The following is a 55,329-nucleotide window of genomic DNA, read 5'->3' on the forward strand; positions in this document are numbered from 1 at the left end:
AATTCGACCGGGTGCTGGACGACCTCGCCGCCCTGGTGGAGCGGCTCAAGCTGTTGCAGGAAGAGATCGCCGCCGCCTCCGCTGAGCAGACCAACCGCACCCTGTTCACCCTGACCCTGGTCACGGTGCTGGCCCTGCCGATCAACATCATCGCCGGCTTCTTCGGCATGAACGTCGGCGGTATCCCGCTGGCCGACTCGCCCCATGGTTTCTGGATCCTGGTGGCGCTGGTGGCGACCTTCACGGTGCTGGCCGGCAGCCTGGCCTTTCGCAAGCGAGGCGACTGACCGGCTGCGTGCAACCCCTGGGGGCGCTCCGCGGTCTCTAGGAGAACCGTTACTGGAGACCGCAATGGACTTCAAGGACTACTACGAGGTGCTCGGCGTCGCTCCCGACGTCGATGACAAGACCCTCAAGACCGCCTATCGCAAGCTGGCGCGCAAGTACCACCCCGATGTGAGCAAGGAGGCCGATGCCGAGGCCCGCTTCAAGGAGGTGGCCGAGGCCTATGACGTCCTGCGCGATCCGCACAAGCGCGCCGAGTACGACCAGGTACGCCTCTACCAGCAGCAGGGCGAGCGCTTCCAGGTGCCGCCGGACTGGCAGCCGGGTTCAGGCGATGACTACAGCGATCCCCATGCCGGCTTCGGCGCGGACTACTCCGACTTCTTCGAATCCCTGTTCGGTGCTGCCGGGCGCTCGCAGCAGGGCGGTTTCGCCCGCCGGGGTCGTGACATCGAGCTGGAGCTGCCGCTGTTTCTCGAAGAGAGCCAGGCGGGCAGCACCAAGCCGCTGAGCTTTACGCTGCCGCAGCGCGACGAGCTGGGCCGCCGCGTCGGCGAGACCACCAAGACCCTCAACGTCAAGATTCCCGCCGGCAGCACCGACGGCGAACGTATCCGCCTGAAAGGCCAGGGCGAGCCGGGCGTCGGCGGCGCGGAGGCGGGGGATCTCTATCTGGTCATCCGCCTGGTGCCCCATCCGCTGTTCGACGTGGACGGCCAGGATCTGGTGGTCAGCGTACCGCTCGCCCCCTGGGAAGCTGCGTTGGGCGCCAAGGTGCAGGTGCCGACGCTTTATGGACAGATCATGCTCAGTATCCCGCCCGGCAGCCAGAACGGTGCGCGGCTGCGGGTGCGCGGCAAGGGCCTGGTCGGCAAGGCGGGGCAGGGCGATCTGCATGCCCTGCTCAAGGTGGTGATGCCGCCCAGGGGCGATGAAGAAACCCAGGCGCTGTGGCGCCAACTGGCCGAGCGGGCGGCCTTCGATCCCCGCCGCGACTGGAGGAAAGTCTGATGAGCAGTCTGATCGTCCTGCAGGAATTCTGCGTGCTCTGCGAGGTGAGCGAGCCGGTGGTGGTAGAGATCGTCGAGCATGGCATCCTGGCACCCCAGCGGGGCAAGCGTCCGGCCGAGTGGCACTTCGACACCGGCGCCCTGCACCGCGCCCGCCGCGCCGTGCGCCTGAGGCGTGAGCTGGAACTGGACTGGTCCGCCACCGCCCTGGCCCTGCACCTGCTGGATGAGGTGGAAGAACTACGCCGCGAAAACCAGCGTCTGCGCCAGCGCCTGGCGCGCTTCGCCGGTGAAATGCGAGACGTGGGAGCCGATTCGTAGGGTGGAAAACCGCGCAGCGTTTTCCACGCGCGTCGCCTATTCGCAGGGCACTGGAAAAGGCTGCGCCGTTTTCCACGCTACGGGCTGCAATATGTTGGGCTTCGCTGTGCTCAACCCAATCCACGGGACTTGCATCCGCACCGGATATCCCCCCTCTCCCTCCGGGAGAGGGCTGGGGTGAGGGAATCCAGGTGGCGCTGGTAACGGCAGGGATTCCATCGTGGCCATGGCGGTGCGCCGATGCGACCGCTCCTGCAGCCGCGGATGAGCCCTGTAGGAGCGGCCCATGGCCGCGATGTTGTAGGGTGGAAAACCGCGCAGCGTTTTCCACGCGCCTTGCCCAAACGCAGGATAGTGAAAAAGGCTGCGCCGTTTTCCACGCTACGGGCTGCAATAGGTTGGGCTTCGCTGCGCTCAACCCAACCTACGGAATGTCCATCTGCATCGGATATCCCCCTCTCCCTCCGGGAGAGGGCTGGGGTGAGGGAAGCCAGGTAGCGCCGGTAATGGCCGCGATGTTGTAGGGTGGAAAACCGCGCAGCGTTTTCCACGCGCCTTGCCCAAATACAGGACAGTGGAAAAGGCTGCGCCGTTTTCCACGCTACAACAGGAGTCCCACAGCCATGCCCAGCCATATCCTCGATCATCGCATTCTCGGTGAATCCCTGCAGGCGGTGGAGATCGGCCTCGATCCGGGCGAGACGGTGATCGCCGAGGCCGGCGCCATGACCTACATGGAGGCAGACATCGATTTCACCGCACGCATGGGTGACGGCTCCGCCGGCCTGCTCGGCAAGCTCTGGGGCGCCGGCAAGCGGATGCTTGGCGGCGAGTCGCTATTCATGACCCATTTCACCAATGAAGGTCGCGAGAAGCGCCACGTCGCCTTTGCCGCGCCCTATCCGGGGCAGGTGTTACCCCTGGACCTCGCCGCCCTGGGCGGCACCCTGTTCTGCCAGCGCGATTCCTTTCTCTGCGCGGCCAAGGGCACCCGCATCGGCGTGGCTTTCACCCGCCGTCTGGGCGCCGGTTTCTTCGGCGGCGAAGGCTTCATCCTGCAGCGGCTGGAGGGCGATGGCATGGCCTTCGTGCATGCCGGCGGCACGGTGATCCGCAAGGAACTCAAGGGCGAGACCCTGCGCCTGGACACCGGTTGTCTGGTGGGTTTCACCAGCGGCATCGACTACAACATCAAGCTGGCAGGTGGCCTGCGCAGCATGCTGTTCGGCGGTGAAGGCCTGGTGCTGGCAACCCTGAGCGGCCACGGCACGGTGTGGATTCAGACCTTGCCCTTTTCCCGGCTAGCGGGCCGGGTCCAGGCCGCGGCCGGCGGCGGCGTCGGTGAACGCCGCGCCGGTGGCGACTGATCTTTCGCCTACCCTAGGCCCGCTGCAAGGCGCTCTGGGGCGCCATGCGCTCCAGCCAGTCACGCCAGCGCACCCGGCTGTCGTGGACCAGCCAGCCGTCCTGGCGGGCGAAGCTTTCCGACAGCCAGAGGCCGCGGGTCGATACCGGCAGGCGCTGGCCGGCGGACAGGGTGTAGAGCTCGCCGGTGGGTTTGCCGTCGTCCAGGGCGACCAGATAGAGATCCGGGCGTTGCCGGGCCAGGCGCGCCAGCAATTGGCCGTTCTCGATCTTCTCGTCGACGTGGAACAGACTCGGCGCCTTGCACTCCTTGGGCAGCTCCAGCAGCAGGTCATAGACCAGTTGCAGCGAGGCGGTGGGGGTATGCACATAGGCGCGAGGGCGTTCCAGCAGCGCCAGACTGCCGCAGCGCACTGGCCGCGCCGCGCCCGAACGTGGGGTCAGGCGAAAGGCCACGTCCTCGCGATAGGGCAGGGCCGGGGCATAGGGCGTCGGCAGCCAGGTGTCGGCGAAGCGTCCCGCCAGCCAGCCGCGCGGCGTCTCGATCAGGCACTCCTCGGCCACCTCCTGGACGGCGGTGAGCAGCGGCAGCGCCAGTTCGTGGGTCGGGATGTAACCGGAGATCAGCTTGAGCACCACGTCGCCCCGATCGGGCCGGCGCTGGCGCACCAGCAGCCAGTGATCCTGGCCCTGCCAGTTCAGCGTCAGGCGTACCGAGACCCCCAGATTGGCGAGCCTGGCGCTGAAGTGCTGGGCATCGTCGATCTCGATGGGCTTGCGCCGCTCCAGCATCTCGCTGAAATTCAGGGGTTGGCCGAGGGCCTGGTAGGTGAGGCCGTCATGGTTGGCCTCGACCGAAAGGGGCAGGGTCTTGAACGCCTTGGGATTGTGGCGGGCGATGAGCTGGGGCATGGCCGACTCCTGTTTGTTGTATGCCGCGGACGCGCCGTCCCGGGCAAGCCGGGCAGGGCGTCCAGCGGACGAAGGCAAGGGTTCAGCGAAACGCTCTGGATCAGGGCCGAGCGGTGATCACTTCGGCCAGGGTACGGACATTATGTGACAGGTGCAGGGGATCGATAGTGCCGACTATCGCACTGCTCACACCCGGCTCGCCGAACACCCGGGCGAAGCTGGCCCGCACTGGATCCTGGCCGGCGCCGAGTACGGCGTGACCGCTGGCCAGGGCCTTCTTGATCAGGATGCCCTTGCCCTGGGCGGCGGCGGCCTGGATCACCGGGATCTCGGCGTCTTCGTTGAGGTTGAAGGTGACCATGGCGCAATCGCCGGCTTCCAGGGCTTTCAGGCCGCCGGCGACGGTCTTGCCGGAAAAGCCGAAGGCGCGGATCAGCCCCTCGCGCTTGAGCTCGGCCAGGGTCTCGTAGCAGCCGCTGTCCTGGAGGATGGCCAGGTCGTTGCCATCGGAGTGCACCAGCACCAGGTCCAGCCAGTCGGTTTCCAGGCGTTGCAGGCTGCGTTCCACCGAGCGGCGGGTATGGGCCGGGCTGAAGTCGAAGCTGGACAGGCCATCGGTGAATTCCTCCCCGACCTTGCTGGCGATCACCCAGTGCTGGCGCTGGCCACGCAAGAGCGGACCCAGGCGTTCCTCGCTGCGGCCATAGGCCGGGGCGGTGTCCAGCAGATTGATCCCCAGTTCGCGGGCAAGACTCAGCAGGTCCGCGGCGCTGCGGTCGTCGGGGATGGTGAAGCCATTGGGATACTTCACGCCCTGGTCCCGCCCGAACTTGACCGTGCCCAGGCCCAGCGGGGAGATCTCGAGACCGGTGCTGCCCAGCGGACGCTGCAGACCGTGTAGGGTGTGCAGACTCATGGCAACAGCTCCTCCCAGAAGGGCGCGGCCACCGGCGGTTGCGGATGGGCGGGCAGGGCGGGGTGCTGTCCCGGCGCGATGCCATCGCGGTCGAGATTGGCCAGGACGCGGTCGGCCAGGTCGGGCGACAGGGCCAGCTTGGTCGGCCAGCCCACCAGCAGACGACCTTCCTCGGCGAGAAAGGCATTGTCCGGACGCACCAGTCCGGATTGCGCCGGCTCGGCGCGATCCACGCGCAGGGTCGCCCAGCGCGCGCCGGCGAAGTCGATCCAGGGCAGCAGGCGCTGCAACTCCTCGCGCGCCGCGGCGATCTGCGCCTGGGGTTCGCGCGCCACGCCCTCGGCTTCGGCCAGGTCGCCACCCAGGTACCACAGCCACTGGCCGTCGGCGGTGGGGTGGCTGGTGATGGTCACCCGCGGCTTGGGGCCGCCGCCCAGGCAGTGGGCATAGAGGGGTTTGAGCATGGGGCCCTTGACCACCACCATGTGCAGCGGGCGGCGCTGCATGGCCGGTTGTTCGAGACCGAGGGCCTGGAGCAGATCGGCCATGCCGGCGCCGGCGGTGAGCACGATGCGGCGGGCGCGAATGGGCTGGCCGTCCACCACCAGGCCGGTCAGTTCGCCGGCTTCGCGCAGCGGTTGCAGCTCATGCCCGGCCAGCAGGCTGTCGCCGGCCAGCTCGGCCAGGCGCGCGACCAGGCTGGGCACGTCCAGCACCAGTTCGGCCAGGCGATAGACCTTGCCCTTGAAGGCGCGGTCGCGCAGGGCGGGTGGCAGTTCGTCGCCCTTGACGGCATCCACCCGGCCGCGCACCGCCTTGCTGGCAAAAAAGCTGGTGAGGTTGCCGGCCAGGCTGCCCGGCGACCAGAGGTAATGGGCTTCGGAGAGCAGGCGCACGCTGGAAAGGTCCAGCTCGCCGCTGCCGGCCAGGCTCTCGCGCCAGCGCCGCGGCATGTCGGCGATGGCCTCGGAGGCACCGGTGAGCATCCCGGTCAGGGCGTACTTGGTGCCGCCATGGATGATGCCCTGGGACTTGCCGCTCTGGCCGCCGCCCAGGGCACCGGTCTCCACCAGCACGGTGGCGTAGCCGGCGCGTCGGAGGCGGGCGTTGAGCCAGAGGCCGGCGACGCCGCCGCCGACGATGAGGATATCGGTGGACCAGGGTTGGGACATGAACGGCCTGCTCGGGTGATCGGCAAAGAGGCGATTTTACACGCTCCTCGCCGCCGCTGGTCTCAATGCCCGGTGCTGCCGGAAAACAGCTGGATCACCACCACCCCGGCGACGATCAGCCCCATGCCCAGCAGGGCCGGCAGGTCCAGCTTCTGATCGTAGAGAAAGGCCGCGGCGATGCTCACCAGCACGATGCCAAGGCCGGCCCAGATGGCGTAGGCGATGCCCACCGGGATGCTGCGCACCACTAGGGTCAGCATCCAGAAGGCCAGCCCGTAGCCACAAACGACCAGGATCAGCGGCAGCGGCTTGCTGAAGCCGCTGATGGCCTTCATGGAGGTGGTGGCGACGACTTCGGCGGCGATGGCGATGGCCAGGTAGATGTATCCGCTCATGGGGCTTCCTCCTGTAGAAGGCCCCATTGTGCCTTTCCGGGCGATGGGTGAAAGTTGATACCTATCTATCGGGGAGATGGGTCGTGCAGTGGAATCTTGAGCAGCTGGAGATCTTCGTCGGCATCGCCGAGGGCGCGAGTTTCTCGGCGATGGCGCGGCGTCTGGGCCGGGCGCAATCGGCGATCAGCTCGGCCATCGCCCTGCTGGAGACCGATCTGGGCGTGGCGCTGTTCACGCGCAGCAACGGGCGCACGCCGGTCATCACCGCGGCCGGTCTGGCCCTGCTGGAGGAGGCGCGCGAGGTGCTGCGCCAGTGCCAGCGGCTGGACAGCCGGGCCCAGGCCCTCTGCGCTGGACAGGAACCGCTGTTGCGCCTGGCCCTGGACGAGGCCATGCCCTACCAGCCGGTGCTCGATGCCCTGGACGCCCTGGCCGTGGCCTTTCCGCACCTGGAGGTCCAGCTCACCAGCGGCGCCCAGGGCGATGTGGCGCGCAAGCTGCTGACCGACCAGGCCGACCTCGGCCTGCTGTTTCGCCATGAGCACATGCCCGCGGCCCTGGAGCGCCAGGCCCTGGGCGATGTCGCCCAGGTCACCGCTTGCGGCGCCCAGCATCCCCTGGCGCGCCAGCAGGGCGTGGGCCGGCGCGAACTGGCCCGTCATCGTCAGCTGCTGATCGCGCCGCTGGAGAATCCCTATCCCGGCGGCGAGCAGATCGCCCCCCAGGTCTGGCGCGCCGACAGCTTCTACCTGCTCGCCGAATTGCTGATGCGTGGCCTGGGCTGGGGCTGGCTGCCACGGCACGTGGCGCGCTATCCCACCTACCAGGGCTTGCTGGCCGAACTGGCCTGCGACTGGGTACCGCCGGCCCTGGTGGTGGAACTGGCCTGGCGCCGCAACGCCGCACCGGGACCGGCGGCGCGCTGGCTGGCGCAGCGCCTGGCGGAAGAGTTGCGGGCGATCGGTTGAATCGACGTGTTGGGCTTCCAGCACTCGCCCACAACCCTTTCCAACGAACACCCATTCTGGCCAGATCCGTGGGCCAGCTTGGCCAGCGCCAGGTCGCTCGGGCTGCAATACTCGACTCATCCCTTTCCCGCCGGTGAAGATCGCCATGACCACACCTCCCGTCCTCGGCCAGCGCTTTGTCTTCGTCGTCCTGGCGCTGATCTTTCTCGCCCTGCTGGTTTCGGCGGGCGTCAGGTCTACCCCCGGCGTCTTGCTCTTGCCGCTGCAGGACACCTTTGGCTGGAGTCGCGAGACGGTCTCGCTTGCCGCCGCCATCGGCATCTTTCTCTATGGCCTGGTAGGCCCCTTCGCCGCGGCCCTGATGCAGACCCTCGGCATCCGCCGCACCCTGCTCGGCGGCCTCACCCTGATCAGCCTGGCCACCGCCCTGAGCACCCTGATGCGCGAACCCTGGCATCTGGTCGCCACCTGGGGCGTGCTCAGCGGCCTGGGCACGGGTTGCGTGGCCATGGTGCTGGGCGCGGCCATCGTCAATCGCTGGTTCGTCGCCCGGCGGGGGCTGATGATGGGGCTGCTGGCGGCCAGCACCGCCACCGGCAATCTGGTCTTTCTGCCGCTGCTGGCCCATCTCGCCAGTCACGAAGGCTGGCAGACCGTGGTGCTGACCGTGGCCGTGGCCAGCGCCGCGCTGATCCCGCTGGTGGCCTGGCTGCTGCCGGAGCGGCCGGCGGATATCGGCCTGCGGCCCCATGGCGCCCCGGCGGACTACCAGGCGCCGGCTGCTACCGCACCGGGCAACCTGTTTCGCGTGACCCTCGGCACCCTGGCCATGGCCAGTCGGCGGCGCGATTTCTGGTTGCTGTTCCTGACCTTCTTCGTCTGCGGCTTCACCACCAATGGGCTGATCGGCACCCACTTCATCGCCATGGGCCATGACCACGGGCTGTCCCAGGTGCAGGCCGCCGGGATCCTCGCGCTGATGGGCATCTTCGATCTGGTAGGCACCACCGCGTCCGGCTGGCTGACCGACAGGTACGATCCGCGCCGCCTGCTGTTCGTCTACTACAGCCTGCGCGGCCTCTCGCTGATCTACCTGCCATTCTCCGGTTTCGCCCCCGAGCAGCTGCTGCTGTTCGGCATCTTCTACGGCCTGGACTGGATCGCCACCGTGCCGCCCACGGTCAAGCTGACCAACCAGAGCTTTGGCGAAAAGACGGCGCCGGTGGTGTTCGGCTGGGTGTTCTGCGGCCACATGCTCGGCGCCGCCTGCGCAGCCTTTCTCGCCGGCGCCCTGCGCGAGCACTTCGGCTCCTACCAGGAGGCCCTGGTGCTGGCCGGCCTGACCGGCATCCTGGCGGCGCTGATGGCCCTCTGGATCGGCCGGCCGAGCGCCGCGGGTGCCGGGCGCTCGGCCGTGCCCGAGGCGGGCTAGGCGGGCTTCAGGTCCAGCGGCACGGCCGTCGGCGCGCGGTGCAGCATCGAGGCCGGGATCGCCAGGATCAGCAGGCCGCTGACGAACAGGCAGGCGCCGAGCACATAGGTGCCGTTGTTGATGTCGCCGGTGAGGGTTTCCATGGTCGCGGTGATCATGGAGCCGGTGAAGCCGGAGAGGTTGCCGATGGCGTTGATCATGCCGATGCCCGCCGCGGCGGCGACGCCGGAAAGCAAGGTGCCGGGCAGCGACCAGAAGATCGGCATCAGCGCCAGCAGGCCCGAGGCGGCCACGGTGAGGAAGAAGATCGACAGCACGATGTTGTGGATGAACCAGGCGCTCAGCACCAAGCCCAGGGCGCCGACGAAGGCCGGCACCGCCGCGTGCAGCCGCTGCTCGCCGGTGCGGGCCGAGTGGCGGGCGTTGAGCAGCATGACCACCAGGGCGACGCTGTAGGGGATAGCGGTGAGCAGGCCGATCTGCAGGCTGCCGCTGACCCCGGCGTTCTTGATAATCGAGGGCATCCAGAAGGCCAGGCCATAGAAGCCGGTGTTGAAGGTCAGCAGGATGAACACCAGCAGCCAGACCCGCGGATTGAAGAACACCTCACCGAGTCGCGAGGCCTTGCCGGCGTTCTGCTGCTCCAGGTTGCGCTTGAGCAGGGCCTTTTCCCGGGCGTCCAGCCAGGGCGCCTTGTCGATGTTGTCGCTCAGGCAGCAGAACACCACCACCGCCATGATGATCGAGGGCACCCCTTCCACCAGCAGCATCCACTGCCAGCCGGCCAGACCGTGCCAGTTGTGCAGGCTGCTCATCAGCCAGCCGGAGAGCACGCCGCCAAAGCTCAGGCTGAAGGGCAGGGCGATGAGGAAGCCCGACATCACCCGACTCTGTCGGCGGGTCGGAAACCAGTAGTTGAGATAGAGGATCACCCCGGGAAAGAAGCCCGCCTCGCAGACGCCCAGCAGGAAGCGCAGCACATAGAAGAGGGTGCTCGACTGCATGCCGAAGAACTGCGCCAGCGGCTGGGTGAAGGCCACCGCCATGGAGATGATCGCCCAGGTCAGCATGATGCGGGCGATCCAGAAGCGCGCGCCGTAGCGATGCAGCAGGAGGTTGCTGGGGATTTCGAAGAGGAAATAGCCCCAGAAGAACATGCTGGCGCCAAGGGCATAGACGGTGTTGCTGAAGCCGAGGTCGTCGAGCATGTCCAGCTTGGCGAAGCCGACGTTGACCCGATCCAGGTAGGCGGCGATGTAGCACAGCAGCAGGATCGGCAGGATGCGCAGCACCACCTTGCGATAGGTGCGTTCTTCGAAGGCGTCGCCAGCGGCGCCCTGGGGAGCGGTGGTCTCGAACATGGGAATGACCTTCGGGGCCTTGGGGCCCGTTGTTGTTATTGAAGAGGTCGAAGGCGGCCGGGGATGCAGGGTGGCCGTCTGAATCGCCAGGCCACTCTAGGAGCGGGAGCGATTCTTTCCCAATGGCATTTGCGGATCATTCGATAACGGCGCGTTATCGAAGCCTCTAGGCCGAGGCCTCTCCGCGACCGGCATGGCTCAGCAGGATGGCGGCGAATTCCCGGGCCGCCTCGCCCAGGGGTTCGCCCTTGCGGGTGAGGATGCCGTAGTCCTGCGCCGGCAGGTGCAAGGGCAGCTCCAGGGCACTGAGCGCGCCGCTGCCGAGATAGGGCTCGACCATCGCCTCGGGCAGCATGCCGATCATGGGGCCGGCGCGTAGCACCTGGAGAAAGGTCTGCATGGAGATGGTGTCGATGGTGTTGCTCGGCACCGGCAGGCCGGCAGCGGCGAAGGCCCGCTCCATGCGCCCGCGGATGGGCGTGCCCTTGGGATAGAGGATCCAGGGCCAGGCCAGCACCTGGTCGAGGCCCACGGGGCCGCTGCCCACCAGCGGGTGATCGGCGTTGACCACGAAGCGGAAGGGCTCCGGAGCCAGCGGCTGGAAGTCGAAGCGCTGGGCCTGGGCTTCGTCGGTGAAACGCGCCACCGCCAGATGCAGCAGCTTGTCGTCGAGCATCTCCATCAGGTGATCGCTGGTCTGCTCCATCACCTCGATGGCCAGCAGCGGCCAGCGCTGCTTGATCGCGACGATGGCCTGCGGCAGGGCCACCGCCGTGGCGGCGAAGATGCCGCCGACCTTGAGCTGGCCATGACCACCGCGCCTCAGGCTGTCGATCTGCTCGGCGAAGTCGCGGGCATCGTTGAGCGCCACCCGCGCATAGCGCAGCACGTGCTCACCCAGGGCGGTGGGTGGCATGCTGCGCGGCTGGCGCTCGAACAGGGCGAAGCCCAGCAGGTGCTCGATCTCCTTGAGCATCTTGCTGATGGCCGGCTGGCTGAGATTCATTTGCTGCGCGGCCAGGTGCATGTTGCGGGTGCGCCCCAGGGTGTCGATCAGCAGCAGGTGGCGAAATTTGAGCCAGTGGCAGATCTGGCTGAACGACGGCTCGGACACGGGTGCCTCCCAGGCGATAAGCGCAGGTTATCGAATGATGAAATAAGCCCATTTGAGTTTATCAGTCCGGCTGCCTAGCGTGGACCCATCAGCCCTGGAGTCCTGCCCATGTCCCTTCGTCTCTCGCCTGCCAACACCCTTCCCACCGATGGCCTGGCCGGCACCCTGGTGGGCCGCGCCTGGGTGCCCGGCCCGCTGGCCGGTCCCTCGCCCGTGGTGCTGCGCGAAGACGGCGTCTTCGATGTCTCCCAGCGGTTCGCCACCCTCAGCGCCCTGTTCGAGGAAGACGCGCCGCTGCAGGTCCTGCGCGACACCCCCGGACGTTACATCGGTAGTGTGGAAGAACTGCTGGCCAACAGCGGCGAGCAGGCCGCTGCGGACCGCCTGCACCTGCTGCCGCCAGCCGATCTGCAGGTGATCAAGGCCGCCGGGGTGACCTTTGCCGCCAGCATGCTGGAGCGGGTGATCGAGGAACAGGCCGGTGGCGATGCCGGGCGCGCCGTAGCCATCCGCGAGCAGGTGCAGGCGGTGATCGGCGCGGACCTGCAGGGCCTGGAGCCGGGCAGTCCGCGGGCCCAGGCGCTCAAGGCGCTGCTGATCGAGAAGGGCATGTGGTCGCAGTACCTGGAGGTGGGCATCGGGCCGGACGCCGAGATCTTCACCAAGGCGCCGGTGCTGGCCGCGGTCGGCTCTGGCAGCGCCATCGGCATCCACCCCGTGTCCCAGTGGAACAATCCCGAACCCGAGGTGGTGCTGGTGGCCGATAGCCGCGGCCGCCTGCATGGCGCCACCCTGGGCAATGACGTCAACCTGCGCGACATCGAGGGCCGCAGCGCCCTTTTGCTGAGCAAGGCCAAGGATAACAACGCCTCCTGCGCCCTGGGGCCCTTCATCCGCCTGTTCGACGAGACCTTCGATCTCGACCAGGTGCGCCAGTGCGTGGTGACCCTGGAGGTCCAGGGCGAAGACGGCTTCCGACTCCAGGGCAGCAGCTCCATGGCGCAGATCAGTCGCGATCCCACCGATCTCGCCGCCCAGACCCTCAATGCCAACCACCAGTATCCCGACGGCTTCGTGCTGTTTCTCGGCACCCTGTTCGCCCCGACCCAGGACCGCGACGCCCCGGGCGGTGGCTTCACCCACAAGGTGGGTGACCGGGTGAGCATCGCCAGCCCGCTGCTGGGGACCCTGCACAACCGGGTGACCACCAGCGACCAGGCCCCGGCCTGGCGCTTCGGCCTCGGCGCTCTGATGCACAACCTGGCCGCCCGTGGCCTGCTGGGCCGCTGATCCTTTCTTTCCTAATAACAACTAGAGACCATCATGACTTCCGCCAAACGCCCGCTGCGCAGCCAGCTCTGGTTCGATGACCCTGCCCACGCCGACATGACCGCGCTCTATGTCGAGCGCTATATGAACTACGGCCTGACCCGCGACGAACTCCAGTCCGGTCGCCCCATCATCGGCATCGCCCAGACCGGCAGCGACCTTACCCCCTGCAATCGCCACCACCTGGAACTGGCCCAGCGGGTCAAGGCCGGCATCCGCGATGCGGGCGGCATCCCCATGGAATTCCCGGTGCACCCCATTGCCGAGCAGAGTCGCCGGCCCACCGCGGCCCTGGATCGCAACCTGGCCTACCTCGGCCTGGTGGAGATCCTGCATGGCTTCCCGCTGGATGGCGTGGTGCTCACCACCGGCTGCGACAAGACCACCCCGGCCTGCCTGATGGCCGCGGCCACCACCGACCTGCCAGCCATCGTGCTGTCCGGCGGACCGATGCTCGACGGGCATTTCAAGGGCGAGCTGATCGGCTCCGGCACCGTGCTCTGGCACGCACGCAACCTGCTGGCGACCGGCGAGATCGACTACGAGGGCTTCATGGCCCTGACCACTGCCGCCTCGCCCTCGGTGGGCCACTGCAACACCATGGGCACGGCCCTGTCGATGAATGCCCTGGCCGAGACCCTGGGCATGTCGCTGCCCGGCTGCGCCAGCATCCCCGCGCCTTACCGTGAGCGCGGCCAGATGGCCTATGCCACCGGCAAGCGCATCTGCCAGCTGGTGCTGGACGACGTCCGCCCCTCGCAGATCATGACCCGCAAGGCCTTCGAGAACGCCATCGTGGTGGCCTCGGCCCTGGGCGCCTCCAGCAACTGCCCGCCGCACCTGATCGCCATCGCCCGGCACATGGGCATCGAATTGTCGCTGGACGACTGGCAGCGCCTGGGCGAGGACATCCCACTGCTGGCCAACTGCATGCCGGCCGGCAAGTATTTGGGCGAAGGCTTCCACCGCGCCGGCGGGGTGCCGGCGGTGCTCCACGAACTGCTCAAGGCCGGCCGCCTGCACGGCGAGTGCCTGACCGTCTCCGGCAAGACCATCGGCACCATCGCCGAGGGCGCCGCCAGCTCGGATCCTGCGGTGATCCAGCCCTATGAGGCGCCGCTCAAGCACCGCGCCGGCTTCATCGTGCTCAGCGGCAACTTCTTCGATAGCGCCATCATGAAGATGTCGGTGGTGGGCGAGGCCTTCCGTCAGACCTACCTGGCCGAGCCGGGCAAGGAAAACAGCTTCGAGGCGCGGGCCATCGTCTTCGAAGGCCCGGAGGACTACCACGCGCGCATCGACGATCCGGCGCTGGACATCGACGAGCGCTGCATCCTGGTGATCCGCGGCGCCGGTCCGGTGGGTTATCCGGGCAGCGCCGAGGTGGTCAACATGGCGCCCCCGGCGGCGCTGATCAAGAAGGGCATCGATTCCCTGCCGTGCCTGGGCGACGGTCGCCAGAGTGGCACCTCGGCCAGCCCTTCGATCCTCAACATGTCGCCGGAAGCGGCGGTGGGCGGCGGCCTGGCCCTGCTCAAGACCAACGACCGGCTGCGCGTGGACCTCAATGCCCGCAGCGTCGACGTGCTGCTCGACGATGGCGAACTGGAGCGCCGCCGCGCCGAATGGACGCCCAACCTGCCGCCGGCCCAGACCCCCTGGCAGGAACTCTACCGGCAGCTGGTGGGCCAGCTCTCCACCGGTGGCTGCCTGGAGCCGGCCACCCTGCACCTCAAGGTGATCGCGCGCGAGGGTGGGGTGCCGCGGCATTCGCACTGAGAGTCTGTTCAAAAGCTCGCGAGCTAGAGCCAAACAAGGCGAAAATGTTTGAGGACGCGGAGTTTACGAATAGTAAATGAGCATTCCGAAAGCATTTTCAACGCCGTTTGGCCGACGCGCAGCAGCCTTCTGGACAGGCTCGGAGGTATCGGGCTCGCACTAGCGGCCCTGCTTCATTAAGCTCTGCCGCCATGAATCGTACCCTCTATAGCCTGATCTTCACCCTGGCCTTGCCCTTCATCCTGCTGCGCCTGCTCTGGCGCGGCCGCAAGGCCCCCGCCTATCGGCAGCGCATCGGCGAACGCCTGGCGCTGGGCTTGCCTGAGGTGCCGCCCGGCGGCATCTGGGTGCACGCGGTGTCGGTGGGGGAGAGCATCGCCGCCGCGCCGGTGATCCGCGCCCTGCGCCAGCGGCATCCCGACCTGCCGATCACCGTGACCTGCATGACGCCCACCGGCTCTGAGCGCATCCGCGCCCTGTTCGGTGGTGACATCCAGCATTGCTATCTGCCCTACGACCTGCCCTGGCTGGCCGGGCGTTTCCTCGACCGGCTCAGGCCCAGCCTGGGGGTGGTGATGGAGACTGAGCTCTGGCCCAACCTCATCCACCAGGCGGCGCGCCGCGATATTCCCATCGCCCTGGCCAATGGCCGGCTGTCCGAACGCTCCGCCAGGGGCTACGGAAAACTGGGTGGGGTGACCGGGCCGATGCTGGCGGAGCTGGCCTGGCTGGCGGTGCAGACGCCGGTGGAAGCCGAGCGCTTCCGGGCCCTCGGCGCTCGCGCCGAGCGGGTCACGGTGACCGGTTCCATCAAGTTCGACCTGCGCATCGATCCCGAACTGCCGGTCCGCGCCGCTGCGCTGCGCCAGGGCTGGGGCCAGCGCCGGGTATGGATCGCCGCCAGCACCCATGCCGGCGAAGACGGGATCCTGCTCCAGGCCCATCGCCAGCTGCTGGCCGCACACCCCGATGCGCTACTGATCCTGGTGCCGCGCCATCCCGAGCGCTTCCCCGAGGTATTGGCCGAGGTGCGTCGTGAAGGTTTCGGCGTGGTGCAGCGCTCGACGGGAGAGGCGGTGCAGCCGCAGACCCAGGTGCTGCTGGGCGACACTATGGGCGAATTGCTGTTTCTCTACGCCCTGGCCGATGTCGCCTTCGTCGGCGGCAGCCTGATCGAGCGCGGTGGTCACAATCCGCTGGAGCCGGCCGCCCTCGGCCTGCCGGTGCTCAGCGGTCCCCACGTGTTCAACTTCCTCGACATCGTCGCCCAGCTGCGCGACGCCGGCGCTCTGGAAACCGTGGCGGAAGCACCCGCGATCGCCGCCGCCGTGGCCCGGCTCTGGGCCGAGCCGGCGGAAGCCGCGCGACGCCAGCAGGCGGGCCTGGCGGTACTGGCCGCCAATCAGGGCGCGCTGGAGCGGCTGCTCTCCGGACTGGACAGGTTGCTCACCCCCTGAACCGAGCGCGCCGGCAGGACGTCGGCGCGGGTCTTGGCCAGATCCGGCGGCAGGAAGTCGCGATCCGGGTCGTAGTGGGGATCGAGATAGCCGGACAGCGCCAGCAGGTCGTTGGGCGCCAGGGTGCCGGCCGCCTGCTTGAGCCTCAGAGTGTCCAGGATGTAGTTGTAGCGGGCGTCGTTGTACTGGCGCACGGCGTTGTACAGCAACCGCTGGGCGTCGAGCACGTCGACGATGGTGCGGCTGCCCACCTGGTAGGCGATCTCGGTGGCTCTCAGGGCGCGCTGGCTGGAGGCGATGGACAGCCGGCGGGCGCGCACCTGCTCGATGTCGGTGTTGATCGCCCGGTGGGCGTTACGGGTGTTCTGCACCACCTGGCGGCGCAGACTCTCCTGGCGCTGTTCGCTCTGGTCGAGCTGCTGGTAGGCCTGGCGCGCCTGGGAGCTGGTGGCCCCACCGCTGTACAGCGGCAGCTCCACCTGGATGCCGATGCTGCGGCTGTTGACCGGGCTGCCGAACAGGGACAGCTGCTCGGCGTTGGGCAGATTCACCGCGTCGTTGTCGCTGTGGCTGTAGCGCGCCACCGCATCCACCGTCGGCAGGTGCCCGGCGCGGCGCTGGCGCAAGGTCTCCTGGGCGGCGTTGACGCCCTGGCCGGCGGCCAGCAGCTGCAGATTCTGGCGCATGGCGGTGTCCACCCACAGCCGCGCATCGTTGGGTTGCGGCGGCAGGATCGGCAGGTCGTGGCGGATGCCGGCGATGCTGCCGTAGTCGCGATCGGTCAGCCGGGTCAGGGCCTGGAAGGCGTCGGCCACCTGCTGCTCGCTCTGGGAGCGGTTGGCCTGGGCGTTGTCGAAGCTGGCCTGGGCCTGGAGCACGTCGGTGTCGTCGGTCAGGCCGACCTTGTAGCGCTCGCGGGACTGGTCCAGCTGGCGGTACAGCGCCTTTTCCTCGGCTCGGGCGGTGGCCAGGGCGTCCTGGGCGCGCAGGGCGCTGAAATAGCCCTCGGCGGTCTGCAGGATGAGTTGCTGCTGGGCGGCGGAGAATTGCAGCTCGGCCTGCTCGGTGGCGGCCTGGGCAGCCTTGAGCTGGAACCAGCGATCGGCGCGGAACAGCGGCTGGCTGAGGGTGGCCTGGATCAACTGGCTGCTGCGATCGCTGCTGTAGCGGCCACCCTGGACGCCCAACGCCGGATTGTCCTTGAGTTGCAGACTGGTATGGGTGTCGTTGAACTGGGCGCCAAGGCCGATCTGCGGCAGCAGGCCGGCGCGCGCCTGGGGCACCGCCTCGCGCTGGGCGCCGAGGCCGGCGCGCTCGGCGGCGAGGTCGGCGTTGTTGTCCAGCGCCTCGCGGTAGACGTCGAGCAGGCCATTGCCGGTGACCTGGGCCTGGGCCAGGCCGGCCGAGCTGCAGAGCGCCGCGAGCAGCAGGAATCTTCGCATTCTGGGAGCCTTCCTTGAGGGACCGCGCCAGTGTAGTGGCTTCGTCCGAATCCGGCATAGGAGAGGAAATAGCGGTCGAAGTTTCTGCCGCTCTGGGTTTACACTGGCCGCGTTCTTGTCGGGGTGCGCTACGAGGCGCTGAGATCGGGTAGTCCCGGATCCCGTTGAACCTGATCAGGCTAGGCGCGCCGCATGGCGGTGCGTCAACCTGCGTAGGGAACAAGAGGGCGTCCGCAGCCTTATTCCGTGGTCGCCATCCGTCCGGGCTTGCCGCTTCTAGCGTGCCCACCCTTCGTCCAGGTTCTTCCCTCGGCAACGCGCCCACCAGGAGAGCCTCGATGAACAAGCAGAACAACGTCACCGACTTCACCCGCGTCGACCGCCAGTCCACTCAGCCGCTGCCCAATTCGCGCAAGGTCTATCTGACCGGCTCGCGCCCCGACATCCGCGTGCCGGTGCGGGAAATTTCCCTCGCCGACACCCCCACCGCCTTTGGCGGTGAGCGCAACGCCCCGGTATTCGTCTACGACACCTCCGGTCCCTACACCGACCCGGCGGCGCGCATCGACCTGCGCAAGGGCCTGCCGGACGTGCGTTCGCGCTGGATCGAAGAGCGCGGCGACACCGAACTGCTGGCCGGGCTCTCTTCCGAATTCGGCCAGGCGCGCCTGGCCGATCCGAGTCTCGCCGCCCTGAGATTCGACCTGGCGCGCCAGCCGCGGCGGGCCAAGGCCGGGCGCAACGTCTCCCAGATGCACTATGCCCGCCAGGGCATCGTCACCCCGGAGATGGAATACATCGCCATCCGCGAGAACATGAAGCTGCAGGAGGCCCGCGCCGCCGGCCTGCTCGGCAACCAGCACCGTGGCCAGAGTTTCGGCGCCAGCATTCCCCAGGAGATCACCCCCGAATTCGTCCGCGACGAGGTGGCCCGCGGCCGCGCCATCATCCCGGCCAACATCAATCACCTGGAGCTGGAGCCGATGATCATTGGCCGCAACTTCCTGGTGAAGATCAATGGCAACATCGGCAACAGCGCCCTGGGTTCCTCCATCGAGGAAGAGGTGGAAAAGCTGACCTGGGGCATCCGCTGGGGCGCCGACACCGTGATGGACCTGTCCACCGGCAAGCACATCCACGAGACCCGCGAGTGGATCATCCGCAACTCGCCGGTCCCCATTGGCACCGTGCCCATCTACCAGGCCCTGGAAAAGGTCGGCGGCGTCGCCGAGGAACTGACCTGGGAGCTGTTCCGCGACACCCTCATCGAGCAGGCGGAGCAGGGCGTGGACTACTTCACCATCCACGCCGGGGTGCGCCTGCACTACGTGCCCCTGACCGCCAAGCGTGTCACCGGCATCGTCTCCCGCGGCGGTTCCATCATGGCCAAGTGGTGCCTGGCGCACCACAAGGAGAACTTCCTCTACACCCACTTCGAAGACATCTGCGAAATCATGCAGGCCTACGACGTGAGCTTCTCCCTGGGTGACGGCCTGCGCCCGGGCTCCATCGCCGACGCCAACGACGCCGCCCAGTTCGGCGAACTGGAAACCCTCGGCGAGCTGACCAAGATCGCCTGGAAGCACGACGTCCAGACCATGATCGAAGGCCCCGGCCACGTGCCCATGCAGCTGATCAAGGAAAACATGGACAAGCAGCTGGAGTGCTGCGACGAGGCGCCGTTCTATACCCTCGGCCCGCTGACCACCGACATCGCCCCCGGCTACGACCACATCACCAGCGGCATCGGCGCCGCCATGATCGGCTGGTTCGGTTGCGCCATGCTCTGCTACGTGACGCCCAAGGAGCACCTCGGCCTGCCCAACAAGGACGACGTCAAGACCGGCATCATCACCTACAAGATCGCCGCCCATGCCGCCGACCTCGCCAAGGGGCACCCCGGCGCCCAGATCCGCGACAACGCCCTGTCCAAGGCGCGTTTCGAATTCCGCTGGGAAGACCAGTTCAACCTGGGCCTGGACCCGGACACGGCGCGCGCCTTCCACGACGAGACCCTGCCCAAGGACTCGGCCAAGGTGGCGCACTTCTGCTCCATGTGTGGACCCAAGTTCTGCTCCATGAAGATCACCCAGGAGGTCCGCGACTACGCCAAGGAAAACGGCCTGACCGACGAGCAGAAGGCCATCGAGGCCGGCTTCCAGGAACAGGCGGCGCGCTTCAAGGACGAAGGCGGCGTGATCTACAAGCAGGTCTGAAAATCGTAGGTTGGGCTGAGCCCAGCGAAGCCCAACAATGCCCAACGCCAACCAACGACGTTGGGCGTCCTCAACCCCTTATCCACGAGACCCATCATGGCCCAGGCCCCCGGCCTCTATAGCCCCACCGTCCCCGTTCCGGCGGACCGCCGCATCCTTGGCGGGCGCGACCTCTTCACCCTCTGGTTCTCCCTCGGCATCGGCCTGATGGTCGCCCAGGCCGGCGCGCTGCTGGCGCCCGGACTGGGCCTGGCCGATGGCCTGCTGGTGCTGGTGCTCGGCACCGCGGTCGGGGTGCTGCTGCTGGCCGCCGCTGGCCTGGTGGGCAGCGACACGGGCCTCGCCGGCATGACCGCCCTGGGCCAGAGTCTCGGTCAGCGCGGCGCGCTGTTGCCGGCGGTGCTCAACATCACCCAGCTGATCGGCTGGGGCGCCTTCGAACTGGTGGTGATGCGCGAGGCGGCCAGCGTGCTGCTGGGCAGCTGGGGTCTGCAGGGTTGGGCCTCGCCGGTGCTCTGGACCCTGGTCTTCGGCGCCCTGGCCACGGCCCTGGCGGTGGCCGGTCCGCTGACCTTCGTCCGCCGCTTTCTCAGTCGCTGGGGCATCTGGCTGCTGCTGGGCGTCTGCACCTGGCTGACCCTGGATCTGTTCCTGCGCGCCGACCTGGCCGCGCTCTGGCAGCGCCCGGGCGACGGCTCCCTGAGCCAGGCCCTGGGCTTCGACCTGGTGGTGGCCATGCCGCTGTCCTGGTTGCCGGTGATCGCCGACTACACCCGCTTCGCCCGCACCGGCCGCAGCGCCGGGCGCGGCGTCATGCTGGGCTATTTCTGCGGCAACCTCTGGCTCATGGGCTTGGGCTTCGCCTATACCCTGGCCTTTGCCAGCGGCGGTGAAGCCGACGCCCTGCTGCGCGCCCTGACCGTGGCCGGCCTCGGCCTGCCGCTGTTGCTGATCCTGCTGGACGAGTCGGAAAACGCCTTCGCCGCCTATCACTCGGCGGCGGTGGCCACGGGTTTCCTGGCCCAGGTGAAGATCTGGCAGCTGACCCTGGCCATCGGCATCCTCTGCACCCTGCTGGCGCTGCTGGTACCCCTGGCCCAGTACGAACACTTCCTGCTGCTGATCGGTTCGGTGTTCGCTCCGCTATTCGGCGTGGTGCTGGTGGATCACTTCCTGCTGCGCCGCCGCAAGGCCCCGCAGCGGACACAGGCGCTGCGCCTGGAGTCCCTGATCGCCTGGGCCCTGGGCGTGGCCGTCTACCATCTGTTGCCGACCCTGCTCCCGGCCTGGGGCGCGACCCTGCCGGCCATCGTGGTGGCGGGGACTGCGCAGGCGCTGTTGGGATTGAAACGAGTTTAGGGTTCGGCCGTTGGGCTTCGCTGCGCTCAACCCAACCTACGCCTAACTGCCCCCTCTCCCGCTTGCGGGGGAGGGTCGGGGTGGGGGCAAGCCGGCACGCGTGGATGAGGCTGCGCCGTCATCCACCCTACGACTGAGCTGGATCTGTCGGGCTTCGCTGCGCTCAACCCAACCTACGCCTAACTGTCCCCTCTCCCGCTTGCGGGGGAAGGTTGGGGTAGGGGCAAGCCGGCACGCATGGATGAGGCTGCGCCGTCATCCACCCTACGACTGAGCTTGATCTGTCGGGCTTCGCTGCGCTCAACCCAGCCTACGCCTAACTGCCCCCTCTCCCGCCTGCGGGGGAGGGTTGGGGTGGGGGTATCGCGGCCATGGGCCGCTCCTACAGAAGATCGAGTCCGCTGTAGGAGCGGCCCATGGCCGCGATCAAACCCAATTACGGCAGATGATTTCTGTTGACCAAGTACTACGGCTGCCGCGCCTTGCCCCGGCCCGGGAAGTACTCGCCCTTGAGGATGCCATTGAGCTTGGGATAGGGGATCTTCAGTTCCGGATGGCCCATGGCGTAGGGGGCGATGCTGCCGATGTCGTACTTGAGCGTCAGAGCGCCGAAGTCCAGGGCCACGTTGTTGGTCTTGAGGAAGGGCCACTGCTGGCGGAATTCGGCATCGCCGACGTTGTTGCTGAGCATCCAGGCCTCACGCGACAGCTGCGCCAAGCGCCAGAATTCGGCTTCCTGCCCCGGCACCAGCATGTCGCCCAGGGTGATCTGCCGGTCGAGATGGCGATCCCAGGTGACGAAGTCGCGGCCGGCCAGGCCATGGGCACCGCCGTTGGCCAGGTAGCTGGAGAATTCGATGATCACCAGGCCGTCATGCTGTTCACGCACCTTGGCCTGCAGATAGCTGCTCCAGCGTGGCTGGGCCTTGGCGAGGAAATCCCGCTCGTAGCTCTCCAGCGAAGCGGGGATGGGCGCGCCCGGCTCGGCGCGGGCCAGGCCCAGCAGGTGCCGCTGCACCAGGGCGTCCAGCGCCGGGTCGCCGAATTCCACGTAGTCGATGTTGATCAGCGGGCAGTCTTCGCCCTGGCAACCGGCCGGGCGGTGCTCCCAGGCCTGGTGGCGAGGCGTGAGGGATTTGTCGAGGTTGGGGCCGAAGACGCTTTGGCAACCACCGAGCAACAGGCCGGCGAGCAGGAGGAGCGAGCGGATACGCATGGGATTCCTTGTCATGGAAACGGAGAACGACGGCTTTCGAACCCGTCTGGCCCCATAAGTTTGCCAGGGGCGGGCGGAGGTTTCCCGGCTTGTTGTCCTTTTCGCGACTTGGCGCGTCAGGGGCTGCACGCACGCAGGCGGCACGCTAGGATGATCTGATTACCTGCAATCAGCGCTGGAGCGCCCATGACCGAAGCCAACGAATCCCAGGCGCCCGCCGTTGAAATCCTGAGCCGCGAGATCTGCTTCCAGGGCTTCTACCGCATGGCCCGCTTCCGGCTGCGCCATCGCCAGTTCTCCGGTGCCCTGGGCCCGGAACTGGAACGCGAGGTCTTCGTGCGTCCCGATGCCGTCTGCGTGCTGCCCTACGACGCCGTGCGCGACGAGGTGGTGCTGATCGAGCAGTTTCGCGTCGGCGTCATGGAAAAGACCGCTCATCCCTGGCTGCTTGAGCCGGTGGCGGGCTTGGTGGACAAGCAGGGCGAGGCCGTCGAGGCGGTCGCTCATCGGGAAGCCGAGGAAGAAGCCGGGCTGACCTTGCAATCGCTCTGGCCCATCTCCACCTACTTCCCCTCGCCCGGCGGCAGTGACGAACAGGTCTATCTCTACCTGGGTCGCTGCAGCACCGCGGACGCCGGTGGCGTCCATGGCCTGGAAGAGGAGGGCGAGGACATTCGCGTCCATGTCTGGTCGCTGGACGAGGCACTGGCAGGGGTTCGCGACGGTCGAATCAATAACGCAGCGGCAATCATCGCCCTGCAATGGTTGGCGCTCAATCGCGCCGAGGTACGGGGGTTATGGGGCTGAAACTGCGAGATCGCTATCGGGTTGACCTGCCGGGCCTGCAGGCCACGTGCGAGGCCAACTACGTGCGGCTGATGCGGCTTCTGCCCAAGATGCGCGAAGCCGTGGTATCGCGCCGCGTCATGTTGTCGCAAGGCGAGCGCCCGCTGGGGGTGCTCGCGTTGGAAGTCACCGAGGCCTGTCCCTATACGACGGCCTTGCGGGTGCGCCAGGAACTGGGACTGCCTTGGTTGCCGGTGCCCGAACTGGAAGTGCGCGTCTATCACGATGCGCGGATGGCGGAAGTGGTGTCGGCCGGGGCCTCTCGGCACCTGCTCGGGCGCTATCCCTATCCCAATCAGGCGATGCATCAGCCTGACGAAAAGAGCCAGCTCAATCTGTTCCTCGGTGAGTGGCTGAGTCACTGCCTGGCCTGTGGCCACGAAGCTGAACCTGTCCTGCAGCGATGAGCACTAGGGCGCAACGCTGACAGCCGCGGCTTCCCTCCCGCGGTGCAAGCTGCGAAAATGTGAAGCATGCACGCAAGTTCCCGGGAACTTTTCTGCACCCTGCCTGCGCTCGTTGTCCCCTTATGCCTAGGAGGCTTTGGTGAGTTTGCCGGATAGTGTCAACGCTCCCCTCGTCGTCCAATTGACCGATAGTCATCTGTTTGCGCGTGCCAACGGTCGGTTGTTGGGTATCGATACGGCCGCCAGCCTGCAACAGGTGGTCGCCCAGGTGGTGCGGGAGCAGCCACGCATTGATCTGCTGCTGGCCAGCGGTGACCTCTCCCAGGACGGCTCCGTGGCTTCCTACCAGCGCTTTTGCGAGCTGACCGAGCCCCTGGCCGCGCCGATGCGCTGGCTGGCCGGCAACCACGACGAGAACGCGCCCATGGCCAAGGCCTGTGGTGACCGCGATTTCCTCGAGACGGTCACCGACCTGGGCGCCTGGCGCCTCATCCTGCTCGACAGCACCGTGCGGGGTTGCGTGTTCGGCGAACTGGAGCAGGCGCAGCTGGTCGCCCTGGACGAGGCCCTGAGCGCCGCGCCCGAGCGTCCGGCGCTGATCTGCCTGCACCATCATCCGGTCCCGGTTGGCTGTGGCTGGATGGAGCCCCTGGGCCTGCACCGGGCGGACGAGCTGTTTGCCGTGCTGGATCGCCATCCCCAGGTCAAGGTGGTGCTCTGGGGGCATATCCACCAGGAGTTCGACCAGCTGCGCAACGGCGTGCGCCTGCTGGCCTCGCCTTCCACCGGTCTGCAATTCGAGCCGGGCAGCGAGGACTTCAAGGCCGGCGATCAGGCCCCGGGCTATCGCTGGTTACGCCTGCTGCCCGACGGCAACCTGGAAACCGGTGTCTCGCGCCTGCAACAGCATGCCTTCACTGTGGATCACAGCGCCGCGGGCTACTAGGGCTGTCGGGGCTGACGCCGGTCGGCAGCCTTGGTCGCGAGGGTCGAAACGGGTTATTCTTTACCTGTTTATTTATCCAGTAGGAGCGGCCCGATGCCGTCGATCCTCTATATCCATGGCTTCAACAGCTCACCCGCGTCCCTGAAGGCGCGGCAGCTGACCGCCTGCATGACCCGGCTGGGCCTCGCGGACCGTCTGCGCGCCCCGGCGCTGCCCAACGATGCCGACGCCGCCTTCGCCCTCCTGGAGCGCGAACTGGCCGAGCTGGACGCCCCCTTGCTGGTCGGCAGCTCCCTGGGCGGCTACTATGCCACCGTCCTGGCCGAGCGCCACGGGCTCAAGGCCGTGCTGATCAATCCGGCGGTCCGGCCCTGGCGCTTCATGGAGCATTACCTGGGCCCCCAGCGCAATCACCATACCGGCGAGAGCTGGATCCTCACCGAGGCCCACGTCGAGGCCATGCGGGCGCAGGAAGTCGCGGCGCCGGCGGATCCCGAACGCTTCCACGTCTGGCTGCAGACCGGCGACGAGACCCTCGACTACCGGGACGCCGAGCGCTACTACGGCGGCTGTACCCTGCGCATCGAGCAGGGCGGCGACCACGGCTTCCAGGGCTTCCATCGCCAGCTGCCCCTGTTGCTGGAGCTGGCCGGCTTCGACCCGGCGCTCTGGCGCGAGCTGGATTTCAACACCTTCGAATAGAGACCCCATGGCCACGCAGAACGCCTATAACGCCGACGCCATCGAAGTCCTCTCCGGACTCGATCCGGTGCGCAAGCGCCCTGGCATGTACACCGACACCTCCCGGCCCAACCACCTGGCCCAAGAAGTCATCGACAACAGCGTGGACGAGGCCCTGGCCGGTCATGCGCGCCAGGTGCAGGTGATCCTGCACGCCGACAACTCCCTCGAGGTGATCGACGACGGTCGCGGCATGCCGGTGGACATCCATCCGGAAGAGGGCGTCTCCGGCGTCGAGCTGATCCTGACCAAGCTGCACGCCGGCGGCAAGTTCTCCAACAAGAACTACCAGTTCTCCGGCGGCCTGCACGGCGTGGGCATCTCGGTGGTGAACGCCCTGTCGACCCGCGTCGAGGTGCGCGTCAAGCGCGAGGGCAACGAATACGCCATGGCCTTCGCCGACGGCTTCAAGGCCAGCGAACTGGCCGTGGTCGGCAGCGTCGGCAAGCGCAATACCGGCACCAGCGTGCACTTCTGGCCGGACCCCAAGTACTTCGATTCGCCCAAGTTCTCCGTCAGCCGCCTCAAGCACGTGCTCAAGGCCAAGGCGGTGCTCTGCCCGGGCCTGGCGGTGAGCTTCTTCGACGAAGCGAGCGGCGAGCGCAGCGAATGGCATTACGAAGACGGGCTGAGATCCTATCTGATCGACACCGTGGGCGACGCCCTGCGGCTGCCCGAGGCGCCCTTCCACGGCAGCCTGGCTTCGGCCCGGGAAGCGGTGGACTGGGCGCTGTTCTGGCTGCCCGAGGGCGGCGAGTCGGTGCAGGAAAGCTACGTCAACCTGATTCCCACCGCCCAGGGCGGCACCCATGTGAACGGCCTGCGCCAGGGCCTGCTGGACGCCATCCGGGAATTCTGCGAGTTCCGCAACCTCTTGCCGCGCGGCCTCAAGCTGGCCCCGGAAGACGTCTGGGAGCGCATCGCCTTCGTCCTCTCGATGAAGATGCAGGAGCCGCAATTCTCCGGCCAGACCAAGGAGCGCCTGTCCTCTCGCGAGGCCGCGGCCTTTGTCGCCGGGGTGGTCAAGGATGCCTTCAGCCTCTGGCTCAATGCCCATCCGGAACTGGGTCAGCAGATCGCCGAGCTGGCCATCAACAACGCCGGCCGCCGCCTCAAGGCGGGCAAGAAGGTCGAGCGCAAGAAGATCACCCAGGGCCCGGCGCTGCCCGGCAAGCTGGCCGATTGCGCCGGCCAGGACCCCATGCGCTCCGAGCTGTTCCTGGTGGAGGGCGACTCCGCCGGCGGCAGCGCCAAGCAGGCGCGCAGCAAGGAATTCCAGGCCATCATGCCGCTGCGCGGCAAGATCCTGAACACCTGGGAAGTGGACGGCAGCGAGGTGCTGGGCAGCCAGGAGGTGCACGACATCGCCGTGGCCATCGGCATCGATCCGGGCAGCGCCGACCTGAGCGGCCTGAGATACGGCAAGATCTGCATCCTCGCCGATGCCGACTCCGACGGCCTGCACATCGCCACCCTGCTGTGCGCCCTGTTCGTGCAGCACTTCCGGCCCCTGGTGGATGCCGGCCACGTCTATGTGGCCATGCCGCCGCTGTACCGCATCGACCTCGGCAAGGAGGTGCACTACGCCCTCGACGAAGCCGAGCGCGACGGCATCCTCGATCGCCTGGCCGCGGAGAAGAAGCGCGGCAAGCCCCAGGTCACCCGCTTCAAGGGCCTTGGCGAGATGAATCCGCTGCAGTTGCGCGAGACCACCATGGATCCCAACACCCGCCGCCTGGTACAGCTGACCCTCGAAGACGTGGCCGGCACCCTCGAGATGATGGACATGCTGCTGGCCAAGAAGCGATCCGGCGATCGCAAGAGCTGGCTGGAATCCAAGGGCGACCGCGCCGAAGTGCTGATCTAAATATGTTGGCTGTGCTTATCGCGGCCATGGCGGTTAGCCGCAGCGACCGCTCCTACGGTCTCCATCGCCCCTGTAGGAGCGGCCGCTTCGGCGGACCGCCACGGCCGCGATGGACACGACACCCCGATCAAAGACGTAACACCAAAGGATTCCCATGAGTGCACCCCTCGACCTGAGCCTGGATGGCGTCGAACGCCGTTCGCTGGCCGACTTCACCGAGCAGGCGTACCTGAACTACTCCATGTACGTCATCATGGACCGCGCCCTGCCGCACATCGGCGACGGCCTCAAGCCGGTCCAGCGCCGCATCGTCTATGCCATGAGCGAACTGGGCCTGGACGCCGACGCCAAGCACAAGAAGTCCGCCCGTACCGTGGGCGACGTCCTCGGTAAATACCACCCCCACGGCGACTCGGCCTGCTACGAAGCCATGGTGCTCATGGCCCAGCCGTTTTCCTATCGCTATCCGCTGGTGGATGGCCAGGGCAACTGGGGCGCGCCGGACGATCCCAAGTCCTTTGCCGCCATGCGCTATACCGAGGCGCGGCTGTCGCGCTATTCCGAGGTGCTGCTCAGCGAACTGGGGCAGGGCACCGTGGACTGGGTACCCAACTTCGACGGCACCCTGAACGAGCCGGCGGTGCTGCCGGCACGCCTGCCCAATCTGCTGCTCAACGGCACCACCGGCATCGCCGTGGGCATGGCCACCGACATCCCGCCGCACAACCTGCGCGAGGTGGCCGCCGCCTGCGTGCGCCTGCTGGACGACCCCATCGCCGGGATTCCCGAGCTGCTCGAACACGTGCCCGGTCCGGACTTCCCCACCGAGGCCGAGATCGTCACGCCGCGGGCCGACCTGCGCAAGATCTACGAGACCGGTCGCGGCTCGGTGCGCATGCGCGCCGTCTACCGCCGCGAGGACGGCGACGTGGTCATCACCGCGCTGCCGCACCAGGTCTCCGGTTCCAAGGTGCTGGAGCAGATCGCCGCCCAGATGCAGGCCAAGAAGCTGCCCATGGTGGCCGACCTGCGCGACGAGTCGGACCACGAGAATCCGACCCGCATCGTCATCGTGCCGCGCTCCAATCGCATCGATGCCGACGAGCTGATGCAGCACCTGTTCGCCACCACCGATCTGGAGTCCAGCTACCGGGTCAACCTCAACGTCATCGGTCTGGACGGCAAGCCCCAGGTCAAGGACCTCCGGCAGATCCTCCAGGAGTGGCTGATCTATCGCATCGGCACCGTGCGCCGTCGCCTGCAGTTCCGCCTGGACAAGGTCAATCGCCGCCTGCACCTGCTGGATGGCCTGCTGGTCGCCTTCCTCAACCTGGACGAGGTGATCCACATCATCCGTACCGAGGAGCATCCCAAGCAGGCGCTGATGGCCCGCTTCGAGCTCTCCGAGGAACAGGCCGACTACATCCTGGAAACCCGGCTGCGCCAGCTGGCGCGGCTGGAAGAGATGAAGATCCGTGGCGAACAGGCCGAGCTGCTCAAGGAGCAGAAGCGCCTGCAGACCCTGCTGGGCAGCGACAAGAAGCTGCGCAACCTGGTCCGCGACGAACTGATCAAGGACGCCGAGACCTATGGCGACGCGCGTCGCTCGCCCATCGTCGAGCGTGCCGAAGCCAAGGCCCTGTCCGAAACCGAGCTCATGCCCACCGAGCCGGTGACCGTTGTGCTGTCCGAGAAGGGCTGGGTGCGCCAGGCCAAGGGCCACGACGTCGATCCGACCGGGCTGTCCTACAAGGCCGGCGACGGCTTCAAGGCGGCGGCCCTGGGTCGCTCCAACCAGTTCGCCGTGTTCATCGATTCCACCGGGCGCAGCTATTCGGTGGCCGCCCATTCGCTGCCGTCGGCGCGTGGCCAGGGCGAGCCCCTGACCGGCCGCCTGACGCCGCCGCCGGGCGCCAGCTTCGAATGCCTGCTGCTGCCGGACGACAGTGGTCTCTATGTCATGGCCTCGGACGCCGGCTACGGCTTCGTGGTCAAGGGTGAGGACCTGCAGGCCAAGAACAAGGCCGGCAAGGCGCTGATCAGCCTGCCCAACGGTGCCAAGGTGCTGCCGCCCAAGCCGGTGGCGTCCCTGGAGGACACCTCTATCGCGGTGGTCACCAACGAGGGACGGTTGCTGGTGTTCGCCATCAGCGAACTGCCGCAACTGGCCAAGGGCAAGGGCAACAAGCTGATTTCCATCCCTGGCGAGCGGGTCGCCAAGCGCGAGGAATACGTGGTCGATCTGGCCGTGGTGCCGGCCGGCGCCTCCCTCACGCTGCAGGCCGGCAAGCGGCCCTATACCCTCAAGGGCAGCGACCTGGAGCACTACCGGGCCGAGCGCGGTCGGCGCGGCAACAAGTTGCCGCGGGGCTTCCAGCGGGTGGACTCGCTGCAGGTGGAAACTTGAGCCGCCCGCGGTCAGCCGCTAGCATAGCCCGGATTTTTTCGACCAGGACTCGCCGGGCCGTGGCGCCCGTCGAGAGAGAGCCTCGATGAAACGGATGTGTCTCGCCAGGCTGGCGCTCGTTGGCCTGCTGGCCGGCCTGGGTGGCTGTGCCAGCCTCGGCCCCAGCCACTACTATCAGCTCGATGGCGGCAATGCGCGTACGCCCGCGAGCAGCGAGCGTGGTCTTGCCGTGTGGATCGAAAACCTGCAGCTGGCCGACTACCTGCAGCGCGACGTGCTGCTGGAACGCCAGCCTGACGGCAGTCTCAAGACCACCCGCGATCACTGGGCCGGGCCGCTCGACGCCAACGTGCGCCAGTTGCTGCAGCGCCAGCTCGCCGGTCGCCTCAACAGCGGTCGGGTGGTGGTGGGTGAACAACCCGCCGGCTTCGATCCGCAGTACCGGGTGGAACTGGTGGTGACCCGCCTCGATGCGGGTGACCAGGCGCCTGCCGCCCTCGACGCCAGCTGGCAACTGCGCGACGGCCAGGGTCGTCTGCTGGACACCGAGGTGGTCCACCTGCAGGCTCGTCATGCAGGTGATCGCGCGGCCCAGGTGCGCGCCCAGAGCGAATTGCTGCAACAGCTGTCGGCGCGGCTGGCCACCGATCTCACCAAGGTTGCCCAGCGCGGCCGGCGTGACAGCGAGGTGGCGCGCAAGGAGCCGAAGAAACTCGTGGAAGAGGCCCAGGCCCGGCCGACGCTGCCGGCCGTGGTGCCCATCCGCACCGGCGCCGAGGTCTATCGCTTCTGATCCGCAAGGCTCCCGCGCGTCGCCGCGCGGGAGCCTTCGGCGGCGCGCGACGCTCTATCCAGCAGGACCCTCAAGCCCTGGAGGTTTCATGACGCTGCCCCTGTTTCCGCTCAACACCACCCTGTTTCCCGGCTGCCGCCTCGACCTGCAGCTGTTCGAAGCCCGCTACCTGGACATGCTCGGCCGCTGCCTCAAGCAGGGCAGCAGCTTTGGCGTGGTGACCATCCTCGAAGGCCGCGAGACCGGTGCCGCGCCGAATCGCCTGGGCGCCTACGGCTGCGAGGCGCTGATCCGCGACTGGCAGCAGCAGAGCAATGGCCTGCTGGGTATCCGCATCGAAGGCGGACGGCGCTTTCGCCTGCTGAGCCAGGAAGAGCAACCCGACCATCTGGTGGTGGGGGAGGTGGAGTGGCTTCCGGAGACCGAGCCCCAGCCGCTGCGCGATGGCGACGCCGATCTGATGGCGCTGCTGGTGGCCCTGGCCCAGCACCCCATGGTCGCCAGCCTGGACATGGGGGGCGAAGTCGCCGACCGCCAGGCCCTGGGTTGCCAGCTGGCCTATCTGCTGCCGTTCGAGGCGCACCTCAAGCTCGAATGGCTGGGCCTGAGCGACCAGGGTCAGCGCCTGGCCGACATCGAGCGCCATCTGGTGGATTTGCAGGGTGATTTCCAGGCCTAAGAGCCTGTTCATAATCTGCTGCGTGTCGGCCAAACCGCGTTGAGAACACCCTGGATCGCCAGCCCCGCCTGGGCGGCCCCGTCGCAATGCTCATTTACCCTATGTAAACCCGGGCGCGGGTCCGATCCGCTTCCTCAGGCGTTTTTGCGGGGCCGCCTAGGCCTTGTTTGGCTCTAGCTCGCAAGATTCTGAACAGGCTCCGGGCCAAACGCCGGGCAAAAGAAAGCCCGCCGGGCAGGGCGGGCTAAAAGTGCTTTGGGGGCACTGGATAAGACCCTGGCACTTTGCCATAAGTTCAGTCTTATGAGATCAAAGTGCCAGTCTCGATGGCTCAGCCTGCCAGCAGCTTGATGAACTCGCGATTGAAGGCCGGGATGTCGTCCGGCTTGCGGCTGCTCACCAGTTGGCCATCGACGATGACCTCCTGGTCCTGCCAGGTGGCGCCGGCATTCTTGAGGTCGTCGGTCAGCGACGGCCAACTGGTCATGGTCTTGCCCTGCACCAGGCCGGCGGAGATCAGCAGCCAGGCACCGTGGCAGATGACGGCGACCGGCTTGCCGGCGTCGGCGATCTGCTTGGTCAGCTGCTGGGCCTGTTCGTCGATGCGGATGGTGTCGGCGTTGACCACGCCGCCGGGCAGCAGCACGGCGTCATAGTCACCGGCATTGGCCGCGGCGAAGGTGAGGTCCACCGGAAAGCTGTCGGCCGGCTCGGTGCCGTCCCAGCCGCGCACTTCGCCGCTCTCGGCGGAGATGATGTGGGTCTGGGCGCCGGCCTGCTCCAGCGCCTGCTTGGGGCCGGTGAGTTCGGCCTGCTCGAAGCCGTCGGTGACCAGGATGGCGATTTTCTTGCCGTTCAGGGATGTAGCCATGGTTGCGCATACCTCTATGGACATTCGGTCGGGCTAGCCTTTTGCCAGCGCTCTCTAGTCCGTCCCGCTTTGCCTCCCCGAAGTTCCTTCGTCGCGCCCGATGGCATCGCCGGGCGGTGCGGAGTAAATTTGCGACATCCATCGCAGAGTAGTCCCCATGTCCCAAGCGTCCCCTCAGCTGACCGAGGAGCAGATCCGTCAGGCCCTGCAAGGCATCAGCATTCCCCCGCAGCCGCAGATCATGGTGGATCTGCAACTCGAACAGCTCATGCCCAGCCCCGATCTCAAGGTCATCTCGCGCCTGATCGGCCAGGACCCGGGGCTCTCGGGTGCCCTGCTCAAGCTGGTGAACTCGCCGTATTTCGGCCTCAGCAATCGCATCACCTCGATCCAGCGGGCGGTCAATCTGCTGGGCAGCCAGTCGGTCATCAACCTGATCAACGCCCAGTCGATCAAGGGCGAGCTCACCGACGAGACCATCGTCATCCTCAACCGCTTCTGGGACACCGCCCAGGACGTGGCGGAGACCTGCCTGAGCCTGGCCAAGAAGACCGGCTATCCGACCCCGGACGAGGCCTACGCCCTGGGTCTGTTCCACAACTGCGGCATCCCGCTGATGCTCAAGCGCTTCCCCAACTACATGGCGGTGCTGGAAGAGGCCTATGCCAGCGTCAACGAGCAGGTACGGGTGGTGGACGTGGAGAATCGCATCTTCAGCACCAACCACGCCGTGGTGGGCTATTTCATCTCGCGCTCCTGGCGCCTGCCGGAGCACGTCGGCCAGGCCATCGCCAACCACCACAACGCCCAGTCGGTCTTTGACGAGGAGTCGACCACCGACATCCAGATCAAGAATCTGCTGGCCCTGCTGAAGATGGCCGAACACATCTGCGGCTGCTATCGCGCCCTCGGTGGCCAGGACGAGGATCACGAGTGGCAGGCCATCGCCCCGCGGGTGCTGGATCACGTCGGCCTGTCCGAGTACGACTTCGAGTCGCTCAAGGAGACCATCCTTGAAATGGGCAGCGGTCGGATCAATTACTAAGGCACCCGCAAGCCTCCTGGATCCTCATGCCCGAATTACCTGAAGTCGAAACCACCCGCCGGGGCATCGCGCCTCATGTCGTCGGTCAGCGCGTGCGCCGGGTCATCGTCCGCGATGGCCGGCTGCGCTGGCCGGTGCCCGAGGACCTGGACGTACGCCTTTCCGGGCAGCGCATCGAGGCCGTCGAGCGGCGGGCCAAGTACCTGCTGATCCGCGCCGAGAGCGGCACCCTGATCGGCCACCTGGGCATGTCCGGCAGCCTGCGCCTGGTGCCGGCCGACCAGCCGCCGGCCAAGCACGAGCACGTCGACATCGAGCTGGAATCCGGGTTGTCGCTGCGCTACACCGATCCCCGGCGTTTCGGCGCGCTGCTCTGGACCCAGGATCCCCATGCCCATGTGCTGCTCAGCAAGCTGGGCCCCGAGCCCCTGACCGAGGCCTTCGACGGCGGTCGGCTGTACGAGCTGTCGCGCGGACGCAGCATGGCGGTCAAGCCCTTCATCATGGACAACGCCGTGGTGGTGGGGGTGGGCAACATCTACGCCGCCGAGGCACTGTTCGCCGCCGGTATCGATCCCCGCCGCGCCGCCGGCAGCGTTTCCCGGGCGCGCTACGACCGCCTCGCCGAAGAGATCAAGAAGGTGCTGGCGCGCTCCATCGAGAGTGGCGGCACCACCCTGCGCGATTTCATCGGCGGAGACGGGGCGCCGGGCTATTTCAAGCAGGAATTGTTCGTCTACGGCCGCAAGGGCGAATTCTGCAAGGTCTGCGGGACGGGATTGCAGGAGATCCGCCTCGGCCAGCGCGCCAGCGTCTATTGCCGCAAGTGCCAGCGATGAAGACCCTGGTTGCGGTGGTCCTGCTGACGCTGCTGGGCGGGGAGGCGGCCTGGGCGGATGCCGACAACGGCCGCAACCTCTTCCTGCGCCGCTGCCACAACTGCCATTCGGTGGGGCCGGGCGCCCAGTCCGGCTTTGGCCCCCAGCTCAATGACCTCTTTGGTCGTCAGGCCGGGAGCCTGGCTGGCTACAACTACTCCGACGCCATGCGCAATGCCGGCTTCGCCTGGGATCGCGAGGCCCTGGCGGCCTTTCTGCGCGATCCCGAACAGAAGGTGCCGGGGACCAAGATGAGATTCTGGGGCATCGGCGATGCCGAGGATCTGGGCGACATCGCCGACTACCTGCAGACCCAGCACAGCATTCCTTAAAACCTGTTCACGATCTCGCGAGCTAGAGATAAACAAGGCCTGGGCGGCCCCACGAAAACGGCTGAGGAAGCGGACCGGGCTCGCGCTCGAGTTTACGAGTGGTAAATGAGCATTCCGAAGCCGTTTTCAACGCCGTTTAGCCGACGCGCAGCAGATCGTGAACAGGTTCTTAGTGGTCGCCGCCTCCGGCGCCCGGCTTGGCCGCAAAGGGCGGCTTGGCCAGCCAGATGATCAGGAACAGCCCCATGAAGATCCAGCCGAGCAGGGTGAAGTAGTCCACCGTGGAGAGCATGTACGCCTGGCCTTCCACCACCTTGTCCAGCTGGGCATAGGCCTGCTGCGACGGTCCGCCGAGGGCGTCCAGGTAGTGCTGGGTGGCCGGGCTGTAGGCGGTCACGTCCTCGGTCAACTGGGCATGGTGGTGGATGGCGCGCCGCTGCCACAGCCAGGTGGTCAGGGAGGAGGCGAAGCTGCCGCCCAGGACCCGCAGGAAGGTCGCCAGACCGCCGCCGTCCGCCAGTTCCGAGGGCTTGAGGCTGGACAGCAGGATGCTGGTGGTGGGCATGAAGAACAGCGCCACGCCCAGGCCCATGAAGGTCTGCACCTCGGCGATGTGGCGATAGTCCACCTCGTTGTTGAAGGTAGCACGCATGAAGCAGGAGGCGCCGATCACCAGGAAGGAGCCGCCGGCCAGCAGCCGCAGATCGGTCTTGTGCGCGAACTTGCCTACCAGCGGCGAGAGGATCACCGGCAGGATGCCGATGGGCGCCGCGGCGAGGCCCGCCCATACCGGGGTGTAGCCGAGCTGGGTCTGCAGCCACTGGGGCAGCAGCAGGTTGATGCCGAAGAAGCCCGAATAGCCCAGTACCAGCGCCAGGGTGCCGCAGCTGAAGTTGCGATAGCGGAACAGCCGCAGATTGACGATGGGGTGCTTGTCGGTCAGTTCCCAGATCACCAGGGCGGTCAGGGCCACGGCGGAAAAGGCGGCGCCCAGGCAGATCAGGTTGGATTCGAACCAGTCCAGGTCGTTGCCCTTGTCCAGCACCACCTGCAGCACGCCCACGCCCAGCACCAAAAGGATCAGCCCGACATAGTCGATGGGCTGGTGCACCAGCTTTTCCGGCTTCTTGCCCAGCTGGCTCCAGACCACCAGGGTGGCGAAGATGCCGATGGGGATGTTGATGAAGAAGATCCACGGCCAGCTGTAGTTGTCAGTGATCCAGCCGCCGGCGATGGGGCCGATGATGGGCGCCACCACCGTCACCATGGCCAATAGCGCCAGGGCCATGCCGCGCTTGGCCGCCGGAAAGATCGCCAGCAGCAGGGTCTGGGCCATGGGATAGAGCGGGCCGGCGACGAAGCCCTGCATGGCGCGGAAGATCACCAGCTCCGGCATGGAGGTGGCGATGCCGCAGAGAAAGGAGGTGATGACGAAGAGCACCACGGCGGCCATGAACAGCTTGACCTCGCCGAAGCGGCGCGCCATCCAGCCGGTCAGCGGCAGGGCGATGGCGTTGCTCACGGCAAAGGCGGTGATGACCCAGGTGCCCTGTTCCGAACTCACCCCGAGGTTGCCGGAAATGGTGGTCAGGGCGACGTTGGCGATGGTGGTGTCGAGCACCTGCATGAAGGTGGCCAGGGACAGGCCCACCGTGGCGAGCACCAGGCTCGCCGGGCGAAAGGCGTTATCGCTCATGACGGATTACCAGAAGGGTGGACGGGGAGGCTCGCCAGGGAGCCTCCTTGGCTGTCAGCGCTTGGCGACGCCCGCGGCACGCGCCGCTGGACCGTTGTTGTGGACGATCTGCTGGATCAGCTGATCGGCCTCGGCCAGCTGATGGTCGTAGACGTCGGTGCTGTAGCGCGGCTGCTGCGGCGTGGTGGTGGGCAGGCGGGCGCCGTCCTGGTCGTGCAGGTCGACGTCGACCACGGTCGACAGGCCGATGCGCAGCGGGTGCTTGTCCAGGTTGTCGCCTTCCAGGCGGATCCGCACGGGCAGGCGCTGGACGATCTTGATCCAGTTGCCGGTGGCGTTCTGCGCCGGCAGCAGCGAGAAGGCGCTGCCGGTACCCACGCCCAGGCTTTCCACCACGCCGCGATAGCGCACGTCGTCGCCATAGAGGTCGGAATGGATTTCCACCGGTTGGCCGATGCGCATCTCGGCCAGCTGGGTTTCCTTGAAGTTGGCGTCGATCCAGATCTGGTCCAGGGGCACCACGGCCATCAGCGCCGCGCCGGGCTGCACGCGGCTGCCGACCTGCACCGAACGCTTGGCGACATAGCCGCTGACCGGCGCCACCAGGGTGCTGCGGGCGTGGTTCAGGTAGGCCTGGCGCAGCTGGGCGGCGGCGGCCTTGACGTCCGGGTGCGAGGCGATCTCGGTGTCGTCCACCAGCGCCTGGTTGGTATCCAGCTGCTGCTGGGCGGAGGTCAGGGAGCTCTGCGCCGCCACCAGGGTGTCCCGGGCATGGGCCAGTTCTTCCTTGGAGATGGCGCCGCCCTTGGCCAGTTGCTGGCGGCGGGCGTAGTCGGCACGGGCGCGCTCGACCTCGACGCGCCGCGCGGCAACCTGGGCCTTGTAGCTGTCGACGTTGCTGAACAGGCCGCGCACCTGGCGTACGGTCTTGGCCAGGTTGGCCTCGGCGCTCTGCTGGGCCACGGCGGTGTCGCTGGGATCGAACTCCACCAGCGGCTGGCCCTGGCGGACGAAGTCGCCATCGTCCACGGCGATGCGGGTCACGGTGCCGGTGACCTGGGGCGTGATCTGCACCAGGTTGCCGTTGACGTAGGCGTCGTCGGTGCTGGCATGGAAGCGGCCATAGAACAGGTGGTAGCAGTAGACGCCCACGCCGGCCAGGATCACCACCAGCAGCAGGAGCAGCAGGAAGAGTTTGCGTTTGCCGGAGCGCTGCGGCTTCTGCTCCTGGGCATTGTCGTTGGGGGTTGCGGCGGAATCGGCCATGGTCGGGCTCTCGGTATCAGTGTGTGGCCGCGGCGGCGGGTGCCGGCGGCAGGTTGGACGGTTGGAAGCCGCCACCCAGGGCCTGCATCAGCAGCACGCCGCTGTCGATGCGATCGGCCCGGAGGCTGGCCAGCTGGCGCTCGGCCTGCAGCAGTTGCTGCTCGACGGTCAGGGCGTCGAGGTAGTTGCCGATGCCGGCGCCATAGCGCTGCATGGCGATGTCGAAGGAGCTCTTGGCGATGTCGCGGGCCCGTTGCTGCTCGACGATCTGCTGGTCCAGCGAGCGCTGGCGGGTGATGGCGTCGGCGATGTCGCCCAGCGCCTGCACCAGGGTCTGGTTGTACTGGGCCACGGCCAGGTCGTAGTCGGCGTCCCGGCTGGCCAGATCGGCGCGGCGGCGACCGCCGTCGAAGATCGGCAGCGACAGTGCCGGACCGACGTTGAAGAAGCGCGCCGGTGCGCCGAACAGGGCATCGCCGAGGATGGCCTTGCTGCCGGCCGCCACCGTCAGGTTGAGATTGGGATAGAAGTTGGTCTTGCTTGCGGTGATGTCCTTGCTCGCGGCCTCCACGCGCCAGCGGGCGGCGATCAGGTCCGGACGGCGCCCGGCCAGCTCGGCGGGCAGCTGGGCCGGCAGATTCACCGCGGCGGGGGCGATCAGCTTGGGTCGCGGGATCTCGGCGCCCCGGTCGGGCCCCTTGCCCAGCAGCACGGCGAGACGGATCTGCGCGCTGCGCACCTGCTGCTCGGCGGCGGTATGGGAGGCTGCCGCGCTGGCTTCCAGACTCTGGGTCTGCTGCAGCTGGTAGTCGCTGTCGAGACCGGCGTCGACCCGGCGCTGGGCCAGGTCGAGCATGCCGCGGGTACGCTCCAGGTCCTGCTGGGCCACGTCCAGGCTGGTGTAGGCCAGACCGAGCTGGTTATAGGCACGGCTGACGTTGGCTGCCAGGGTCAGGCGTGCGGCCTGGCGATCCACCTCGCCGGCGCGGGCACGACCGAGGGCGGCTTCCCAGGCGGCGCGCTGGCCACCCCAGAGGTCGAAGCTGTAGCTGCCGCTCACATCGAACTGGCGCAGGGTGCTGTAGCGGTCGCCCTGACCGAGAGGATCGTCCGGTCGCGCCAGGCGCGAACGGGTCACACCGCCATTGGCGTCGATCTGCGGATAGCGATCGGCGTCGGCGGCGAGCACCGCGGCATCGGCCTGGCGACTGCGCGCATCGGCTTCCTGCAGCGAGGGGCTGTCACGCAGGGCCTCGCGGATCAGGTTGTCGAGTTGCGGATCGCCCAGCCGGGTCCACCAGTCGGCGCTCGGCCACTGGGCGGGGGAGAGGCGGTCGCTGGCAAAGGTGGCTTCGCCCTTGAGCGTCGCCGGATCCACGGCGCGCCCCTGGGTGTGCAGCCCTTCGGACGACACGCAGCCGGCCAGCAGCAGGGCGGCGCAGAGGGCGGTCAATGGCAGGCGAAAGGTCATGGGTCAGAGGTCTCCAGAGGTCTCCGGCAGCAGGCCGGAGGGGCTGAGCAGGCGGCGCAGCAGGCGTTCGAGGTCATCCAGTTCCTGGCGATCCAGGCAGTGGGTCAGGTCGTTGAGCGCGTCCACGCCGATCTGCATGAGTTCACTGCTCAGGGCCTGACCCTGTTCGGTCAGTTCCAGGCGTACCTGGCGGCGGTCGCTGAGGCTGCGTACGCGGCGCAGCAAGCCCTTCGCTTCCAGGCGGTCGAGCATGCGGGTCATGGCGCCGCTGTCGAGGGACAGGCAGCGGCTGAGTTCGGCCGGGGTGTCGGTCTGGTCGCGGGCGAGCAGCAACAGCACCTTGAATTGGGCAGCGGTGATGTCGTAGGGCGCGAGGTGACTGTCCAGCACGCGATCCTTGTACTGGTTCGCGAGGTGGATCAAATGGCCTACGGAATTGCGCAGCGGAAAATTGCTACGGTCGAAATGTGACATTGCAGTATCTGCCCAGGCAATCAAGCGTATCCAGAATACTGCCTAGGCAGTGAAATATTCAGACACCTTTGCGCAGGGGAGAGTTGCGCATTTTGAAACAATTGGAAAAGTCTGCTGGCAGACGCTTGTCCCACGGCTGTCCGGACGCTGATCATGGTGGCTACTTCAGACTGAACCGAACCATGAACCCTCACTTCGATCTAGACCGACTGCGCCAGGCCTTGGTGCCCCTGCGCCACGACCTGCCGCCGGATCTCGACCACCAGGGCTATCGCGCCCATTACCGCCTCGCGGACAGCCACGCGCGGCCGCAGCTGACCGTGGCCTTGGGCGCGCTGGCCGCCGGTGCCTACCGGCTCGCCGTGCAGGGTTGGTGGCCGCGCGAGCCGCGGGGCAGCCTGCTGCTGCTGCACGGCTACTACGATCACATGGGCCTCTATGGCCACGTGGTGGACTGGGCGCTGTCGCGGCAGCTGGCGGTGCTGGCCTGCGACCTGCCCGGGCATGGCCTGTCGAGCGGGGCCCGCGCCAGCATCAACGACTTCGCCGAATACCAGGCCACCCTGACGGCCCTCATCGCCGAGGCGCGGCGCCTGGACCTGCCTCGGCCCTGGCACCTGCTCGGCCAGAGCACCGGCGGCGCCATCCTGCTGGACTATCTGCTGCGCGGTGAGCCCGCTCCCGAACTGGGCGAGACGATCCTGCTGGCGCCCCTGGTCAGGCCCCATGCCTGGCGCCAGGGGTTGTGGACCTATCGGCTGGTGAAGCCCTTCGTGCGCGCCCTGCCGCGGCGCTTCTCGGTGAATTCCGGGGATCCGGCCTTTCTCGAATTCCTGCAGCAGGACGGCCTGCAGCCACGCGAGCTACCCGCGCAATGGGTCGGCGCCCTGGCGCGCTGGATTCCGCAACTGGAGGGGGCACCGGCCAGCTCCCGCCGCCCGCTGGTGATCCAGGGCGAGCAGGATTTCACCGTCGACTGGCGGCACAACCTGGGGGTGCTGGAGGCCAAGTTCGCGCGGCCCGAGGTGCTGCGCCTGCCGGAAGCGCGGCACCATCTGGTCAACGAGACCGCAGCCCTGCGCCAGCGCTATTTCCGCTGGCTGGACGACCGTCTCGCCTGAGCCGTCCTACTGGCCGCCGCCGCCCAGACCGGCGCGCAGGGCCGCCACGGCGGCGCGGTAGTAGGCGCTGCCATTGGCCGAACTGGCGAAGTCGGCGAACTGGCCGAGTTCGCTGTCGTTCAGGGTGCGATAGACATAGAGCAGGGTGTTCTCCAGGTCGCCGGCATTCATCTGCTGGATGAATCTCTGACGCTGCTGCTCGATCATGCCGCCCGACTGCTGCTGACCCATCAGACCCGGCAGCATCGAACTCAGGCTGTCGGCGGCGAGGCCTGCCAGGGCCACGCTGACCTCGGCCCCGGCTTCGCGTACGGGCAGGGCGGTGGCCAGGCGCTTGGCCTGGGCGCGGCGGGCCGGGCTGGCCTGCATCTGCGGCACGCCATTGGCGTTCTTGGCCAGCTGGTCGCTGCGGGTGGCGGCGATCTCCGCGGCGACCACCTTGCGGCCCACTGGCGACTGGAAGAACTGCAGGGCCGGGCCGTCGGCCGGCAGACTCTGGCGCAGCGCGGCCAGGGCACGCTGGTCGATGGCCGCGGCGGTGTAGCGCTTGTTGCTGTTGTCCACCAGGCTCTGATAGAGCGCCGGCGGCAGGCTGTTCTGGTAGCGCTGCTGGGCGGCCTGCAGGGCGTCGCGGAAGTGTCCGCGCTGCTCGGGCCAACCTGCGGCCTGATAGAGGCTGACCGTGTCGTCGGCCAGAGCGGGCAGGCTGATGGCGAAAAGCAGGGAAGCGAACAGAACGCGCATGGACACCTCGGGCAGCGGCACGGAGCCGGAAAGTCCGCCATTGTCGGCAACCCCAGGCTGGCTGTCGAGGCGCTCATCCCGGGCATTCGTCGCCTGGTCAAGGCAGGCGCGCAGCCGTGGCCGACTTCTCTTACACTCGGCATCCCGCCGGCCTGGCCCGGTCCGCTACGGTTTTCCCGATGGCTCTGCATCCCGAGCATCCCCTGCTGCAACGTATCGTCGACGATCTCGCCGAGCACGGCTGGTCGCGGCAGAGCATCTTCCTGCCCCTGGACCTCACCGCCGAACTGGCCGCCGAATGCCGCTTGCGCCATGCCCGCGGCGAGCTGGAGCGCGCCGGTATCGGCCGTGGCGAAAGCCCGCTGATCCGCGAGGGCGTCCGCGGCGATCACATCGCCTGGCTGGAGCCGGACGACGAGCATCCCGGCGTGCAGCGCTACCTGCAGCTCATGGACACCCTGCGCGAGGCCTTCAACCGCACCCTGTTCCTGGGGCTGGAAGACTACGAAAGCCACTTCGCCCTCTATCCGCCGGGGGCCTTCTATGCCCGCCACCTGGATCGCTTCCGCGACGACGACCGCCGCATGGTCTCCCTGGTGCTCTATCTCAACGACGCCTGGTTGCCGGAGCAGGGCGGCGAGCTGCGGCTCTATCTGGACGAGCAGCGCCACCAGGATGTCCTGCCGCTGGGCGGCAGCCTGGTGTGCTTCCTGTCCGGCCAATTGCCCCACGAGGTGCTGCCGGCCACCCGCGAGCGGCTGTCGCTGACCGGCTGGTTCCGCCGCCGTGGCGACAATCCGCTGCAGGGCTAGGCGGTAGATTGGCGACGGACGCGGAGGGCGTATGGAAAAGATACTGGTGAGTCGCTGCCTGCTGGGGCATCGGGTGCGCTATGACGGCGGCGCCCATGGCCCCTTCGATCTGCTGGGCGTCTGGCAGTCGGAAGGGCGCATCGTGCCCCTCTGTCCGGAGGTGGCCGGGGGCCTGCCCACGCCACGTCCGCCCGCGGAGATTCCCGGTGGCCAGGGCGGCGCCGTGCTGGACGGCCGGGTAGCGGTGGTGACCGTGGGCGGCGAAGACGTGACCACTGCCTTTGTCGCCGGTGCCGAGGCCGCCCTCGAACTGATCGCGCGGCATGGCATCCGCCTGGCGGTGCTCAAGGCGCGCAGTCCGTCCTGCGGCAATCTGGAAAACTACGATGGCAGCTTCAGCGGCACCCGGGTGGCGGGCGAGGGGGTCACGGCGGCGGCGCTGAAACGCGCCGGCGTCGCCGTCTTCAACGAGACCGAACTGGTCGCGGCGCAGCACCTGCTCGCGGCGCTGGAAGGCAACGCCTAGAGGGTCTCCGGCTGGCGGCCCAGCAGGCTCTGGAAATGCGCCTTCTGCACGAAGCAGCCCTTGGGAAAGCGCCAGCCGACCAGCTCGCCCGGCTGCTTTTCGAGATTCTGGGCAAAGACGGTGGCGCCCATGGCACGCGCCAGGACGGCATATTCGCGCAGCGGGACCTTAACGACAGGAACATCCGGGCTGATCATGGGCGCTCTGCTGGGTGGGTCGCCCACGCTCGAAACGACGATCGCGGCAAGCCCACAGGTGACTTGCCAGGCTTATCGGCACCCCAGCGCGGAACTTCAGCCCGCGGATGAAAAAGCCTGGTCTAGCCAGCGGCTTTTGGCGTCTCCGGCAGGAACCAGTTCATCAGCAGGGCGCACAGGCCGCCGGTGGCGACGCCGGATTCCAGCACCGCCCTCAGGCCGGCCGGCATATGGGCGAGAAATTCCGGTACCTGGGAGATGCCCAGGCCCAGGGCCAGGGACACGGCGATGATCAGCAGCGCGCGTCGATCCAGCTCGACGCCGGCGAGGATGTTGATCCCCGAGGCGGCGACCGCGCCGAACATCACCATGGCCGCGCCGCCGAGTACCGGCTCGGGCACCGCCTGGATCACCCCGGCCACCGCCGGGAACAGCCCCAGCAGGACCAGGATGGCGGCGATCCACAGGCCGACATGGCGACTGGCGATGCCGGTCAGCTGGATCACCCCGTTGTTCTGGGCGAACACCGAGCTGGGAAAGGTGTTGAACAGCCCGGCCAGCAGCGAGTTGGCGCCGTTGACCAGCACCCCGCCCTTGATCCGCTGCATCCACAGCGGGCCTTCCACGGGTTCGCGGGAGACCTTGCTGGTGGCGGTGATGTCGCCGATGGCCTCCAGCGAGGTCACCAGGTAGATCACCAGCAGGGGCACGAACAGCGACCAGGAAAAGCCCAGGCCGAAGTGCAGCGGCAGGGGGATCTGCACCCAGGCGGCTTCGTGCATGCCGGTGAAGTTCAGCCGGCCGAGCCAGGCCGCCAGGGCATAGCCCAGCAGCAGGGCGACGACGATGGCGCTGCTGCGCAGGGCGCGCAGCGGAATGCGATTGAGCACCACGATGGTGGCCAGCACGGTGCCCGACAGCAGCAGGTTCTCGCCATTGGCAAAGGTGCCGTTGCCCAGGGCCGCGAAGCCGCCGCCCATGCTGATCAGGCCGACCTTGATCAGCGTCAGGCCGATCATCAGCACCACGATGCCGGTCACCAGCGGAGTGATGAGGCGCTTGACGAAGGGCAGCACCCGCGACACCCCCATCTCGACGAAGGAGCCGGCCATCACCACGCCGAAGATGGCCGCCATCACGGCTTCCACCGGGGTGCCGTTCTTGACCATCAGGGCGCCACCGGCGATCAGCGGGCCGACGAAGTTGAAGCTGGTGCCCTGGACGATCAGCAGCCCGGCGCCGAAGGGCCCGAAGCGACGACACTGGACGAAGGTGGCGATGCCGGAGATCACCAGCGACATGGAGACGATCAGGTTGGTGTCGCGCGGCGAGACGCCCAGGGCCTGACAGATCAGCAGACCGGGGGTGACGATGGGCACGATGATGGCCAACAGGTGCTGGATGGCGGCCAGCAGGGCGATCAGCGGGCGCGGTCGGTCCTGGGGACCATAGAGCAGTTCGGAGCGGGAAGGCTGGGACATGGGCGGAGTCGTCGCGGAAAAAGCGCCGATCTTACCGGATGCCCGCCCCGCGGCGCAGGGTCTTCGACCGGGACACAGCCGGCGGCCTGGCGGCCGGCGGCTGTGTCCCTTATGGTTTAGAGGATGAAGCGGGCCACGTCGCGATTGAGGTCGGCGGCGTGATGCTGCAGCGAGCGCGACTGGCGCTCCGAGTCCTCGGCGCCGCTGGCCAGGGTGTCGCCGAGGCCCTTGATGGTGATGACGTTGCGGGTGATCTCCTCGGTGACCGAGGTCTGCTCTTCGGCCGCGGTGGCGATCTGCAGGGACATCTCGGAGATGACGCCGGCACTCTGGGCGATCTCTTCCAGGGCGCTGGAGGCGCGTTCCACGTCGGCGACGCTGCGCTCGGCGATGGCCATGCTGCTGTCCATGCGCTGCACCGCCTGGCGGGTCATCTGCTGCAGGGTGCCGATGGTCTCGTTGATCTCCCGGGTCGAGGCCTGGGTCCGTTGCGACAGTGTCCGCACCTCGTCGGCGACCACCGCGAAGCCCCGGCCATGCTCGCCGGCGCGGGCCGCCTCGATGGCCGCGTTGAGCGCCAGCAGGTTGGTCTGCTCGGCGATGCTCTGGATGCTGTCCAGCACCTTGGCGATGGCCTGGGAGTGGTGGTCCAGCTCGCCGATCACCCGGGTGGCGTCATCCACTTCCCGCGCCAGGCTGTTGATGGATTCCTTGCTGGTCTGCACCAGGGTCAGCCCCTGGGCGGTGCTGTCGGAAGACTGGCGGATGGCCTCGGCGGTCTGCTCGGCATTGCGGGCGATCTCCTGGGTGGCGGAAGACATCTCCGTCACCGCCGTGGCCACCAGGGTGATCTCCTGCTGCAGGCGCCCCAGTTCCCGGGTGGCCGCGGCGCTGCGCTGCAGGACCTTCTGCGATTCGGCGTCCACGCTCTGGGCATGCTGGCGCACGCCGCCGATCAGGCCGTGCAGACTGGCCACGAACTGGTTGAAATGGCCGGCCAATCCGCCGACCTCATCGGTGCTCTGCACGGCGATACGGCGGGTCAGATCGCCCTGGCCGTCGGCGATCACCTGCAGACCGGTCGAGACCACGCCCAGCGGCCGGAGCAGATAGCTGCACAGCAGGTTGATGAGCAGCAGCGAGCCCCCCAGCACCACGGCCAGGATGGCGAGGCTGATCCACAGCTGGCGTTGCAGCGGCGCCATGAGCACGCCACTGTCGACGATCATCACCAGGGTTTCGCCATGGTGATTCATGGGCGCGGCATAGAGCCGCTGGCCGGCCGGGGTTTCCACATAGCGCTCGCCGGGTGCCTGGGCCAGGCGTTGGAGGGTGTCCGCGTCGAGCTGGGGAAAGAGCTCGGTGATCGGCTTGGCCAGCAGGGCGGCGTCTTCGTGGCCCAGGACGATGTTCTGGCCGTTGACCAGCACGGCACTGCCGGCGCCCGGCAGTTGCACGCGCTTGAGCTGGTCGAGGATGTCGCTGATGCTGACGTCCGCGCCAAGGATCGCGGTGGTCTTGCCCGCCGACTGCAGGGCCCAGCCCAGCGACAGCACGTTCTGCTTGGTCGCCGCCGCCACGGTGGGAATGGAAAAGAACACCTTGCCGGGATTCTGCTGCGCCTGCTGGTACCAGAGCCACTGGCGCGGATCGTTGTTGTCGGGAGGCAGCTGGACGCCATTGGCATTGACCTGGCTGCCATCGGCGCGGGCATAGAAGACGTTGTCGAAGGCGCCGGAGTTCTTGACCTGATTGAGGCTGGCCGGGAGCTGGGCGTCCGGGGTGTCGGCAGCCAGGGCGCCCAGCGCCGCGGCCTTGCCGTCCAGCCACTGGCGAACCCCGCCGTTGAAGACGAAACTGACGGTCTTCAGCTGCTCGACCGTAGAGGCTTCCAGCGCCGTGCGGGTATTGAAGAAGTTGATGGCGGTGAGACCCACCCCCACGACCAGGACGGCCGCGGTGGCAGACAACGAGAGTTTCTGTTTCAACGACAAGGCAGGCACGGCGGGATGACTCCGACAATTAATTGTCCGACTTTATCGGTGCCTGCCGGAGATAACTTGAGCGGCCAGTCAGGTTTTTCCTGTGGAGCCGGATCAGCGGAGCTCGGGCCGGCCGCGGGTCTCCCAGTCGGCCGTGGCCGGGGAGACCCGGGGTCAGGCCTGCCTAGGCGGCGACCGTCTGAGCGCCGGTCATCAGCGCCACGGCGTCGGCCATGGAGTGCTGGCGCGGATCGATCACCGTCAGGCGGCGACCCAGGCGATGGATGTGGATGCGATCGGCGATCTCGAACACATGGGGCATGTTGTGGGAGATCAGCACGATGGCGATGCCGCGGGCGCGCACGTCGAGGATCAGCTCCAGCACCTTGCGCGATTCCTTCACCCCCAGCGCCGCCGTGGGTTCGTCGAGGATGATCACCTTGGAACCGAAGGCCGCCGCCCGCGCCACGGCCACGCCCTGGCGCTGACCACCGGACAGGGTCTCCACCGCCTGGTTGATGTTCTGGATGGTCATCAATCCCAGTTCGGACAGCTTTTCCCGGGCGATGCGCTCCATTTCCTTGCGGTCCAGGGTGCGGCAGAGGGTGCCCAGCAGCCCCGGCTTGCGCAATTCGCGACCCAGGAAGAGGTTGTCGGCGATGGACAGCGCCGGCGACAGCGCCAGGTTCTGGTAGACCGTCTCGATGCCGGCCCGCCGCGCCGCGATGGGCGAGGCGAACTGCACCGGCTGGCCCTCGAAGCGGATCTCGCCTTCATCGGGCCGCAGGGCACCGGAGATGGCCTTGATCAGCGAGGACTTGCCGGCGCCGTTGTCGCCGATCACGGCGAGGATCTCGCCGGGCAGCAGGTCGAAGTCGGCGTGGTCGAGGGCGGTGACGCGGCCATAGCGCTTCACCAGGCCACGGGCCATGAGCAGGGGTTCGGTAGTCATCAGCTGGCCGCCTTTCTGATCCATTGGTCGATAGCCACGGCCGCGATGATGAGCGTGCCGATCAGCAGATAGGTCCACTGTACGTCGGTGCCCAGCAGCCGCAGGCCGAGGGCGAAGACGCCGACGATCAGAGCGCCGAACAGCATGCCGAGGATGGAGCCGCGGCCGCCGAACAGCGAGATGCCGCCGATCACCACGGCGGTGATGGACTCGATGTTGGCGAACTGCCCGGCGGTGGGCGAGACCGAGCCGATGCGGCCGATCAGCACCCAGCCGGCGAAGGCGCAGATGAGTCCGGACAGCCCGTACACGGTGATCAGCATGCGGCGGACGTTGACCCCGGCCAGCGCCGCGGCCTCGGGATCGTCGCCCACCGCATAGAGGTGGCGCCCCCAGGCAGTGTGGTTGAGCACGTACCAGAGCAGGGCGACCAGCACCACCAGGGCGATCACGCCATAGGTGAAGACCGCGCCACCCAGGCGGAAATTGTCGCCGAACACCTGTAGTAGCGGCGCGGTCGCGCCGATTTCCTGGGCGCGGATGGTCTCGTTGCGCGAATAGAGGAAGTTGGCCGCGAGCACGATCTGCCACATGCCCAGGGTGACGATGAAGGGTGGCAGCTTGATGCGGGCGATCAGCCAGCCGTTGGCCATGCCGCACAGGGTGCCCACCGCCAGGCCGCAGAGGATCGACAGCTCCACCGGCAGGCCGTAGCGGAAGGTGAACTGGCCCATGACCACCGAGGACAGCACCATGATGGCGCCCACCGAGAGATCGATGCCGGCGGTGACCACCACCAGGGTCTGGGCCGCGCCGACGATGCCGGTGATGGCGACCTGCTGCAGGATCAGGGTGAGGGCGAAGGCGGAAAAGAACTTGCCGCCCAGGAGGGCGCCAAAGATGCCCAGCGACAGCAGCAGCACCAGCAGCGAGACCGCCGAGGGGCGTGAATGCAGGAAGTGACGGAATTTGACCAGCGGGCTGCGCTCGTCACGGGCGAAGGAGGCGACCTCCGTGGCGCTGTGCTTGAGCACCTGTTCGAAGGGCTGGCCGGACGGAGAGGGTGAGGTCGGATCGCTCATGGCAATCTCCTGAAAGCGGGAAAGCGGCCGAGAGTCGATCGCCCGCACCCGGACCCGGAGGGCTCAGGCGGGGCGATCGGTCTCCTCTAGCGTAGACGAGGGGCCATCAGCCCCAGCATTTCTGCAGGGCGGTCTTGCTGTCGATGGACTGGATGCCGGGGACCGGCTTGTCCGTCACCAGCTTCACGCCGGTGTCGACGAAGCTCTTGCCCTCGGTCGGGGTCGGCTTCTTGCCGGTGTCGGCAAAGGTCTTGATCGCCTCGATGCCCAGGGCCGCCATCTGCAGCGGGTACTGCTGGGAGGTGGCGCCGATGACGCCGTCGGCGACGTTGTGCACGCCCGGGCAACCGCCGTCGATGGACACGATCAGCACGTCCTTCTCGCGACCCACGGCCTTGAGCGCCTCGTAGGCGCCGGCGGCGGCCGGCTCATTGATGGTGTGCACCACGTTGATGGTCGGATCCTTCTGCAGCAGATTCTCCATCGCGGCGCGGCCGCCTTCTTCGTTGCCGTTGGTCACGTCGTGGCCGACGATGCGCGGATCGGTCTCGTCGCCGATGCGGCTCTGATCCTTGGGGTCGATGCCGAAGCCGAGCATGAAGCCCTGGTCGCGCAGGACGTCCACCGACGGCTGCGAGGCGTTCAGGTCGAGAAAGGCCACCCGCGCATCCTTGGCCTTGTCGCCCAGGGTTTCCCGCGCCCATTGGCCGATCAGCTTGCCGGCCAGCAGGTTGTCGGTGGCGAAGGTCATGTCGGCGGCGCTCACCGGATCCAGCGGAGTATCCAGGGCGATCACCAGCAGGCCGGCTTCGCGGGCCTTCTGCAGATTGGGCACGATGCCCTTGGTGTCGGAGGCGGTGATGAGGATGCCCTTGGCGCCATCGGCGATGCAGGTCTCGATGGCGGCCACCTGGCTTTCGCTGTCGCCGTCGATCTTGCCGGCGTAGGCCTTGAGCGTCACCCCCAGCTCCTTGGCCTTGGCGGTGGCACCTTCCTTCATCTTCACGAAGAAGGGATTGGTATCGGTCTTGGTGATGAGGCAGGCGGAGACAGGGGCTGCCTGGGCGGTGCCACTGGCCAGGGCGGCGGCCAACAGGCAACCGGCGAAGGACGCGAGGGAGACGGTTCTTTTCATTGTTGTGCGCTCGGGTTCAGAGACGGGAAGGCGACCGACAGCGCGTCGGTCGCCGTGGAGCTGTTACCACCACTGCTCGATCTGGAAGCCGACGTTGGAGCCGTGCAGATCGTTGCCGAAGGTACCGGTGCTCGACAGCGCGGAGCCGGCGTCGAATTCATCGGCCGCCTGCTGGGCTGCCCGGTTCCAGGCGGCATAGGTGTAGAACAGGCGGAATTCGGGACGCGACTTGAATTCCGGACCCTTGGGCGACCAGGTGGGTGCCAGGGTCAGCTTGGTCAGCTTGCGGGTACCACCCGGGGCCTGCACCTGGTCATGGCCCAGTTCGGTGGAGAACTTGAACTGGTCGCTGATGCCGTAGACCAGACGGCCACCCAGCGAGGTCCAGCGCAGGTCGTTGCCATTGGGACGCTCGTCCTTCTGGTAGACCGCGGCGATCTGGCCACCCCAGTAACGGCTGATCTGCCAGTCGAAGTAGTCGACGACGCGATAGGAGACGTCGGCGCTGCTCAGGGTGGGATCGCCGGTGCTGCCCAGGGCGGTGCCCGGACCCTGGCCGCGCTGCACGGCAAAGGTGTTCACGCCACCCCAGCCCATGAAGTTGGCCTGCTTGTGCTGCAGCGTCACCGCGACACCACTGTTGGCATTGGGCTGGTTGCTGGGCTTGTCCAGGTAGCTGACGCCGATTTCCAGCGAGCCATTGGGGTTGGTGTTGAAGCCGGCGACGTTGAAGTCGATGCGGTTCTGGAAGTCCTTCTGGTTCTGGTTGTCCTTGCGCGAGAAGGCCAGGCTGTACTTGAGGCCGCCGATGTTGACGTCCTCGATACCACCGCCGGTGGCGCTCTGGTTCCAGTAAAAGAAGTCGGAGATGTGGATATCGTTACGCTTGTAGTAACGGCGACCGGCCCAGAGGTTGCCGCCGTTCAGCGCGGCGATGTTGTTCCAGTAGGCATAGGCCTGGACCGCGCGGATCTCGCCGTTGTCGCCATTGAAGGTCGGGGTGCGATCGTACCTGTTGAAGAAGCTGCCCATGCCATAGACGCCGATTGCCGAGCCGTCGTCCAGATTGAAGACATTCTGCTTCAGCGCCAGCTCGCCGTACTGCTCGCACTCGTTGCCCAGACGGTACTTGGACTGGGCACCCTGCAGCTTGAAGCAGCGCATGGAGTCGGAACCGGAGGAATCACCGAGGCCGGTACGGAAGTAACCGGTGGTTTCCAGGGCGTTAGCCGCAGGAATCAGCAGAAGAGTGCTCATCAAGGACGCGACCGAAACCCTGGCCAAGGGCATAGCCTTTTTCTTATTCATTTATGTTCCCTATTTATTGTTGTTGTGTAACTCAGTGCCTGGCCTGCACCTGACCCGCCGTGCTCCAGCGGAAGATCGACATAGGTGTGACCATTGGAACCCAACCTGACTACAAACTTATCGCTGAATCAATTCAGCGGCAGACGGAGGGTAGCCTTTGATCACTCAACGGCCTAGCGGCTCGATTACAGCGATGTGTGAGCTGAATCACAAGCTGTGCTTCTACAAAAATAGCAAGCCAAGCAACTGTGGAACCCCTCTGGAATGGGGTCATGGCGAGGACTTCTCCTGCTGAAGAAGCGACAGGCGAAGCGCAGAGAAAGGAGCGCAAGCGGAAGGGCGGAATAGAGCGGGAGAGCAGGAGGGAAGGTGGGGCGGAGCGTCCGGGCGACGACGGATGCCGTCGCCCGGAGGGCACGAATCAGCCCAGCAGGGCCTTGTCGCGCACGCCGCCCTTGTCGGCGCTGGTGGCCAGCAGGGCATAGGCCTTGAGTGCAGTGGTCACGCGGCGGGCACGGGGTTGTGCCGGCTTCCAGCCCAGCTTGTCCTGCTCGATGCGGCGGTGGGACAGCTCTTCGTCGCTCACCAGCAGGTTGATGCTGCGCTGGGGGATGTCGATGAGCACCTTGTCGCCGTCGCGCACCAGGCCGATGGCGCCACCCGCTGCAGCTTCCGGCGAGGCATGGCCGATCGACAGGCCCGAGGTGCCGCCGGAGAAGCGGCCGTCGGTGAGCAGGGCGCACTGCTTGCCCAGGCCCTTGGACTTCAGGTAGCTGGTGGGGTAGAGCATCTCCTGCATGCCCGGGCCGCCCTTGGGCCCTTCGTAGCGGATGATGACGATGTCGCCGGCCTTGACCTCGTCGGCGAGGATGCCACGCACGGCGGCGTCCTGGCTCTCGAACACCTTGGCATTGCCTTCGAACACATGGATGGATTCATCCACGCCGGCGGTCTTCACCACGCAGCCGTCCAGGGCGATGTTGCCGTAGAGCACCGCCAGGCCGCCTTCCTGGGAATAGGCATGGGCGACCGAGCGGATGCAGCCCTCGGCGCGATCGTCGTCCAGGCTGTCATAGCGGGTCGCCTGGCTGAAGGCTTCCTGGGTCGGGATGCCGGCCGGACCGGCGCGGAAGAAGGTCTTCACCGCCTCGTCCTGGGTCAGGGTGATGTCCCAGTGCTCGATGGCTTCGCCCAGGGTCCGGCTGTGCACGGTGGGCAGGTCGGTATGCAGCAGACCGCCACGGGCCAGTTCGCCCAGGATGCTGAAGATGCCCCCGGCGCGGTGCACGTCTTCCATGTGGTACTTCTGGATGTTCGGCGCCACCTTGCACAGCTGCGGCACCTTGCGCGACAGGGCATCGATGTTGCGCAGGTCGAAGTCCACCTCGGCTTCCTGGGCCGCGGCCAGCAGGTGCAGGATGGTGTTGGTCGAGCCCCCCATGGCGATGTCCAGGGTCATGGCGTTCTCGAAGGCCGCATAGGAGGCGATGTTGCGCGGCAGCGCCGACTCATCGTTCTCCTGGTAGTAGCGGCGGCACAGCTCGACGATGGTGCGGCCGGCCTGCAGGAACAGCTCCTTGCGGTCGGCGTGGGTGGCCAGGGTCGAGCCGTTGCCGGGCAGAGCCAGGCCGAGGGCCTCGACCAGGCAGTTCATGGAGTTGGCGGTGAACATGCCCGAGCAGCTGCCACAGGTGGGGCAGGCGCTGCGTTCGTATTCGGCGACCTTCTCGTCGCTGGCCGAACTGTCGGCGGCGATGACCATGGCGTCCACCAGGTCCAGGCCGTGGCTGGCCAGCTTGGTCTTGCCGGCTTCCATGGGACCGCCGGAAACGAAGACCACCGGGATGTTCAGGCGCAGGGCGGCCATCAGCATTCCGGGGGTGATCTTGTCGCAGTTGGAGATGCACACCAGGGCATCGGCGCAGTGGGCATTGACCATGTATTCCACGGCGTCGGCGATGATCTCGCGACTGGGCAGCGAATAGAGCATGCCGTCGTGGCCCATGGCGATGCCGTCGTCCACGGCGATGGTGTTGAATTCCTTGGCCACGCCGCCGGCCTTCTCGATCTCGCGGGCGACCAGCTGGCCGAGATCCTTGAGGTGGACGTGCCCCGGCACGAACTGGGTAAAGGAGTTGGCGATGGCGATGATGGGCTTCTTGAAGTCTTCGTCCTTCATCCCGGTGGCGCGCCAGAGCGCCCGGGCGCCAGCCATGTTGCGGCCCTGGGTGGAGGTTTTCGAGCGATAGTCAGGCATGAAGCGTCTCTCCGAGGCGGCTTTCTAGATCACGGTTCTGGTCATCGTGAGCGCAGACGAGGCACGGTGCAAACGCGGAGTGACGGTTGCCGGGCCGGAGGGCGGCAACGCCATGCGGGATCTCCACAGGGGGTGCCAGGGCTCACGAACCCGCCGGAGGATGCTGGCGGAGGGGAGTCTGGATCATACACCCGGGCGCCAGCACTGCACAGCAGGCCGGCGTCTAAGGGGAAGGACTTGACTGAAAGTCGCCGAGCGAAGGTCCTGCAAGGCAAAAATCTGTGAGGAAGCGGAGTTTACAAATGGTAAATGAGCATTCCGAACAGATTTTTAACGCCGCATGACCGAGCGCAGGCACTTTTCAGGCAAGGCCTAGGGCGCTTCCTGTTCGCCGTCGGGGGCGTCTTCCAGGTATTCGTCCATGGGCTCCTGGCCGGCCAGGGTCTTGAGACTCAGGTCCACGGCTTCGGGCAGGGTGATGTCGACGCGCTGCTGGTCGCTGCCTTCCAGCGAGGATTCGTAGCTCAGCGCATGGCGCAGGTGACCGTTCTCGAGGATGGCGCCGACGCTGGCGAGCTGGGCGGCGGCTGGCGCCAGGCGTTCGAGGGCGGCCTTGGGCCAGGTGGCCTCGACGGTCGCGTTGCAGGTATAGAAGCCCGCTTCGCCGCTGTCCGAGGGTTCTTCCTGGGTCTTGATGTCGACCAGCGAGACCTGGCCGGCTTCCAGCGCGGGCTGGCCGGCGGCGATGTCGTCCGCATAGATCTCGTTGATGGTCTGGGCGTATTGCTGACGGACCAGCTCGGCGGTCTTGGCCGCATCGCAACTGTAGTCATAGCCACCGCAGCCAGTCAGGGAAAGCACCGCAGCTGTGAGTATGAGGTGACGTCTGGACATGCCTGAATTCCTTGGAACGATGGGTAGAGCCTGGCGGCGCTGGCCGCGCCTGCGTCGATCCACAGTGCAGGAGGTTGGCGCAGCGGTCGGGGATGGCGAGGGCCCATGGTGCTGCCGCTCGCCCATCCTGTCCATCAGACGCCGCCAGCGTCCTTCAGGACACCCGGCCTGGCTGGCCGGTCAGTGCCCGGCTCAGGCGCGGTCGGCGCTTTCGCAGGTTTCGAAGTCCTTGCTGTCGACGCGGTTCATGCTGTCGAAGCCGATCGAATAGACCTGCTCCTTGCCGTCCTTGTTGAGCACATAGTTGTTGCAGGTGCCGGGGCGGTACTTGCGGGTATAGGTGCTCGACGGGGTACCGCCGATGCGCAGCACGTCAGCCTTGCTCATGCCCTTGTCCACCTGCTTCACCAGGGGTTGCTCGCGAAATTCGACGCGGCCCACGGTGTAGTCGGCGGTGTTCTTTACCGAGGCGCAGCCCGCCAGCACGGTGCCAGCCAGCAGGGCGGTCGCGACTGCAATCTTCTTGTTCATGGTGTGATCCCTTCAAAGGCGGAAGTGCCTGACACTTCGACGATGGCGGCGCCGATAAATTCGCTCTCCGTCGCACTTCTCGCCGTATGCCGCTTTGACGGATCGCCCACTGGCGACGGCAAGTGACTGTATCTAAAGCTGATTCTGCAAACGAACGCTATGCCCCCGTTTTTTAAGGATTATTTTGTCCGAACGGCAGTTGACAGGGGCCAGGCGGCAGGCGATCTTTAGCGTTATGTTGTAACTCCCCAGCCGTTTCTCGTTTCTCGCGAGGACCTCATGAATCGCCGTCGTCTGCTCAATCTGATCCTGGCTGGCATGACCTTGCCCGTCGGGTTGCCGGCGTTCGCCGCCCGGCAGCAACTCAAGGGTGCCCGGGCCTGGCAGGATGCCGACAAGCTCCGCCTGGTGTTCGATCTCACCGGGCCGGTCCGCTACAAGACCTTCACCCTGGTCGCGCCGGACCGCATCATTCTCGATCTCGCCGATACCCAGGCGCCAGCGGTACTCAATCATCTCGCCCTGCAGGGGTCGCCGGTGCGCGCCGTGCGCAGCGCCCACTACGGCGCTCAGGACACCCGGGTGGTGCTGGAGCTGGCCCATCCGGTGGAGGTGGAGAGCTTCATCCTCGGTCCGGGCGAAGGCGCGGCCAATCGCCTGGTGCTGGATCTCAAGCGGGCCGGGGCGCCGGCGGTGGCTGCGCGCAAGCCGGTCGACGCCGAGCCGCCGTTGGAGGTCAAGCGCGGCAAGGGCCTGGCCACGGGTCGCGACATCATGGTGGTGGTCGATGCCGGTCATGGCGGCAAGGACCCGGGTGCGCTGAGCGCGCGCGGTGATCGGGAAAAGGACATCGCTCTGATCGTGGCGCAGAATCTGGCGCGGCGGATCAATCTGCAGAAGGGCTTCAAGGCCAAGCTGGTGCGCAACGACGACTTCTTCGTGCCGCTGCGCAAGCGCGTCGAGGTCGCCCGCAGCTACAACGCCGACATGTTCGTCTCGGTGCATGCCGATGCCGCGCCACGCCGCACCGCCTACGGTGCCTCGGTCTATGCCCTGTCGGAGCGGGGCGCGACCTCCACCACGGCGCGCTTCCTGGCCGACAGCGAGAACAACGTCGACCTGATCGGCGCCAACGAGATTCTCAAGGGCCGCGACCCCATGCTCGCCGGCGTGCTGCTGGACATGTCGATGAACGCCACCATCTCGTCGAGTCTGGATCTGGGCCACAAGGTGCTGGGGCAATTGTCGAGCATCACCAACCTGCACCAGAAACGAGTGGAGCAGGCGGGCTTCGCTGTGCTCAAATCGCCCGACATCCCCTCGATCCTGGTCGAGACGGGCTTCATTTCCAATGATCGCGATTGCCGACGCCTGCTCGACAGTCGCCACCAGAAGCAGCTGGCCGATTCCATCTTTGCCGGACTGCATGGCTATTTCCAGGAGCGCCCCCCGCTGGGCACCTACCTGGCCAGCCTCAAGAACACCAAAGGAGTGACATGAGTTTGCAAGACAAGGCGCGTCGTTACTGGCGCGTGGTGG

The 55,329-nt window shown here is 67.1% G+C and carries 51 protein-coding genes and 1 riboswitch (2 of these 52 cut by a window edge); of the genes, 27 read left to right on the plus strand and 24 right to left on the minus strand.

Annotated features, from left to right (window positions below):
• The 4 genes from OXS31_RS17015 to OXS31_RS17030 form a co-directional block, all read left to right on the plus strand.
• On the plus strand, window positions 1-287 hold the end of the coding sequence (locus OXS31_RS17015) for a transporter (RefSeq protein WP_267400800.1). Its footprint begins 721 nt before the window's first position; only the last 287 of its 1,008 coding nucleotides appear in the window; the start codon falls outside the window, past its left edge; its stop codon occupies window positions 285-287.
• A 64-nt stretch (window positions 288-351) separates the two neighbouring features.
• Window positions 352-1,296 carry a curved DNA-binding protein gene (gene cbpA / locus OXS31_RS17020; protein ID WP_267400802.1) on the plus strand — a complete coding sequence of 315 codons (945 nt, stop codon included), beginning with the start codon at window positions 352-354 and terminating at the stop codon, window positions 1,294-1,296.
• Window positions 1,296-1,616 carry a chaperone modulator CbpM gene (locus OXS31_RS17025; RefSeq protein WP_108582483.1) on the plus strand — a complete coding sequence of 107 codons (321 nt, stop codon included), beginning with the start codon at window positions 1,296-1,298 and terminating at the stop codon, window positions 1,614-1,616. The genes cbpA and OXS31_RS17025 overlap by 1 nt, the downstream gene beginning before the upstream one ends.
• A gap of 623 nt (window positions 1,617-2,239) precedes the next feature.
• Window positions 2,240-2,983, plus strand: a complete 744-nt coding sequence (locus OXS31_RS17030) for a TIGR00266 family protein (protein ID WP_267400805.1) — start codon at window positions 2,240-2,242, stop codon at window positions 2,981-2,983.
• A gap of 13 nt (window positions 2,984-2,996) precedes the next feature.
• Here OXS31_RS17030 and OXS31_RS17035 read toward each other — a convergent pair whose 3' ends face one another.
• The 4 genes from OXS31_RS17035 to OXS31_RS17050 all read right to left on the minus strand — a co-directional run bounded on the left by OXS31_RS17035 (window position 2,997) and on the right by OXS31_RS17050 (window position 6,376).
• Window positions 2,997-3,893: a hypothetical protein gene (locus OXS31_RS17035; RefSeq protein ID WP_007162117.1), complete on the minus strand. Its 897-nt coding sequence runs from the start codon at window positions 3,891-3,893 to the stop codon at window positions 2,997-2,999.
• A gap of 100 nt (window positions 3,894-3,993) precedes the next feature.
• Window positions 3,994-4,809 (minus strand): aldo/keto reductase, encoded by an 816-nt coding sequence (locus OXS31_RS17040; RefSeq protein WP_267400811.1) that lies wholly within the window; start codon window positions 4,807-4,809, stop codon window positions 3,994-3,996.
• Entirely contained in the window at window positions 4,806-5,981 is a 1,176-nt protein-coding gene (locus OXS31_RS17045) for an FAD-dependent oxidoreductase (RefSeq protein ID WP_027600232.1), read from the minus strand. Before OXS31_RS17045 ends, OXS31_RS17040 begins: the two co-directional genes overlap by 4 nt.
• A 62-nt stretch (window positions 5,982-6,043) precedes the next feature.
• Window positions 6,044-6,376: an SMR family transporter gene (locus OXS31_RS17050; RefSeq protein ID WP_027600233.1), complete on the minus strand. Its 333-nt coding sequence runs from the start codon at window positions 6,374-6,376 to the stop codon at window positions 6,044-6,046.
• 83 nt (window positions 6,377-6,459) lie between these two features.
• Here OXS31_RS17050 and OXS31_RS17055 point away from each other — a divergent pair, with 83 nt between their 5' ends.
• Complete coding sequence (locus tag OXS31_RS17055) at window positions 6,460-7,344, plus strand: LysR family transcriptional regulator (protein ID WP_027600234.1); 885 nt, start codon at window positions 6,460-6,462, stop codon at window positions 7,342-7,344.
• Between the two features lie 145 nt (window positions 7,345-7,489).
• Window positions 7,490-8,776 (plus strand): MFS transporter, encoded by a 1,287-nt coding sequence (locus OXS31_RS17060; protein ID WP_150339464.1) that lies wholly within the window; start codon window positions 7,490-7,492, stop codon window positions 8,774-8,776.
• On the opposite strand, the gene OXS31_RS17065 is transcribed toward OXS31_RS17060, so the two are convergent.
• Complete coding sequence (locus OXS31_RS17065) at window positions 8,773-10,137, minus strand: MFS transporter (RefSeq protein WP_267400819.1); 1,365 nt, start codon at window positions 10,135-10,137, stop codon at window positions 8,773-8,775. The genes OXS31_RS17060 and OXS31_RS17065 overlap by 4 nt on opposite strands.
• Before the next feature lie 166 nt (window positions 10,138-10,303).
• Entirely contained in the window at window positions 10,304-11,251 is a 948-nt protein-coding gene (locus tag OXS31_RS17070; RefSeq protein WP_267400821.1) for a LysR family transcriptional regulator, read from the minus strand.
• 108 nt (window positions 11,252-11,359) lie between these two features.
• Here OXS31_RS17070 and OXS31_RS17075 point away from each other — a divergent pair, with 108 nt between their 5' ends.
• The 3 genes from OXS31_RS17075 to waaA all read left to right on the plus strand — a co-directional run bounded on the left by OXS31_RS17075 (window position 11,360) and on the right by waaA (window position 15,816).
• Complete coding sequence (locus OXS31_RS17075; RefSeq protein ID WP_007162109.1) at window positions 11,360-12,541, plus strand: fumarylacetoacetate hydrolase family protein; 1,182 nt, start codon at window positions 11,360-11,362, stop codon at window positions 12,539-12,541.
• 33 nt (window positions 12,542-12,574) lie between these two features.
• Window positions 12,575-14,359, plus strand: a complete 1,785-nt coding sequence (locus OXS31_RS17080; protein ID WP_267400824.1) for an IlvD/Edd family dehydratase — start codon at window positions 12,575-12,577, stop codon at window positions 14,357-14,359.
• A gap of 191 nt (window positions 14,360-14,550) precedes the next feature.
• On the plus strand, window positions 14,551-15,816 hold the full coding sequence (gene waaA / locus OXS31_RS17085; protein ID WP_267400826.1) for a lipid IV(A) 3-deoxy-D-manno-octulosonic acid transferase: 1,266 nt from the start codon (window positions 14,551-14,553) through the stop codon (window positions 15,814-15,816).
• Here the strand turns inward: waaA and OXS31_RS17090 are convergent.
• A complete protein-coding gene (locus OXS31_RS17090; protein ID WP_267400828.1) occupies window positions 15,762-17,258 on the minus strand; it encodes a TolC family outer membrane protein in 1,497 nt (498 codons plus the stop codon). The genes waaA and OXS31_RS17090 overlap by 55 nt on opposite strands.
• A gap of 109 nt (window positions 17,259-17,367) precedes the next feature.
• Window positions 17,368-17,494: riboswitch (TPP riboswitch) on the plus strand.
• A 102-nt stretch (window positions 17,495-17,596) separates the two neighbouring features.
• Here OXS31_RS17090 and thiC point away from each other — a divergent pair.
• Together thiC and cytX are read left to right on the plus strand one after the other, a co-directional pair.
• Entirely contained in the window at window positions 17,597-19,474 is a 1,878-nt protein-coding gene (gene thiC / locus OXS31_RS17095) for a phosphomethylpyrimidine synthase ThiC (RefSeq protein ID WP_007162105.1), read from the plus strand.
• Between the two features lie 96 nt (window positions 19,475-19,570).
• Window positions 19,571-20,833: a putative hydroxymethylpyrimidine transporter CytX gene (cytX, locus tag OXS31_RS17100; RefSeq protein ID WP_267400831.1), complete on the plus strand. Its 1,263-nt coding sequence runs from the start codon at window positions 19,571-19,573 to the stop codon at window positions 20,831-20,833.
• A gap of 466 nt (window positions 20,834-21,299) precedes the next feature.
• Here the strand turns inward: cytX and OXS31_RS17105 are convergent, their stop codons facing one another.
• Window positions 21,300-22,049 carry an RsiV family protein gene (locus OXS31_RS17105; RefSeq protein WP_267400833.1) on the minus strand — a complete coding sequence of 250 codons (750 nt, stop codon included), beginning with the start codon at window positions 22,047-22,049 and terminating at the stop codon, window positions 21,300-21,302.
• 186 nt (window positions 22,050-22,235) lie between these two features.
• On the opposite strand from OXS31_RS17105, the gene OXS31_RS17110 reads away from it, so the two are divergent.
• The 8 genes from OXS31_RS17110 (at window position 22,236) to OXS31_RS17145 (ending at window position 30,735) form a co-directional block, all read left to right on the plus strand.
• A complete protein-coding gene (locus OXS31_RS17110; protein WP_007162102.1) occupies window positions 22,236-22,856 on the plus strand; it encodes an NUDIX domain-containing protein in 621 nt (206 codons plus the stop codon).
• Window positions 22,847-23,302: a DUF1249 domain-containing protein gene (locus OXS31_RS17115; protein ID WP_267400836.1), complete on the plus strand. Its 456-nt coding sequence runs from the start codon at window positions 22,847-22,849 to the stop codon at window positions 23,300-23,302. The genes OXS31_RS17110 and OXS31_RS17115 overlap by 10 nt, the downstream gene beginning before the upstream one ends.
• 136 nt (window positions 23,303-23,438) lie before the next feature.
• Window positions 23,439-24,248: a 3',5'-cyclic-AMP phosphodiesterase gene (gene cpdA / locus OXS31_RS17120; RefSeq protein WP_193755906.1), complete on the plus strand. Its 810-nt coding sequence runs from the start codon at window positions 23,439-23,441 to the stop codon at window positions 24,246-24,248.
• 93 nt (window positions 24,249-24,341) lie between these two features.
• Entirely contained in the window at window positions 24,342-24,950 is a 609-nt protein-coding gene (locus OXS31_RS17125) for a YqiA/YcfP family alpha/beta fold hydrolase (RefSeq protein ID WP_044342439.1), read from the plus strand.
• Between the two features lie 7 nt (window positions 24,951-24,957).
• Complete coding sequence (parE, locus tag OXS31_RS17130; RefSeq protein ID WP_144957073.1) at window positions 24,958-26,856, plus strand: DNA topoisomerase IV subunit B; 1,899 nt, start codon at window positions 24,958-24,960, stop codon at window positions 26,854-26,856.
• A gap of 154 nt (window positions 26,857-27,010) precedes the next feature.
• A complete protein-coding gene (parC, locus tag OXS31_RS17135; protein WP_058792250.1) occupies window positions 27,011-29,263 on the plus strand; it encodes a DNA topoisomerase IV subunit A in 2,253 nt (750 codons plus the stop codon).
• Between the two features lie 85 nt (window positions 29,264-29,348).
• Window positions 29,349-30,056, plus strand: a complete 708-nt coding sequence (locus tag OXS31_RS17140) for an ABC-type transport auxiliary lipoprotein family protein (protein ID WP_027600802.1) — start codon at window positions 29,349-29,351, stop codon at window positions 30,054-30,056.
• Window positions 30,057-30,144: 88 nt separating this feature from the next.
• Entirely contained in the window at window positions 30,145-30,735 is a 591-nt protein-coding gene (locus tag OXS31_RS17145) for an LON peptidase substrate-binding domain-containing protein (RefSeq protein WP_007162095.1), read from the plus strand.
• Window positions 30,736-31,066: 331 nt separating this feature from the next.
• Here OXS31_RS17145 and OXS31_RS17150 read toward each other — a convergent pair whose 3' ends face one another.
• Window positions 31,067-31,606 (minus strand): type 1 glutamine amidotransferase domain-containing protein, encoded by a 540-nt coding sequence (locus tag OXS31_RS17150; RefSeq protein ID WP_027600250.1) that lies wholly within the window; start codon window positions 31,604-31,606, stop codon window positions 31,067-31,069.
• Between the two features lie 220 nt (window positions 31,607-31,826).
• On the opposite strand from OXS31_RS17150, the gene OXS31_RS17155 reads away from it, so the two are divergent.
• Genes OXS31_RS17155 through OXS31_RS17165 form a run of 3 tightly spaced genes read left to right on the plus strand, consistent with a single transcriptional unit; the run spans window position 31,827 to window position 33,861 of the window.
• Window positions 31,827-32,651, plus strand: a complete 825-nt coding sequence (locus OXS31_RS17155; RefSeq protein ID WP_161796604.1) for an HDOD domain-containing protein — start codon at window positions 31,827-31,829, stop codon at window positions 32,649-32,651.
• A 26-nt stretch (window positions 32,652-32,677) separates the two neighbouring features.
• Window positions 32,678-33,490 (plus strand): bifunctional DNA-formamidopyrimidine glycosylase/DNA-(apurinic or apyrimidinic site) lyase, encoded by an 813-nt coding sequence (mutM, locus tag OXS31_RS17160; protein ID WP_027600251.1) that lies wholly within the window; start codon window positions 32,678-32,680, stop codon window positions 33,488-33,490.
• A complete protein-coding gene (locus OXS31_RS17165; RefSeq protein ID WP_267400856.1) occupies window positions 33,487-33,861 on the plus strand; it encodes a c-type cytochrome in 375 nt (124 codons plus the stop codon). The genes mutM and OXS31_RS17165 overlap by 4 nt, the downstream gene beginning before the upstream one ends.
• A gap of 169 nt (window positions 33,862-34,030) precedes the next feature.
• On the opposite strand, the gene OXS31_RS17170 is transcribed toward OXS31_RS17165, so the two are convergent.
• The 4 genes from OXS31_RS17170 to OXS31_RS17185 are packed head-to-tail and all read right to left on the minus strand — an operon-like array spanning window position 34,031 to window position 38,768.
• Window positions 34,031-35,557, minus strand: a complete 1,527-nt coding sequence (locus OXS31_RS17170; RefSeq protein ID WP_007162090.1) for a DHA2 family efflux MFS transporter permease subunit — start codon at window positions 35,555-35,557, stop codon at window positions 34,031-34,033.
• Between the two features lie 54 nt (window positions 35,558-35,611).
• Window positions 35,612-36,823 (minus strand): efflux RND transporter periplasmic adaptor subunit, encoded by a 1,212-nt coding sequence (locus tag OXS31_RS17175; protein ID WP_007162089.1) that lies wholly within the window; start codon window positions 36,821-36,823, stop codon window positions 35,612-35,614.
• Between the two features lie 16 nt (window positions 36,824-36,839).
• On the minus strand, window positions 36,840-38,294 hold the full coding sequence (locus OXS31_RS17180; protein WP_007162088.1) for an efflux transporter outer membrane subunit: 1,455 nt from the start codon (window positions 38,292-38,294) through the stop codon (window positions 36,840-36,842).
• Window positions 38,295-38,297: 3 nt separating this feature from the next.
• Window positions 38,298-38,768: a MarR family transcriptional regulator gene (locus tag OXS31_RS17185; RefSeq protein WP_007162087.1), complete on the minus strand. Its 471-nt coding sequence runs from the start codon at window positions 38,766-38,768 to the stop codon at window positions 38,298-38,300.
• A gap of 182 nt (window positions 38,769-38,950) precedes the next feature.
• Between OXS31_RS17185 and OXS31_RS17190 the strand changes: the two genes are divergently transcribed.
• Complete coding sequence (locus OXS31_RS17190; RefSeq protein ID WP_267400863.1) at window positions 38,951-39,889, plus strand: alpha/beta hydrolase; 939 nt, start codon at window positions 38,951-38,953, stop codon at window positions 39,887-39,889.
• A 6-nt stretch (window positions 39,890-39,895) separates the two neighbouring features.
• Here OXS31_RS17190 and OXS31_RS17195 read toward each other — a convergent pair whose 3' ends face one another.
• Entirely contained in the window at window positions 39,896-40,633 is a 738-nt protein-coding gene (locus OXS31_RS17195) for a DUF2059 domain-containing protein (protein ID WP_144957080.1), read from the minus strand.
• A 179-nt stretch (window positions 40,634-40,812) separates the two neighbouring features.
• Here OXS31_RS17195 and OXS31_RS17200 point away from each other — a divergent pair, with 179 nt between their 5' ends.
• Both OXS31_RS17200 and OXS31_RS17205 read left to right on the plus strand, forming a co-directional pair.
• Complete coding sequence (locus OXS31_RS17200) at window positions 40,813-41,445, plus strand: 2OG-Fe(II) oxygenase (RefSeq protein ID WP_027600255.1); 633 nt, start codon at window positions 40,813-40,815, stop codon at window positions 41,443-41,445.
• 31 nt (window positions 41,446-41,476) lie between these two features.
• Window positions 41,477-41,971, plus strand: coding sequence for a DUF523 domain-containing protein (locus tag OXS31_RS17205; protein WP_267400867.1), 495 nt, complete (start codon window positions 41,477-41,479; stop codon window positions 41,969-41,971).
• On the opposite strand, the gene OXS31_RS17210 is transcribed toward OXS31_RS17205, so the two are convergent.
• The 10 genes from OXS31_RS17210 to osmE all read right to left on the minus strand — a co-directional run bounded on the left by OXS31_RS17210 (window position 41,968) and on the right by osmE (window position 53,790).
• Complete coding sequence (locus OXS31_RS17210) at window positions 41,968-42,168, minus strand: hypothetical protein (protein WP_007162082.1); 201 nt, start codon at window positions 42,166-42,168, stop codon at window positions 41,968-41,970. The genes OXS31_RS17205 and OXS31_RS17210 overlap by 4 nt on opposite strands.
• Before the next feature lie 122 nt (window positions 42,169-42,290).
• Window positions 42,291-43,649, minus strand: a complete 1,359-nt coding sequence (locus OXS31_RS17215; protein WP_042137185.1) for a nucleobase:cation symporter-2 family protein — start codon at window positions 43,647-43,649, stop codon at window positions 42,291-42,293.
• 116 nt (window positions 43,650-43,765) lie between these two features.
• The gene (locus OXS31_RS17220; RefSeq protein WP_077171619.1) at window positions 43,766-45,619 is read right to left on the minus strand and encodes a methyl-accepting chemotaxis protein; all 1,854 of its coding nucleotides are present in this window, start codon (window positions 45,617-45,619) and stop codon (window positions 43,766-43,768) included.
• A gap of 196 nt (window positions 45,620-45,815) precedes the next feature.
• Window positions 45,816-46,583 carry an ATP-binding cassette domain-containing protein gene (locus OXS31_RS17225; RefSeq protein ID WP_042137188.1) on the minus strand — a complete coding sequence of 256 codons (768 nt, stop codon included), beginning with the start codon at window positions 46,581-46,583 and terminating at the stop codon, window positions 45,816-45,818.
• Window positions 46,583-47,665, minus strand: a complete 1,083-nt coding sequence (locus OXS31_RS17230) for an ABC transporter permease (RefSeq protein ID WP_007162078.1) — start codon at window positions 47,663-47,665, stop codon at window positions 46,583-46,585. Before OXS31_RS17230 ends, OXS31_RS17225 begins: the two co-directional genes overlap by 1 nt.
• 106 nt (window positions 47,666-47,771) lie before the next feature.
• On the minus strand, window positions 47,772-48,800 hold the full coding sequence (locus OXS31_RS17235; protein ID WP_007162077.1) for a sugar ABC transporter substrate-binding protein: 1,029 nt from the start codon (window positions 48,798-48,800) through the stop codon (window positions 47,772-47,774).
• 63 nt (window positions 48,801-48,863) lie between these two features.
• Window positions 48,864-50,057: a carbohydrate porin gene (locus tag OXS31_RS17240; protein WP_037008057.1), complete on the minus strand. Its 1,194-nt coding sequence runs from the start codon at window positions 50,055-50,057 to the stop codon at window positions 48,864-48,866.
• Between the two features lie 472 nt (window positions 50,058-50,529).
• Window positions 50,530-52,365, minus strand: coding sequence for a dihydroxy-acid dehydratase (gene ilvD, locus OXS31_RS17245; RefSeq protein ID WP_027600792.1), 1,836 nt, complete (start codon window positions 52,363-52,365; stop codon window positions 50,530-50,532).
• Window positions 52,366-52,737: 372 nt separating this feature from the next.
• Complete coding sequence (locus OXS31_RS17250) at window positions 52,738-53,259, minus strand: hypothetical protein (protein ID WP_007162074.1); 522 nt, start codon at window positions 53,257-53,259, stop codon at window positions 52,738-52,740.
• A gap of 192 nt (window positions 53,260-53,451) precedes the next feature.
• On the minus strand, window positions 53,452-53,790 hold the full coding sequence (gene osmE / locus OXS31_RS17255; RefSeq protein ID WP_007162073.1) for an osmotically-inducible lipoprotein OsmE: 339 nt from the start codon (window positions 53,788-53,790) through the stop codon (window positions 53,452-53,454).
• 279 nt (window positions 53,791-54,069) lie between these two features.
• Here osmE and OXS31_RS17260 point away from each other — a divergent pair, with 279 nt between their 5' ends.
• A complete protein-coding gene (locus OXS31_RS17260) occupies window positions 54,070-55,290 on the plus strand; it encodes an N-acetylmuramoyl-L-alanine amidase (protein WP_267400892.1) in 1,221 nt (406 codons plus the stop codon).
• Window positions 55,287-55,329 carry the 5' end (the start) of a hypothetical protein gene (locus OXS31_RS17265; protein WP_007162071.1) on the plus strand. 362 nt of this gene lie beyond the right edge of the window, so only the first 43 of its 405 coding nucleotides appear in the window; the start codon lies at window positions 55,287-55,289; its stop codon lies off the right edge, out of view. Before OXS31_RS17260 ends, OXS31_RS17265 begins: the two co-directional genes overlap by 4 nt.

The sequence above is a fragment of the Pseudomonas sp. GM_Psu_1 genome, from assembly GCF_026544185.1.
In the GTDB taxonomy this organism is placed as follows: Bacteria; Pseudomonadota; Gammaproteobacteria; order Pseudomonadales; family Pseudomonadaceae; genus Chryseomonas; species Chryseomonas oryzihabitans.

Excerpts from the sequence above, each read along its gene's own strand:
- OXS31_RS17035 (WP_007162117.1), bottom strand. The coding sequence starts at position 3,893 with ATGCCCCAGCTCATCGCCCGCCACAATCCCAAGGCGTTCAAGACCCTG.
- OXS31_RS17190 (WP_267400863.1), top strand. The coding sequence starts at position 38,951 with ATGAACCCTCACTTCGATCTAGACCGACTGCGCCAGGCCTTGGTGCCC.
- OXS31_RS17080 (WP_267400824.1), top strand. The coding sequence starts at position 12,575 with ATGACTTCCGCCAAACGCCCGCTGCGCAGCCAGCTCTGGTTCGATGAC.
- OXS31_RS17175 (WP_007162089.1), bottom strand. The coding sequence starts at position 36,823 with ATGGCCGATTCCGCCGCAACCCCCAACGACAATGCCCAGGAGCAGAAG.
- cbpA (WP_267400802.1), top strand. The coding sequence starts at position 352 with ATGGACTTCAAGGACTACTACGAGGTGCTCGGCGTCGCTCCCGACGTC.
- osmE (WP_007162073.1), bottom strand. The coding sequence starts at position 53,790 with ATGAACAAGAAGATTGCAGTCGCGACCGCCCTGCTGGCTGGCACCGTG.
- cytX (WP_267400831.1), top strand. The coding sequence starts at position 19,571 with ATGGCCCAGGCCCCCGGCCTCTATAGCCCCACCGTCCCCGTTCCGGCG.
- OXS31_RS17215 (WP_042137185.1), bottom strand. The coding sequence starts at position 43,649 with ATGTCCCAGCCTTCCCGCTCCGAACTGCTCTATGGTCCCCAGGACCGA.
- OXS31_RS17125 (WP_044342439.1), top strand. The coding sequence starts at position 24,342 with ATGCCGTCGATCCTCTATATCCATGGCTTCAACAGCTCACCCGCGTCC.
- OXS31_RS17065 (WP_267400819.1), bottom strand. The coding sequence starts at position 10,137 with ATGTTCGAGACCACCGCTCCCCAGGGCGCCGCTGGCGACGCCTTCGAA.
- parE (WP_144957073.1), top strand. The coding sequence starts at position 24,958 with ATGGCCACGCAGAACGCCTATAACGCCGACGCCATCGAAGTCCTCTCC.
- OXS31_RS17180 (WP_007162088.1), bottom strand. The coding sequence starts at position 38,294 with ATGACCTTTCGCCTGCCATTGACCGCCCTCTGCGCCGCCCTGCTGCTG.
- OXS31_RS17235 (WP_007162077.1), bottom strand. The coding sequence starts at position 48,800 with ATGAAAAGAACCGTCTCCCTCGCGTCCTTCGCCGGTTGCCTGTTGGCC.
- waaA (WP_267400826.1), top strand. The coding sequence starts at position 14,551 with ATGAATCGTACCCTCTATAGCCTGATCTTCACCCTGGCCTTGCCCTTC.
- OXS31_RS17090 (WP_267400828.1), bottom strand. The coding sequence starts at position 17,258 with ATGCGAAGATTCCTGCTGCTCGCGGCGCTCTGCAGCTCGGCCGGCCTG.
- OXS31_RS17240 (WP_037008057.1), bottom strand. The coding sequence starts at position 50,057 with ATGAGCACTCTTCTGCTGATTCCTGCGGCTAACGCCCTGGAAACCACC.
- OXS31_RS17075 (WP_007162109.1), top strand. The coding sequence starts at position 11,360 with ATGTCCCTTCGTCTCTCGCCTGCCAACACCCTTCCCACCGATGGCCTG.
- OXS31_RS17260 (WP_267400892.1), top strand. The coding sequence starts at position 54,070 with ATGAATCGCCGTCGTCTGCTCAATCTGATCCTGGCTGGCATGACCTTG.
- OXS31_RS17195 (WP_144957080.1), bottom strand. The coding sequence starts at position 40,633 with ATGCGCGTTCTGTTCGCTTCCCTGCTTTTCGCCATCAGCCTGCCCGCT.
- OXS31_RS17205 (WP_267400867.1), top strand. The coding sequence starts at position 41,477 with ATGGAAAAGATACTGGTGAGTCGCTGCCTGCTGGGGCATCGGGTGCGC.
- OXS31_RS17025 (WP_108582483.1), top strand. The coding sequence starts at position 1,296 with ATGAGCAGTCTGATCGTCCTGCAGGAATTCTGCGTGCTCTGCGAGGTG.
- OXS31_RS17170 (WP_007162090.1), bottom strand. The coding sequence starts at position 35,557 with ATGAGCGATAACGCCTTTCGCCCGGCGAGCCTGGTGCTCGCCACGGTG.
- OXS31_RS17165 (WP_267400856.1), top strand. The coding sequence starts at position 33,487 with ATGAAGACCCTGGTTGCGGTGGTCCTGCTGACGCTGCTGGGCGGGGAG.
- ilvD (WP_027600792.1), bottom strand. The coding sequence starts at position 52,365 with ATGCCTGACTATCGCTCGAAAACCTCCACCCAGGGCCGCAACATGGCT.
- thiC (WP_007162105.1), top strand. The coding sequence starts at position 17,597 with ATGAACAAGCAGAACAACGTCACCGACTTCACCCGCGTCGACCGCCAG.
- OXS31_RS17030 (WP_267400805.1), top strand. The coding sequence starts at position 2,240 with ATGCCCAGCCATATCCTCGATCATCGCATTCTCGGTGAATCCCTGCAG.
- OXS31_RS17230 (WP_007162078.1), bottom strand. The coding sequence starts at position 47,665 with ATGAGCGATCCGACCTCACCCTCTCCGTCCGGCCAGCCCTTCGAACAG.
- OXS31_RS17110 (WP_007162102.1), top strand. The coding sequence starts at position 22,236 with ATGACCGAAGCCAACGAATCCCAGGCGCCCGCCGTTGAAATCCTGAGC.
- OXS31_RS17140 (WP_027600802.1), top strand. The coding sequence starts at position 29,349 with ATGAAACGGATGTGTCTCGCCAGGCTGGCGCTCGTTGGCCTGCTGGCC.
- OXS31_RS17150 (WP_027600250.1), bottom strand. The coding sequence starts at position 31,606 with ATGGCTACATCCCTGAACGGCAAGAAAATCGCCATCCTGGTCACCGAC.
- OXS31_RS17040 (WP_267400811.1), bottom strand. The coding sequence starts at position 4,809 with ATGAGTCTGCACACCCTACACGGTCTGCAGCGTCCGCTGGGCAGCACC.
- OXS31_RS17105 (WP_267400833.1), bottom strand. The coding sequence starts at position 22,049 with ATGCGTATCCGCTCGCTCCTCCTGCTCGCCGGCCTGTTGCTCGGTGGT.
- OXS31_RS17145 (WP_007162095.1), top strand. The coding sequence starts at position 30,145 with ATGACGCTGCCCCTGTTTCCGCTCAACACCACCCTGTTTCCCGGCTGC.
- OXS31_RS17200 (WP_027600255.1), top strand. The coding sequence starts at position 40,813 with ATGGCTCTGCATCCCGAGCATCCCCTGCTGCAACGTATCGTCGACGAT.
- mutM (WP_027600251.1), top strand. The coding sequence starts at position 32,678 with ATGCCCGAATTACCTGAAGTCGAAACCACCCGCCGGGGCATCGCGCCT.
- parC (WP_058792250.1), top strand. The coding sequence starts at position 27,011 with ATGAGTGCACCCCTCGACCTGAGCCTGGATGGCGTCGAACGCCGTTCG.
- OXS31_RS17115 (WP_267400836.1), top strand. The coding sequence starts at position 22,847 with ATGGGGCTGAAACTGCGAGATCGCTATCGGGTTGACCTGCCGGGCCTG.
- OXS31_RS17060 (WP_150339464.1), top strand. The coding sequence starts at position 7,490 with ATGACCACACCTCCCGTCCTCGGCCAGCGCTTTGTCTTCGTCGTCCTG.
- OXS31_RS17225 (WP_042137188.1), bottom strand. The coding sequence starts at position 46,583 with ATGACTACCGAACCCCTGCTCATGGCCCGTGGCCTGGTGAAGCGCTAT.
- OXS31_RS17185 (WP_007162087.1), bottom strand. The coding sequence starts at position 38,768 with ATGTCACATTTCGACCGTAGCAATTTTCCGCTGCGCAATTCCGTAGGC.
- OXS31_RS17045 (WP_027600232.1), bottom strand. The coding sequence starts at position 5,981 with ATGTCCCAACCCTGGTCCACCGATATCCTCATCGTCGGCGGCGGCGTC.
- OXS31_RS17250 (WP_007162074.1), bottom strand. The coding sequence starts at position 53,259 with ATGTCCAGACGTCACCTCATACTCACAGCTGCGGTGCTTTCCCTGACT.
- OXS31_RS17050 (WP_027600233.1), bottom strand. The coding sequence starts at position 6,376 with ATGAGCGGATACATCTACCTGGCCATCGCCATCGCCGCCGAAGTCGTC.
- OXS31_RS17210 (WP_007162082.1), bottom strand. The coding sequence starts at position 42,168 with ATGATCAGCCCGGATGTTCCTGTCGTTAAGGTCCCGCTGCGCGAATAT.